Raw genomic sequence first — 57,671 nt, forward strand, 5'->3', positions numbered from 1 at the left:
GCAGGCGCTATCGCTAAAAAATACTTAAAGCAATTTCATGGTATTGAAGTTAAAGCTTGTTTAAGCCAGCTAGGTCCTATTAAGGCGGAAACGTTTGATTGGGATGAAGTTGAAAATAACTTATTTTTCTTTCCTGATGCAAGTAAGCTTGAAGCGCTTGACGAATATATGCGTGACCTTAAAAAGCAAGGTGACTCAGTTGGCGCTAAAGTAAAAGTAGTGGCAAGCAACGTACCTGTAGGTCTTGGTGAGCCAGTATTTGACCGCCTTGACGCCGAACTTGCACGCTCATTAATGAGTATTAATGCTGTTAAAGGCGTGGAAATTGGTGATGGCTTTGATGTAGTTGAGCAAAAAGGCTCTGAGCATCGTGACGAGTTAACCCCTGAAGGTTTTACATCAAACCATGCGGGTGGCGTACTTGCGGGTATTTCGACAGGGCAAGATATTATTGTTTCTATCGCGCTAAAACCAACGTCGAGCATTACTATTCCGGGTAAAAGTATTAATACAAGCAACGAAGCGGTTGAGATGATCACCAAAGGTCGTCACGATCCGTGTGTGGGCATTCGTGCAATCCCGATTGCTGAGGCAATGATGGCTATTACATTAATGGACCATTTACTGCGTCAACGCGGACAAAATCCACATGTAAATCACGAACACGGGCCAATTAACGGCTCAGTGTAAAGATTTATAATTATAAAAAAACGCGGACTACCGCGTTTTTTTATGTCTGTAATTTAGTTTGAAGCCTTTCAGGAGTTGTTCAAGTAAGCCCTATATACTGCAAGAAGGAGGGTAGTAATCATGAACGATAATATTAATGAACACTCACAAATAAAAACCCAAGCTGCAATAGCCCGCTTAGAGCGATTCAGTAAGTTAACTGATAGCAGCATTGGCATACCTTTTACTAAATTTAATATAGGTTTGGAGGCTGTAATTGGTTTAATTCCCGTTATAGGTGATGCCGCAGGGCTAATTTTATCAAGTTATGTGCTTATAGAAGCGCAGCGTTTAGGGGTGAGTAAACGTATAAAGACTAAGATGATTATCAATATGCTCATTGACTTTGTGGGCGGATTAGTGCCATTTTTTGGTGATATATTTGATGCATTTTTTAAAGCCAATACGCGTAATACTCGACTATTAAAAAAACATTTAAACAAGCAGTTAAGTGAGTAATTTATAGCTTTAAGTAACAGTTAGTAAAGAGACTTTAAACAAAATGTTGTTGGTTGTTTAATCACCTAGTAAGGTAGGAGCGTCTATTCACTTTGGTATCTACAATATGCAATTATTTATCGGTAATAAAAACTACTCTAGCTGGTCATTACGCGCATGGTATTTAATGAGTAAATTTGATGTTGAGTTTAGTGAAAACCAGCTAGTACTCGACACCCCTGACTTTTACAATGAACTAAAAAAGACCTTTGCTTTGCAAAAAGTCCCAGCGTTAATTGATGGCGATTTACAGGTATGGGATTCGCTAGCAATTTGTGAATATATTAACGATGCTTACTTATCAGGCGCTGCATGGCCAAAATATATTACCCAAAGAGCTAAAGCGCGTGCGCTAAGTGCTGAAATGCATTCGGGCTTTATGTCACTGCGTAACGAAATGCCAATGAATATAAGAGCAACCCGTAAAGTAGAACTATCGAGCGAAGCACTAAAAGACATAGCCCGTATAGACGAGATATTTGCACAGCAACAAGATGTGTTTCCAAATGAGTGGTTTTTTGGTGACTTTAGTATTGCTGATGCCATGTATGTGCCTGTTGTACTGCGCTTAAAAACCTATCAAATTACGTTATCGCCAGAGGCGCAGCAATATTGTGATTTTGTGATGCGTTGCCCCGTATTGCAAACTTGGATTACTCAGGCATTAACCGAGACCGATATTGTAGAATGTGATGAAGCAGGCACGCCTGCATAACTATTGCTTTTATGTGATTTACTTTTTAGTATTAAAACCATAATTTTAAAGTAGGCGAGCTGATGTACCTTAACCATCCTAGGTATGGCGATAAACCAATTATTTCCAATACATCTTCGACTATTGAAGCAATTGAGAATGCGCACTGGCGTTACTCGAGCCTTAAATACTTCCCTAATACGGTAATATTGGCTGATATAAAAAAGCAAAACTATGCTATTTATCCTCGGGCACTTTATGTTGATATTGAAGAGAAGTGCGGGACTTGCTCTAAGGCATTTATTTTTTTTGCTCAAGAGCAGCAATATTGGTTTGAGGTACTTGGTTTTTGGGTCGATTCACACTGTACTCATTGCTTTGAATGCCGTAAGCATGCCAGATATATACTTACTCTTCGTAAACGATACGATATGTTAACTAGCTTAGCCAATAAAACCTCAAGTGAAAAAACACAGCGTAAAGAACTTGCCAATACGCTTTACTGTTTAGGTATTATTAAAAATATCAATAAAGTGAAAGATTAGTCCGCTTATATTTTACTATCACGCCTTATTTTTACTTTAGTTGTAAAAGCCCGTACAATTCGTCTCGTTTTTACTGCGCAAAATAGCGCTGCAACCGAGAAAAATTAGCCTAATTTTATGCATCAAATAGCTGATCTAATTTCAATTTTTGAACGCACTTTTTATCAAAGTCATAATACATGTCTGATAAAAGGTGATTTTGAACCTGTGTATTTACCAGCAACAGAGCACGTGCCATATCACCAAGTTGTATTTGCGCATGGTTTTTATGCGAGTGCATTACATGAGGTTGCACACTGGCTGGTGGCCGGTGATGCACGTCGTTTATTAGAAGATTACGGCTATTGGTATTGTGCTGATGGGCGCGACAAACAAAAACAAGCTGAGTTTGAAAACGTAGAAGTAAAGCCCCAAGCTATTGAGTGGTTATTAAGCACCTCAGCAGGGTTTAATTTTAATGTGTCGGTGGATAATTTAAACGGTGAGCAAACGTGTCGGTTTGATTTTCAGCAGCGAGTACATGCACGGGTATTATCGCTAATCGAAAATGGTTTTAACTCCCGTACAGAGTCACTTTTAAGAGCACTCTGTGATTTTTACAATACACCGTGGCCATTAACAGCGCAGCAATTTAATTGGCAACATCCAAAGGAGCTTTGTAATGGCGTTTAAATTAGGTTTAATTGTAAACCCAGTAGCGGGTTTAGGCGGCACAGTTGCCTTAAAAGGTAGTGATGGCGCGCACACAGCCGCGAAAGCAATCGAATTAGGTGCAGAACCCAAAGCAAATAGCCGCACAAAAGCAGCACTTGAAGTGCTATTACCTTATAAAGAACGTTTAACCATTTACACCGTTAACGGTGACATGGGTGAGCAAACAGCAAAAGCTTTGGGCTTTAAGGTAGAGGTTGTATACAACTCTGCAGTAATAACAACCCCAGATGACACAGAACAAGCAGCAAAAGTACTTAAAGACTTTGGTGTTGATTTAGTTTTATTTGCTGGAGGCGACGGTACAGCGCGTAATATTTGCCATGCAATCGAGGATACTATTCCCGTACTTGGTATTCCCGCAGGTTGTAAAATTCATTCTGGTGTTTACGCTATTACGCCAAAGGCTGCAGGGCGCGTAGTTGAAATGCTGGTTAAGGGTGAGTTAGTTACCTTAGCCGATGCAGATGTAATGGATATAGATGAAGATGCTTTCAGACAAGGCACAGTAAAGGCCAAACGCTACGGCGAAATGCAAACACCTAGCGAAGTACGTTATATGCAAGCGGTTAAAAATGGCGGTAAAGAAACCGACGAACTCGTAATTGCCGACATTGCAGCGCATGTTGTGTCGCAAATGGATGAAGACACATTTTATATAATGGGTAGCGGCTCAACTGTTGAANAAGCCATAATGGAAGAAATGGGGCTTGAGAATACGTTACTTGGTGTTGACTTAATAAAAGATCAAACCTTAGTTGCTCAAGATTTAACGGCTAAGCAACTATTTGAGCTTACTCATGAGCAAAGTACTAAGTTAGTTATTACGCTCATTGGCGGGCAAGGGCATATATTTGGCCGTGGTAACCAGCAATTGAGTCCTGCGCTTATACGTGCAATTGGCAAAGAAAATATTATTGTAGTAGCAACAAAAACAAAACTACAAGCGCTTAATGGTCGTCCCCTTATTTGTGATACAGGCGATGGCGAATTAGATGATGAATTAACCGGTTATATTAAAGTAACCACCGGATTTAACGACCATATTATGTATGCAGTAGGGCACCACAACATTGAAAATACAGGTGCTTTGCAAAACCAGGAGATTAATAAATGAGTTTAGTGAACTATATCGATGCAGCCCAGCAGTACTTCGATGATTTAGTAATAAAAGCAACTGACGATGAGTTATTTGCAGGCGGCTATTTACGAGGTCATTTTGATCTTGCAGTTGGTTATGCCGAAGTAGAAAAGCTGACAATCAGTATAGATGAGCTAAACGAAACTGTAGAGCAAAGCTTAGTTAAAGCATATCGCAACGGTGAGCTTAATGAAGAAGATAAAACATTAGTTGCTCGCCTATGGGAAGAAGTTAAAGCACTCGCTTAACACCTTTTTAGCACAATATAAAAACACGATTTGTTTATCACTATCGTGTTTTTTTGTGCCCGAAACTTTAAAAGTAGATTTTTATGTTAATTTACTGTTTTGTTTTTATGCGATATTGTTACTAAAATAAATTTTAGGAACAATAAGAATGAATAATAATCAAGACGCTTTACCTTCAGGGGTTGTAGCGCGTTTTTTAAATTTTGTTGAGCGAGTAGGAAATAAGCTTCCTGATCCAGCCGTAATATTTCTATTTGCAATGTTATTAATTTGGTTTTTGTCGTGGTGGTTTTCAGGCGTGAGTTTTGATGCAATAGACCCACGTACCGGTGAAGCGATTATCATTAATAATATGCTGGCAAGTGATTCGCTCGCTACCTTTTTATCCTCTATGGTAAAAACCTTTACTGGCTTCGCTCCCTTAGGTGTCGTTTTAGTGGCTATGTTAGGTGTGGGCGTTGCAGAGCATTCGGGCTTTATTAATACCGGCCTTAAGTTAATGCTTAAAGTCACTCCTAAAAAGCTATTAACGCCTTCAATCATTTTAGTGGCCATTGTGAGCCATACCGCTACTGACGCAGGTTATGTATTAGTTATTCCACTTGCCGGTGTGATTTTTTACGCCGCAGGACGCCATCCGCTTGCGGGTATTGCAGCTGCATTTGCAGGAGTCAGTGGTGGTTTTGGGGCTAACTTTATTCCATCGGGTATCGACCCATTGCTACAAAGTTTTACCCAAAGTGCGGCGCAAATAATTAATCCTGCAATGACAATTAACCCGTTAAATAACTGGGCATTTGCTTCAGCATCTAGCTTATTTATTGTGGCATTAGGCTGGTACATTACCGATAAAATTATTGAACCACGTTTGCAAAAAACCGCGGTTGATGGCGCTAAAGAGGATTTACCTGTATTTGAAGATGCACGTAGTGATGAAAAACGTGCTTTTTATATAGCCAGTACAGTAATGATTGCAGGACTTGCGTTATTAGCATTTGTATCTGCTCCAGACGATTCTGCAATGCGCAGTAGTGACGGATCCCTTACTAATTTCAGCTCTCCTTTAATGCAATCAATTGTCCCACTAATATTTTTACTTTTTTGGATTCCAGGCACTGTATATGGTTTTACGGTAGGTACCTTTAAAACCTCAAAAGATATGATTGATGCTATGAGTAAAGCGATGAGCGGCATGGCGTATTATATCGTTATGGCGTTTTTCTGTTCGCTATTTATTGCTGCATTTAGTAAATCAAATTTAGGTGCATTACTCGCAATCGAAGGTGCGCAGTTATTAAAGGCAATGGAATTGCCAAGTGCAGTAACGGTTGTGGGCATTATCTTTTTAACAGGCTTTGTTAACTTGTTTGTAGGTTCAAGTTCAGCAAAATGGGCGTTACTTGGCCCTATTTTTGTACCGATGTTAATGCAACTTGGCATTTCGCCAGACTTAACTCAAGCCGCTTATCGTGTAGGTGACTCAAGTTCTAATATTATTACACCGTTAATGCCTTATTTTCCATTAGTGGTGGTGTACTGTCAAAAGTATGTCAAAGGCACAGGTATAGGTACTTTGATTGCTATTATGCTACCGTACTCAATCGCCTTTATGATTGGCTGGAGTATCTTTTTATTAGGTTATTGGGCACTTGGTATTCCTTTAGGTTTAGATGCAAGCTACATTTATCCAGCATTACCTTAACCTAAACCTTTAAAAACCTCACTCACTTGAGTGAGGTTTTTAAATAAAAGTCCTGTAATGTAAAAGTAAGTCTAAGTTACCTCTCTAAATCTCTCACTATATAGCCAAATAAGCTGGCCTCTCCAACAATGTACACATAATCATTTTTGTTGTTCATTATTGTAGACTTATCGTCATACCACCTAAAATCATGAATTTTATTCGTTTTAGGGTCTTTGAAGTATAAACGAGTACAACTATCTTCATACTCAGTGCCACACTCTTGTACATCGGTCAGGATGTATTCTTTATACCAATAGTCGCCCTGCGTGTAGTAAGCCCATAATTTAATAGGATCAGAGATAAAAATATAAAGTATTCCATAGATTAATAAAGGGGGTAATGGGTACATGAAAATGGATGCTAATTTCATTTTAGTATCTGAGAAATTGTATTTGAGTGATTCTCTATATTTACTGCAGCGTTTATATTTATTGAATATAAGTATATTTAAATAGATAAATAGTGCACAACAGATAATAGGGAGGGTTATAAAGAAAACAACGTCGTATAGTTCATTTGAGATGAATGGTGGATCTGTAAAGTCCATTAAAATAGGTATAGTGATGCATAATAAAATCGGGAGTACTATTGCTACAAAGAGCAAGTTGTCGTAAATCTTTTTCAATTTTTAATTCGTCCGTGAATTATAGCTTTTGTCTAGTTTACAGAATTTTTGTTATTTTAAAATCAGAGAAATGTATTTATAGGCATTAAGTAACCCGAACTCAGGCTAAAAAAACTATCCCTAGCTGCTATTGAATTGACGCGAAAGTTTATCTTTTTTCATTGTAGCAACAGCTTAAAAACAAAAAAACCTTGTCACTTTCGTGGCAAGGTTTTTTTATTAAAGAGTCGTTGCTTATTTAGCTGTGAAGCTCACTGGGCGACGTTCTTTACGAGGACCGGTACGCTTATCACCGCGTGCGCTGTCATCTTTGTTAAAGCTGCGTTTTTTGTCACCAGCTGGGCGCTCAGAGCGCTCGCCGCGTGGTTCAGCAGGACCTTGATCTTGTGTAATTGTTAAGCCCATAGGACGTTTACAAATAAACACTTTTTGGAAATGATCAAGTACATCTTTAGGCATGTTTTGCGGTAATTGAACCGTACTGTGATTGTCGTGTAAACGAATATCACCAATAAACTTGCTTGAGATGTCAGCTTCGTTAGCGATAGCGCCAACAATATTTTTAACCTGAACACCATGTTCACGACCTACTTCGATACGGTAAGTATCCATAGGACCTGCATCACGGCTGTTACNCGTTCGCCGCCACGCTCGTTACGACGTCCACGGTCACCGCGATCGTTGCGGTCATTACGTGGGTTACGGTCGTTACGCTCGTTACGTTCACGAGGTTGAATCTTAACTTCTTCAACTTTAATTGGAGACTGTTGCTGTGCTAAACACAGTAACGCACCCGCTAAGCTTTCAAGAGGAAGTTCAAGCTTTTCAGCCATGTTAGTAGCTACTTCATTGAAGAACGTGATGTCTTTGTTTTCAAGCGCAATAGTTAATTTTGCTTGTAACGCTTCGATACGTTTTTCTTCAACGATTTTTGCAGTTGGTAATTCAACTTGTGCAATTTCAGACTTCGTATGACGAATGATATTTTTAAGTAAATAACGTTCGTTATGTTTTACGAATAAAATTGCTTTACCGGTACGACCAGCACGACCTGTACGGCCAATACGGTGAACGTAGGCTTCAGAATCTTGTGGGATATCGTAGTTGATAACTAAGCTTAAGCGGTCAACATCTAGACCACGAGCAGCAACGTCTGTTGCGATAACAACATTTAGCATGCCGCTTTTTAAGCGTTCTACAGTGCGTTCACGTGCTTGCTGGTTCATGTCACCATTAAGTGGAGCTGCAGAGAAACCTTCGCGCTCTAATAACTCAGCAAGTTGTACTGTATCGTTACGCGTACGTACGAAAACAATAGCACCTTCATACTGTTCAGCTTCTAAGAAGCGAACAATCGCTTTATTTTTATGTACGCTTGCATTCCAAAACACTTGCTCAACAGATGATACTGTAGAGTTACGCGCAGAAATATGAACCTGTTCAGGATTGTTCATATATTTGCTACTGATATTTTGAATTTGCTTAGGCATAGTCGCAGAGAAAAGACATGTTTGCTTTTCGCGCGGTGTTTTTTCCATGATGCTTTCTACATCATCGATAAAGCCCATACGTAACATTTCATCGGCTTCATCAAGTACAAGTGCTTGTAAAGCATCAAACTTGATAGTGCCACGGTTAATGTGATCGATTAAACGACCTGGAGTTGCAACAATAACCTGAGCGCCACGACGAAGTGCGCTTAATTGGATACTGTAGCTTTGGCCACCATATAGTGCCAATACTTCAATACCACGAACATGTTTAGCATATTGTTCGAATGCCTCAGCAACTTGGATCGCAAGCTCACGTGTTGGTGTGAGTACAAGGATCTGTGGCTGTTTCACAGACGGGTCAATATTATTTAGTAATGGCAGTGCAAATGCTGCGGTTTTACCTGTACCCGTTTGAGCTAGTCCCAGTACGTCCTTTCTTTCTAGCAATAACGGTATACATTGAGCTTGGATTTCAGATGGTGTCTTGTAACCCAACTCTTCAACTGCCTTCAAAATTGCAGGAGAAAGATTTAGAGATTCAAACGTGACTGGTTCTGACATTAATACGCCTCAACGAATTTAAAGAGGCGCGCATTATATAGGATTCGCGAGGCAAATGCTTGTATAAATTGAAACTAATTTGTATGTGTTTGATGTTGGTCGAAATTTAACCAGTCTAATTTGAGCTTTATTAAACTGGTTAACAAATTTAATACAAAGCTTACTTATACAAGCCTAGGTTTTCTTTTGCGTAAGCTTCAAATTCGGTAAATCCACCAACGTGTGTTTGATCTACAAAAATTTGTGGAACTGTTGGGCAAGGCTTACCCGCTGACTTTTCAAGATCGGCTTTACTTATACCTTCCTTAATTATATCGATGTAACGAAATTTAAAGTCATCACGTTCATTTGATAGTTGCTCAGCCACATCTTTCGCACGAACACAAAATGGACAGCCTTCACGGCCAAAAATTACAGTTAGCATAGTTTTCTCCTCAATTTGATTAATATCAGTTTAAATGATTGAAAAATTATTTAAAGCGAAAAAAATCGATTGCACCATTCTAATAAAATCATAAATCATATTATGCATAGCAATATGATTTGCAAAATGCGAATCAGGAACTAAAGCGCGCCTGTCTAATACTTAAGTCTATGAATGCAAGTGTGTTTACAAAAATTAATTTGTGGCACACAACTTGATGATATAGAGCCATACATTGGGTTAACAAGAGTACTTTATGAATATTAATAGTCACGTTTTAGAAATTATCCAAGGGATAATAAGTAAATATTGTGAAACCCAAAATCGAAATTTCTCTATTACCTTAATCAATAAGCTGCAATGTAACTACGTCTGTTTGCAAATTCCGATTGAGCATATGATTGCGCAATGCGAAGAGTTTCTTATACCGGCGCTGGCTTCTACAAAAGAGAGCTTTTTACTTACGCTTGAAGCAAATATCCAAGGGATTAGTTTTCATTACCTAATTGATGATTCTGAACAAGTAAATATATTCGATTTCCACGGACTTTTAGCTACAAAAGAATCAGTTAGTTTAGCGCTTGATATTACCCAGAATGTAGACGTTTTAACTGATTGTGAGGCGCTACTTAAAAGCTGCTTAAAAATGTCGGCTAATACTCATAACCGTTTTGGTTTAAATTTTAAATTATTTAATAGTAACTTTAGAGAGTCGGTACAGCTAGAAGATTTACGCCACCTTAGTGGTAACGCGTTAATAGATAGGTTGAATAGTGACAGTTTAAATACACACATAAAGTTGTGCACAATTAACGACATTAATGAGTTAAGTCAAGCTCATAAATTATCTAAAAAAATATTGGGTTGGCCATTTTTTGATACTGATTTAATTACTATTTTAACAACATTTCACACGCAAACACGTTTGTCGGTATTGGTTGCGGATGACAGCTTACCGAGCCAAATTGCTACAAAGGTAATGCTTGAAATGCTGGGCTGTTTAGTAACATGTGCAGAAAATGGTGCTAGCGCTTTGACCCTCGCCCAGAATGAATCTTTTGACTTACTGCTTTTAGATGAGCGCATGCCAGGAATGTTTGGTAGTGATGTAGCGCAGCAATTAGTTAGGGAAAATACTCCTAACAACGACACACCTAAAGTTATTTTAACAGGGCTAACAGGGGATGATGAAATAGCAGGGTTATTTGAAAAAGGAATAACTCACTATTTACAAAAACCAGTGACAAAAGCAGTACTTGAGAAGTTTATTAAACCTTGGCAGATAGCATCTTAAATTGATTAATAAGGAGAGGGTTATGGATGATTTATCTACAACAGCACTTGTTTTAATTGGATTTCAAAATGACTATTTTTCCCCAAAAGGTATTTTATATGACGTGGTTGAGGAATCATCAAGAATTACTGGTGTTGTAGAAAATACAGTCTCTTTATTAACTTCTTGTGCAAAGCATTTTGCTTTAGTTGTTGATACACCTATTCATTTTACGCAAAATTACAGTGAGCTAAAAAACCCGATTGGTATATTAAAAGTAATTGCCGATGTAGGTGCATTTAAAGCTGGCTCCTATGGGGCTCAAACAATAGAGCAGCTAGACCCCTTTAATAATATTATAGAAGTTGTACCTGGAAAAAGAGGTTTAAATGCTTTTACACATACTGCTTTGGCCAGCAAATTAAAAAAACATGGCGTAACCAATATAATCTTAGCGGGTACTGTGACTTCTATCTGTATTGATTCAACTGCACGCACCGCTGTTGAGCTGGGTTTTAATGTTGCCATTTTAAGCGACTGCACATCGAGTCGCACTCCTTTTGAACAAACATTTTACTGTGAAGAGGTTTTCCCCCTTTATGCAAGTGTTTGTGAGAGTGATACTTTTATAAAGCATTGGAGAGGGCATGGATAAAAATGATGAACTACAAGTGCAAATCCAGTATGCGCTGGTTGAAAAACTCTCCAATAGTAATCGACGTCAGGCAAAGTTATTAGCTATTTTAGATGAGTGTATTTTTGAGTGCGATAAGCATTTAAATTTCACTTATATTAATGAAGCTTGGGAGAAGAAACTAGGTTATTCAAACGATTCATTAATTGGCTCTAACATTACTAAACTAATGAATTGTGAAGATATTATGCATTTTGTCGCATACAGTTGTTGTCTGCTTGAAGGCAAGCAGGCTCCCAGTGTAGAAATACAAATAAAAAATAGTCTTGGACTCATGAACTGGTTTGAGCTGAGATTAGTTTATGATGAGAAAAGCGGTTTTATAGGCTCGTTCTATGACATACAACGCCATAAAGATTCTCAATTTTTGCTAACCCAACAACAAAAATATGTAAAACGTTTATCGCTCGTAGCGAGCCATACAAATAACTTAGTAATTATTACAGATAAATTTGGTGTAATTGAGTGGGTTAACAAAAGTTTTGAAGTACTTACAGGTTTCACCTGTGATGAGGTTGTAGGCACTAGCCCAGGCCAATTGTTACAAGGGCCAAAGACATGTGAAAAAAGCCGTAAGGTTATGTCTCACGCTGTAAGAAATGGGCTTCCTTTTCAAGTTGAAACTATAAATTACGATAAAAATGGTAACGTTTATTGGGTTGCTATTGATGCAAACCCGGTGCGAGATCATGAAGGCCAAGTAAAGCATTTTATCGCTATAGAAACGAATATTACGCAACGAGTTAAAGCTGAACAAGCAATGGCAGAGATAGAATATAACTACCACTCTGTCGTAGATAATATTCCTGATATTGTTTTACGCCTTGATACATTTGGCAATTTACTATTTATAAATCAAGCATGGCAACGGGTCCTGCAAAGCAATGTAAATGAGAGCCTTGGCTTGCCTATAATTAAGTTTATAGCAAAAGAAGATGTAGAAAAAATTAGTAGTACTTTGCTTGATTATAACCAAGGTAAGCGTGATATACGTCGCTTTGATATACGTTTAATTAACGCACAAGGTATAAATAATTGGGTTGAAATTACTCTCACTCCAATTGTGGGTGGCTATGAAAGTGATTTATCATCTATTGCTGCAACACTTGTTGATATACAGGAACGTATAGAAAGCGAACAAATATTACTTGAAGCTAAACATCAGGCAGAAACATTAGCTGAGTCAAAAAGCCGATTTATGGCAAATATTAGTCATGAAATTCGCACGCCATTAAATGCTGTGATTGGCTCTGCAGATATTTTGCATCATACCGGTTTAACTTCTGAGCAAATGCGTTACACACAAATGATTAAAACAAGCTCTGATGCACTACTGAGTGTATTGGACGATGTATTAACGTATTCGCGTTTTGAAGCGCAAGCCATAACACTCGATAATCAGCCATTTAGTATTGATACGTGTATCGAAGAAGCGATCGATATCATTACCCAAAGCGCTTTGCAAAAAAGGCTTGAGGTTATTTTTGATTTTTATCCTGATGTCCCCGCTCAAGTAATTGGTGATCATGCACGTGTAAGGCAAATAGTTATAAATTTATTAGCCAATGCGATTAAGTTTACTCAGCATGGCGTAATAACGGTCACTGTTAGGTGCACTCACATCAAAGGTAATAATTTAAATCTTCATTTATCTGTGAAAGACACCGGAATGGGGATTGCAAAAAATAAAATTGAAAGTATGTTTATGCCTTTTATTCAATCCGATAATTCAATTACTCGAAAACATGGCGGCAGTGGCTTGGGGCTTGCGATATGTAAGCAAATCTGTGATGTGGTAGGAGGAGATATTTCAGTTAGTTCTGAGCTCAATAAAGGGAGTGAGTTTATCGTCAATTATCCATTACAAATAGACACAACCGATTCAATATTAAGAGAAGGGTTTGCAGCACGAAGTAAAAAACCAAAAGTATGGATTGTAGGTAGTAACCAAGTCCTAAAAATAGCGCTGGAGCACACGCTCACACGGTATTCTATTGCTTTTGAACACTATGAAATATGTCCAAAAATACCCGAATACAATAACTTCCCAGATGCAATCGTATTAACTAACCCACAAATATTAACCCAAACACGTGAGCGTATAAACACATATAACTCACTTAATTCACCGTGTTTACTCCTCATAGATTTACAAGGTGAAAGCTTATTACCGCAAAATATTAACGACAGAGAGCTTAGGCTAAATGGCCCTTTTAAAGTTTCCCATGTACCGCGAGCAATTAGTTTATTGGAAGAGCAGTTATTTCATTTAGATATTATATTTACTAATCGTGAACAAAAAGATGCCTTAGAAAGCCCTTCGGGGTTAACTCAGTTGAATGGGGTCAATGTACTGGTTGCTGAAGATAATACTAATAATCAAATAGTAATAAGGGAGTTTTTAGAACAAAAAGGTTGCCGGGTACATATTGCTAGCGATGGGCAAGAGGCAATAACTAAGGCGAAAAACGATAAAATTGATATTATTTTTATGGACATACAAATGCCAATACTTGATGGAATTTCAGCAACTAAAGCAATCAGGGAATTAGGTATAGAAACTCCTATAATAGCACTCACAGCTAATGCGATTCATGGTGATAAAGAGCGATTTATAGAAGCGGGGATGGATGATTATTTAGCTAAACCAATAGTAAGTGAAACGCTTTATCTATTACTTGATACATATGCACCAGAGCACGTTGTTGAACCTAAAGATTTAAAGCTAACTCGTTTAGCGCAAGTGTGGGAAAAGCTGGGTTGAGCAATCGAAAGCTAGGGTCTGTTGAACTTTTAGGGTTAAATTTGCAGTAGTCTGTTTGGTATTTAGGCAAGGCAGAGCCTATGCAGTACTCCCTATAAATGTGCGATAACGTAGTGTTAATGCCAAACAGGCGCTACCCAAAGGGTTCTTCCTAGGGGCTACTTACTCCTTGTTGCTTACATGGATTTAGGTAAGGGGCGTGAGCAGGATGCGGAAGCTTTGCTCGGTTTTACTTATTATTACATGGATGTAAGCCCGTAGAATAACGCAGGAGTAGTTATCGAGCCCACTAGGTTACAAACCTCACGTCGCGATTAAACCGCCTCTAGTTTGAACAAATTTTAATTCGCAAAGATCAACAGACCTTAATATAAAAAGTAGGTTTTGTAGTATAAAACTTGATAAATAGAGAAGTTAAACTAGTATTTTGAGCGTAGTTTGTGATTTTTTATTAGTATTTAATGGTTTCTTTTTAGGTTTTTCAATTTGATTCGCAAATTGCAATTCAAAATAAAAATAAGATGTTCCGAACTGCTTTTAAGTTCTGGGTATGGCTTATTAATTTATTTTAAAGGATTAATTTTATTGGTTATTTTATTTTTTTATAAATTATTGTTTGGTTGGCATGGCTTTCGCAACAAGTTAGATATCAAACCGAGATGAATTAGTTAAATTTTAAGGGGTGCAATATGCAAACAAACACAAAAGCTAAACAACAACCTAAAGGTAACAACTGGGTACTTACACCTGAAATTATGGTTTTGTCCATTTTGCTTGTTGCTACTTTAGTTATCGGTATAACAGTTTTACGTGGCAGCGCTTCTTTAGAGCCGTTAGCGGATATACAGCCTATTACTTTTACACAAGCTGATGTTGAAAATGCACAGTCTATGAGTAATACATTTGATTCGCAAAATATAAATTACGCACAAAATGTAACAGCATCCAAAAACGAAAATAACGACACTCTTTCAAACTAGAGACTTTTGCGCAGGTAACAATTTATTGTTGCCTGCGTTTTTTTATATTTCTTACTGTCATTTTCAATTTTCGTTCCTACTTATAAAATTAGCTATATGTTTTTAAATTTAGATTGTATGTAACCTAGCCTATTTTATTGAATCTTCTCTTGTGCATACCTTCAATGATTAACTCCAATTCTTAGTCAATTATAACCAACTTCCACCTTCTTACTTGTTAGGCTTAAATAAACGCTCATCTATCAATTTAGTTGCATTGCAAACTGAATTGCAAAATGCAAATAACAGTAAAAAATTTGAAGACTAAACTAAAAGAATATAACCAATTGAATTGATTGTGTTTTACTTTATGTTTTATTTTTGAAAAGTGGTCTGTAACTTGCTCTTAACTATACAAGTCACTAAGGGTGAAAATCGGAGCAGATCATGAATGCATTTAAATACCTAGAATCAGAAAGTCCAGTTAACCTCGCAAGATGGCATGAGTTAGAAAGAATCATGACTGATGCAATGCAAAATAATTATTTTAAAATGGTTTATCAACCGCTTGTATCGTTAGGGACTGGAAAGTTGGTCGGCTTTGAGTCATTAGTAAGATGCCAATCACCGCGTTTTGGAGTTGTAGGCCCTGATGAATTTATACCTCATGTAGAGCAATCGGGAATGATTTTAGAATTAGGTGACTGGATTTTTGAGCAGTGTTTATCCGATTTAAAACATATGCGACATTTTGGTATGACAGACATTTCTGTTTCTTTGAATATTTCACCGGTACAAATTTTAGATGGTGATGTTTTTTCAAAAGTAATGTACTTGCTTGAGAAGTATCAAATACCACCACAGGCTATCAAAGTAGAATTAACGGAAACAGCGCTAATCCATAGCCCTGAAAAAATAGCTAAAGCATTTGAAAACTTCCATAAAGAAGGCGTAAAAGTGTGGATAGATGATTTTGGTACCGGGTACGCGTCTTTAGGTCTGCTTCGTCAATTTAATATTGACGGATTAAAAATTGATCGCAGTTTTGTTAGTGGGATTTCAACTAATAATGAAGACTTTACGCTATGCAGCGCAATAATTGCAATGGCTCAGCGATTGGGTTTACAAACCGTAGCAGAAGGAATTGAAGAGAATGAGCAATTACAAATATTAGAGCAACTTGGTTGTGATATCGCTCAAGGATATTTGCTCGATAAGCCACAAACATTAACCAAAAGTATTGATACCTGGGCTCTTTAACTGTTTATATTCATTTTGATTTGCAAAATGCAAAAAACAAATTACTCTTAAACTACAACCCCTACATGTTATTAGTGTACGAAGCTTAAACTTACACAAAGGTTATCTATGCCTATATCAGAGCAGTTTATCGATAAAAGTATTACCGAACTAAATGTATTAACCCAACTTGAAAAGGATGTTGGAATAAACGTTTTAGCTCGACTGATAAACTTATTTATCGATGAATTAGTTACTATGGCGAACCAATTAGATACGGCAATTACTCGTGAAGATATTATAAAAATTAAAGAAGTGATGCATGTTTTAAAAAACTCGGCTGCTTTATATGGAGCTGCTCCTCTGGCTGCATTGGCAACACAGTTACACGATTCACCACCACCAACTACAGAAGAAAACTTGCACGCAGCACTTGTTATTAAGCATAACTTGGATAAAACCCGGGATGCATATCAAATAATGAGTAATAGTATAGCTATCTAGGAGAAAGCCGTGTCAGATACGATAAATAAAGGCCTCGTTTACATCGTTGAGGATAGCATTGCAAGTGGTGCTTTGTACGCAAGTCAGCTTGAGCAAGCAGGTTTCGAATGCAAGCATTTCGCTGATGGCTATTCTGCTTTGGTTGGTATTAAAGAAAAAATGCCTGCGGTTATAGTACAAGATGTATGCTTGCCTGATATAAGTGGGCTAGAAGTTTTACAATTTGTAAATAAACAAAAAAATCCAGCCAATGTAGTCATGATCACCTCAAATAGCTCTATTGATATTGCTGTGGAAGCTATGCGTTTAGGTGGCTTTGATTTTTTAGAAAAACCCTTCACAAGTCAACGACTTATTAGTTCAGTTGAAAGTGCGTTCACCCCTAAAGAGCAAATCAAAGTGCAACCCTTGGTTGAAAGCAGCGATAAAAACCAAGATTTTGTTGGTGAATCTCTCTCAATGAAAACTGTCTTTAGGTTGCTAGATAGCGCCGCGAGAAGCAAAGCATGTGTATTTATTACAGGTGAAAGTGGAACAGGTAAAGAAGTTTGTGCGCAGACCCTTCATGATGCGAGTCCCCGAAATAAAGGACCATTTATCGCTATAAATTGTGCTGCGATCCCTGCAGAGTTATTTGAATCAGAATTTTTTGGTCATGTTAAAGGGGCATTTAGTGGTGCGCTAAGCGATCGAAAAGGCGCTGTTGAGGTAGCTAACGGTGGAACGTTATTTTTGGATGAGTTATGTGAAATGGAGCTTAACTTACAAGCTAAGTTATTACGCTTTTTACAGACAGGCATATTTAACAAGGTTGGTAGTAGTGAAGTATTACACAGCGATGTTCGCTTAGTATGTGCAACAAACAGAAACCCAATAATAGAGGTTGCGGAAGGGCGCTTTAGAGAAGATTTATATTATCGTTTAAATGTTATCCCCGTAAAGCTACCGCCTTTAAGAGAGCGCGGAAATGATATATTACTGTTGGCTGAGTATATCTTAAAACAGAAAAGCGATAGTAACGCTAAGCATTTCATTGGCTTTTCTGATGAAGTTAAAGCGCTTTTTTGTAACTATGATTGGCCAGGAAATATACGCGAACTGCAAAATGTAATTGAAAATACAGTCGTTATTAATGATGGCGATGTAATTGAAAGGGACATGTTACCAAATTCATTTGGTCTAGGTGCTGTAAAGCACTCGAGCTCATTTAAGTCAATTCACAATATAAACGAGCAGAGTGTTCAATTATCTCCTATGTCTGTTCACGACATAGAACCTCTATGGCAAGTTGAAAAAAGGGCGATTGAAGATGCAATTAAAAGCTGCGAAGACAATATTCCTCTTGCTGCTGCTTATTTAGGGGTAAGTGCATCTACCATTTATAGAAAAATAAAGGGATGGTCTTAAAGTCATAATTGATTTTTAATTACACTTTTCAGGTTGAATTAATAAAAGTTACCCTAAGCTCTATGGGTAAGAGCAAATTAATTTTTAATCTGAAACAGTAAAAGGAGATCGCAATGAGTAACACTAGTTTAAAACCTGCGGATATTATGCCATCACTAGTAGTGAGTGATGTTGACGAGAAAAAGATAGATTTAGTCGACAGAATAAGTGATTCCCCATGGAAAATGATTGTTGTTTATCGAGGCCAGCACTGCCCTAAATGTACTGCGCAACTCAACGAGCTTGCTAAAGTACATAAGGATTTTAAAGAAGCAGGAGTTGAAGTCGTTGCTGTAAGTGGTGATAGTCATGAACAGCTTAATAAGCATCTTGAAAAGATAGATATTAACTTCCCGATTTACTATGGTTTAACAATCGAACAAATGACTGATTTAGGGCTACATATTAGCGAGCCTCGCAGTGATGCAGAAACTGACCATCCATTTGCTGAACCAGGAATCTATGTGCTTAATGAAAAAAATCAGCTTCAAATGGTCGATATATCAAACAGTCCGTTTGTTCGTCCTGATTTAGAACAACTGCTAGGTGGGATTAAGTTTTCAAGAGAAAACGACTATCCAATCCGGGGCACATTTATTAAATAGTATTCATTCTACATGGTTTCAAAAAAGGCACTCTTCAGTGCCTTTTTTATTTATTTTTAATAAATTTACTTGAAAACAATTTTACCGTCCATATATAGTTAAGTAGGACGCCTGATGGGTCCTAAATTAAACTTAAACAATTGAAATTTATATTATTAATTAAACTTTGCTTGAGCTTGTTCAATAGAAAAGCACATGCAAAATATCGCTTAAATATGAGGATATTATTATGCGTACAGTAGACTTATCACCACTTTATCGTTCATTTATCGGCTTCGAACATTTAGCATCACTTATGGATGCGGCAGCTAATACAGACAAGCAGCCGAGTTTTCCTCCTTACAATATAGAAGCACTCGATAAAGACAAATACAGAATCACTATGGCCGTTGCTGGTTTTAGTGATAGTGAATTGACCATTGAGTCAGAAAACAACACGTTAAAAGTTGCAGGTATTAAAGCTAACAAAGATGAAAATAATGAACGTAAGTTTATTCATCAAGGTATAGCAGAGCGTAACTTTGAACGTAAATTTCAGCTTGGAGACCATGTAAAAGTACTTGGTGCCGATTTAGCTAACGGCTTATTGAGCATAGAGTTACAGCGTGAAATTCCTGAAGCACTTAAACCACGTAAAATAGAAATTGGTAATAGCAATCTAATAGAAGGTAAATAATCTTCTAAAGTACATATTCCCCTGATTATTTAGCCGCCTCATTTGAGGCGGTTTTTTTGTTTAAAGCGCTTCTAAATTATTAAGGTAGTAGATTGCTTGTTGCAGCGTTTGTTCTTGAAGTGTTTTATCTTGTTTATCCCAGTTTTTATATACCATACCAATACGTGGGTTCTTCTCTAGCCTGTCTCTGTGTCTATTCATGAAATGCCAATACAAGCTATTTAGCGGGCAGGCTTTATCTCCTACTTTTTGTTTAACATCGTACTGACAGCTTTTGCAGTAATCGCTCATTTTATTAATGTAGTTACCGCTTGCAGCATAAGGCTTTGTTGCAATTATTCCATCATCGGCAAACTGACTCATGCCTCGGGTGTTAGGCATTTCTACCCATTCTATGGCATCTATATAAACACCTAGGTACCAGTTATCTACGTCATCAGGGTTTATTCCTGTGAGCATACAAAAGTTACCAATAACCATTAGGCGCTGAATATGATGAGCATAAGCGGTTTCAAGGCTTTGCTTGAGTGAGTGGCTTAGACAATTCATTTTTGTAGAGCTGTTCCAAAAATAAGATGGCAGTTTATTTTTGGCTTGTAATTGATTTTTAACTGCGTAGTCGGGCATGTTAATCCAATAAATGGCACGTACATACTCTCTCCAGCCTAATATTTGCCTAGTAAAGCCCTCTACTTGCGAGAGGGATATTTCATTGGGTCTTTTTTCGTATTCGCTTATTACACGTTTGATTACATACAGCGGGTGGAGTATTTTTGCGTTTAGGGCAAACGATAAACGGCTATGGTACAGGCTGGTATTGTTTTTACTTTGATCTGTCATCGCATCTTGAAAGTGACCAAAGCGACTAAGTAAGTGCTCACAAAAGTATTCAAGAGATTCAATCGCTTGTTTACGCGTTGTTGGCCACTCCAGTGAATGTTGATTTATTTCACCTAAATAAGCGACTTTGTGTTTATTTAAACGAGAAATAATGCTGCTAACATCAGTATTGAATAACTTAGGTTCGGGGATATCTGCTAAGTCTTTTTTGGAAAATTTATTACGATTATTACTATCAAAATTCCATTTGCCACCGGTTGGCTTTGCATCATCAATTAATATATTAAATTGCTTACGCATAGCACGATAAAAGTGCTCCATTGTTACATGCTTGTTTTTTGTAAAGCGTGTTTTTATATCGGTGAACGGTAATAAAAAGTGTTCAGTATCTGTAGCAATTACATTTAATGAGCTATCACTTTTAAACTTAGCTAATTGAGACTTAAGCCTAAACTCGTCAGGGTATTGATATTCGATAGAGTCGCATTGGTATTTATCGGCAACTCGTTTGAGTAATTCAATTAAGTCTTTGTCGTCATCGGTATCATCAAGTGTTAAATGCAAAACATTGAAACCGGCCGTGGTTAATGCAGTTGCGAAGTTTTCCATAGCATTAAAAAAAGCACACAGTTTTTGAATGTGATGTTTAACGTAGTCGGTTTCTTGTTTTAGTTCAGCGATCAGATAAAGCGTGTCGTCGTCTTTTTGTTTGTACCATGAATGAGATGGGTTTAACTGATCGCCTAGTATTAGTCTGAGTGTTTTGTGATTGGTCATAGTAAAGCCAAATTTTTTTATACGGACATATTTCATGAAACGATCGTTTTACTATTTAACGGTGAGTGAATGGGAGCTACAAAATACTTTACTTTAAAAATGTGCTGATTTTAATACTGGGAATTAGCTGTTTTTCTTGTTTGGTCAACAACCTTGTCTAAAAACCCAAAGTTGGGAAATTTAAAAGTAATGAGAGCCTGTATTAAGTTTAGAGCCACTTATAAAGCTGATTTGTCGAGCAAGCTAATAGTAATAAGGAAGTTGCGTTTAATAGCGGGTTAGTAAAATAAATGTAGGTGATAGGAAACCAATATGTTGTGTCGTTAGCAGCAGAGCTTAACCGATTATCAAATCAATAAAGACGCGTTGGACGATGGTGTTGAAATGAGCTTGATGTGAGGGGGTTAAATAAGTAATTTAACCACTTTTAAGGCTTATATATTTAAAGTTTATTACTTTGCTTTTGTAGCATTTTTTGTTGTAACGAAACCACATTAGATACATTAAATAAAACATTGCCTGCAAAGCTTTCAAAATATCTGAGCGCTTTTTTCCAAGCAAGTTGGCTCTCAGCATTAAAGTGTTTACCAAGGTGCTCTTTAAGGGTTTCGTAAAACGCATCAGATAATAATGCAATGTCATTTTGTGAAACACTGCTTTTTTTTAGGTACATTAAATGATGTGCTAAAAAAGGAGCTACCGATGCCGGCTTATCTAAATGTTTAACAATTCGTTCTAGCACACAAAAAAGAGTAAAACTCTTTTCGTTAAATTGTAAGGCTGTTGGGTAATTCATCTCAATGCTAGATTCAGCTAATTTACTGTGAAATCGAGCCGTGAATGCATGAAAATTTGGCTTAATAATTGTTAAGTTATTTAACAATGCTGATTGTTGTTGATTCATTTTTTATCTCTCTGCAGTGAGTAATAACTATTATTATCAAGTGGCATAAAATTGATTATAGCGGGCAGTTAAAATTCTGCACGTTTTTTTAGTGTTAAAGTATGGGTTTTAGTTATATCAATTTATTTTCTGGTAAATTGCAAGCATGTAGGAGGCTATGCAGTTGCAAGAGTTCAGTTGGTTTGATTCTCACTCAAAAATAGTAAGCTGCAATATTTAGCATTTTGACGATGAAAATTTTATAAAACTGATTGATTACTTATGTTACTAACACATACATTAAATTAGCATCTTGACGAATTGGAAATTTTATAAACTAATTGCGTATTATAGTTGCTAATTAGCCCACACATCCTTATAATAGCGGCCATTGTTTAGCATGTTGTAAAACAGCTAACAGCGATATTAAATTTAAGGTTTGATATCTATTGGCGCGGGATGGAGCAGTCTGGTAGCTCGTCGGGCTCATAACCCGAAGGTCGTCGGTTCAAATCCGGCTCCCGCAACCAATTCTACTAGTAGGTATTACCTTACTAATTTATATCGCGCATTCTAAGTAATGCGCGTTTTGCGTTTTAGGCTATGTAGTTTAATTAGGTCAGTTTACTGACTCGCAACCAAGCTTGGCCTTAGGCCACACAGTTTTATGCTTTATTGGTGTGACGCCCCGCTTGGTTCGGGGCGTTGTTGTATCTGCACCTTATGATTTGTGGCAATTGTCATCAAATTAAAATTTAAACTCAGTATTTTAGGGCTATAAGCCCTTTTTTTGTTTGTATGGAGGATTTTCGTGACAAAACTTGAACAAGATTTAGTAACCATGTTAACGCCTGCGGTAGAAATGTTAGGCTTTGAGTTGCATGGTCTTGAATTTGTGCAAGCGGGTCGCCATTCTACCTTAAGAGTATATATTGCTCATGAGGATGGGATCTCAGTTGATAACTGTGCGGATGCAAGTCGCCAAATTAGTGCGATTTTAGACGTCGAAGACCCAATTACAAATGAATATGATTTGGAAGTATCGTCTCCTGGTGTTGATCGTCTATTATTCAAACAAGATCACTACGAGCAGGCGCAAGGAGAGGAAGTACGCGTGCGTACCAAACTTCCACAGGATGGTCGTCGTAATTTTAAAGGCGACTTAGTAGCAGTTAGCAGCGATATGATCACACTATCTAGCGATGGTGAAGAGCATCTGATCATGCTTAGTAACATCGAACGTGCGAATTTAATCGCGAAGTTTTAAATTCGAGTGCGAAGGAATAGGGCAAGCGAGGCATTACCCATGGCAAAAGAGATATTATTGGTTGCTGAAGCCGTTTCCAATGAGAAAGCGGTTCCAAAAGAAAAGATTTTTGAAGCTCTAGAGTTCGCTTTAGCGACAGCGACAAAGAAAAAACACGATGGCGAAATTGAAGTGCGTGTAGCAATTGACCGTAAAACCGGCGATTACGACACGTTCCGTCGTTGGCAGATTGCCGCTGTATTAGAAGACGGTTCTTTAGAGAATCCTTACAGCGAAATCACTCTAGAAGCAGCGCAGGTTGAAGAACCTGATTTGCAAATGGGTGATTATGTTGAAGAGCAAATCGACTCAATCAAATTTGACCGTATTACAACACAAATGGCCAAGCAAGTTATCGTACAGAAAGTACGTGAAGCTGAGCGCGCTTTAGTTGTTGAAGCATACAAAGATCAAGAAGGCGAGCTAGTAACGGGTGTTGTTAAAAAAGCAACTCGCGATGCAATCGTACTTGATTTAGGTAACAACGCAGAAGCGGTAATTTACCGTGATGACATGTTACCACGTGAAAACTTCCGCCCGGGTGACCGTATCCGTGGTCTTTTATATGAAGTTAAGCCAGAAGCACGCGGTGCACAATTATTTGTAACGCGCTCTAAACCTGAAATGCTAATGGAATTATTCCGCATTGAGGTGCCAGAAATTGGCGAAGAGATGATTGAATTACGTGCCGCTGCACGTGATCCAGGTTCACGCGCTAAAATTGCTGTTAAATCTAACGACAAACGCATTGATCCAATTGGTGCATGTGTTGGTATGCGTGGCGCACGAGTTCAGGCTGTATCGTCAGAACTTGGTGGTGAACGTGTTGATATCGTACTTTACGATGACAACCCAGCACAATTTGTTATTAATGCAATGGCGCCAGCAGAAGTTGCTTCAATCGTAATGGATGAAGACACTCACTCAATGGATATCGCTGTAGAAGCTGATAACCTAGCACAAGCAATTGGTCGTAATGGTCAAAACGTTCGTTTAGCAAGCCAGTTAACTGGCTGGGAACTAAACGTAATGACTGTTGAAGACATGCGTACTAAAAATGAAGCTGAATCTGATAAGTTACTTAACTTATTCACTGAAAATTTAGAAATTGATGATGAGTTTGCATCATTACTTATCAACGAAGGTTTCTCGACACTTGAAGAAGTGGCGTATGTGCCAGCGTCTGAATTTTTAGAAATTGATGGTCTTGATGAAGAGACTGTAGATTTACTGCGCTCACGCGCAAAAGATGCATTGACAACTAAAGCACTTAAAACGGAAGAAAGCTTAGATGGCGCAGAGCCAGCTGAAGACTTACTTGCGCTTGAAGGCTTAGAACGTCACTTAGCATTTGTTATGGCAAGCAAGGGTGTTGTTACACTTGAAGACTTGGCAGAGCAAGGTATTGACGAATTAGTTGATATCACAGAACTTTCATCTGAAAAAGCAGGTGAACTGATTATGGCTGCACGAAACATTTGTTGGTTTGCAGACGAGTAATTTATTAACGGAGGTATTACACACTATGGCAGAAGTAAATGTTGAAAAACTAGCCGGCGATATAGGTACAACTGTTGATAAATTGCTACAGCAGTTTTCACAAGCAGGTATCACTAAGCAAGCAACTGATAACGTGACAGAAGCTGAAAAAGCAACGTTACTTGATCATTTAAGCAAGCATCATGGCGGCGCAGGTTCAGATGGCCCAGCGCGCATGACTTTGCAACGTAAGAGCAAAAGCACTTTAAGTGTAACGGGTTCTACGGGTAAAGCTAAAGACGTTCAAGTTGAAGTTCGCAAAACACGTACATACGTGAAAAAAAGCGCAATGGAACAAGAACAAGAGCAAGCACGCTTAGCTGCAGAGGAAAAAGTGCGTCTTGAACAGCAGCAAAAAGCTGACCAAGAAGCTGCAGAATTAAAGGCGAAACAAGAGGCAGAGCGCAAAGCGAAAGAAGAAGCTGACCGTAAAGCCAAAGAAGAAGCTAAACGCAAAGCTGATGCAGAGCGTAAAGCGAAACAAAAGCAGATGACCCCAGAGCAAAGTGCTAAGTCTGAGAAAGATCGCATAGAAGCTGAGCGTCTGCAAAAAGAAGCAGAAGAGGCCGCATTGAAGAAAGCTGAAGAAGAAGCGAAACGTCAAGCAGAAGAAGCAAGAAAGCTAGCTGAAGAGAACTCGGCACGCTGGAAGAAAGAAGAAGAAGAACGTAAGAAACGCGAAGAAACAGCGGATCACCATCTTACGACTTCTACTTATGCACGTGAAGCAGAAGATGTTGCCGATGCTCGTGATGAGCAAGGTACTCGCCGTGCTAAGAAAAAGAAGAAAGCGCCAGCAAAAGACAAATTTGCAGCGTCAAGAGGCCGTAACAAGTCTAAGTTAAAAGCACCAGCATCATTACAACATGGTTTCCAAAAACCAACTGTTGATGTTAAAAATGAAGTGCGTATTAGCGAAACAATTACAGTAGCTGAGCTTGCATCACGCATGGCAGTTAAAGGCGCTGAAGTTGTTAAAACAATGATGAAAATGGGTGACATGGTTACTATTAACCAAGTGATCGACCAAGAAGCTGCACAACTAGTTGCAGAAGAAATGGGTCACAAGGTTATCATTGTTAAAGAAAATGAATTAGAGCAAACAGTACTTAATGACCGCCATGAAGATGGTAAGTCAGAGCCGCGTGCTCCAGTAGTAACTGTAATGGGTCACGTTGACCACGGTAAAACATCGACTCTTGATTACATTCGTTCTGCGAAAGTTGCTTCTGGCGAAGCTGGTGGTATTACACAGCATATTGGTGCATACCACGTAGACGTAAATGGTCACATGATCACGTTTTTAGATACACCAGGACATGCTGCATTTACTTCAATGCGTGCTCGTGGTGCTAAAGCGACAGATATTGTAATCCTAGTGGTTGCAGCAGATGATGGTGTAATGCCACAAACTAAAGAAGCGGTACAGCACGCACGTGCAGCTGGCGTTCCTTTAATCATTGCTGTAAACAAAATGGATAAAGAAGGCGCAGATCCAGATCGCGTTAAAAACGAACTTGCTGTACTTGACGTTATTCCAGAAGAATGGGGCGGCGATACGCAGTACGTTCATATCTCAGCTAAAACTGGCTTAGGTATTGATGACCTTCTTGAAGCAGTATTGAACCAATCTGAGCTTTTAGAACTTTCTGCACCTACTGAAGGTATGGCTGCGGGTGTTGTTATTGAATCTCGTCTTGATAAAGGCCGTGGTCCAGTAGCATCAGTACTTGTTCAATCTGGTACGCTTAACCAAGGTGACATTGTATTATGTGGTCTTGAGTATGGCCGTGTTCGTGCAATGCGCGATGAAAACGGTAAAGACATTAAGTCAGCAGGTCCATCTATTCCAGTTGAGATTTTAGGTCTTTCTGGTATTCCAGCTGCAGGCGACGAAGCGACTGTAGTTAAAGATGAGCGTAAAGCGCGTGAAGTTGCTTTATACCGTCAAGGTAAGTTCCGCGATGTTAAACTAGCACGTCAACAAAAAGCTAAGCTTGAAAACATGTTTACTAACATGACTGAAGGCGATGTTTCTGAAGTTAACGTGGTACTTAAAGCAGACGTTCAAGGTTCTATCGAAGCAATCTCTGATTCACTAACTAAACTTTCTACTGATGAAGTGAAAGTGAAGATTGTTGGTTCAGGTGTTGGTGGTATTACCGAAACTGATGCAACACTAGCTGCAGCGTCTAACGCAATTGTAGTTGGCTTTAACGTTCGTGCTGATGCTTCAGCTCGTAAAGTTATTGAGACTGAAAACTTAGACCTACGTTACTACAGCGTAATCTACAGCTTGATTGACGAAGTTAAACAAGCAATGTCAGGTATGTTAGCGCCAGAGTTTAAGCAAGAAATTATTGGTCTTGCTCAAGTTCGTGACGTATTCAAGTCTCCAAAAATTGGCGCAATCGCTGGTTGTATGGTTACTGAAGGTGTTATCAAACGTAGCGCTCCAATCCGTGTATTACGTGAAAACGTTGTTATCTATGAAGGTGAACTTGAGTCACTTCGTCGCTTTAAAGACGATGTTGCTGATGTTCGTAACGGCATGGAATGTGGTATCGGCGTTAAGAACTACAATGACGTACGTGTTGGTGACCAAATCGAAGTATTTGAAACAGTTGAAGTACAACGTACTCTATAATTGTTACTAGGGAGTATTGAACGCTCAGGTTAACGCCCGAACGTTCTACACACCCTACGCTAAGATTTTAAATGGGGGCTTAGCCCCCATTTGCATATCCATTATTTAGTTAACTTATTATTTAATTTCAATAAGTTATTATTTTAGGACAAGTATAATGAGAGAATTTTCTCGCACTGATCGTGTTGCACAGCAAATCCAAAAAGAGATTGCTGTAATTTTACAACGCGAAATTAAAGATCCACGCTTAGGTATGGTGACAGTGTCAGCGGTAGAAGTATCGCGCGATTTATCTTATGCCAAGATTTTCATCACGGTGTTTAACACGCAAGATGAAGATGCAGCAAAGCAAAGCGCAAAAGTACTTAATGAAGCAACGGGCTATATTCGCTCGTTACTAGGTAAGCGTATTCGTGCACGTATAATGCCTGAGTTAAAGTTTGTCGTTGATAACTCATTAATGGAAGGTATGCGTATTTCTAACTTAGTGGATTCTATTATCCGCGAAGATAACGCAAAGCATGTTGATGAAGACGTAGAAAGTGTTGATGCTGCTGATATTTCAGATAGCGAAGAAGGTACTGAGCACGTAGACGATACAGATAGCGAAGAAGGCACTGATACAGATGGCAAAGCGCAGTAAAGGCCGTGCAGTTGACGGTATTTTGTTGTTAAACAAACCTGAAGGCATTTCATCAAATAAAGCATTACAGCAAGCAAAGAGCGTCTATTTTGCGCAAAAAGCAGGGCATACAGGTGCTTTAGATCCACTTGCTACAGGTATGCTGCCAATTTGCTTTGGTGAGGCGACTAAGTTTACGCAGTTTCTACTTGATACAGATAAAACTTATATCGTTCGTGCACAACTGGGTGAGCGTACAACAACATCAGATTCTGATGGCGAAATTGTTAGCACTAAAGATGTAAACGTAACGCGTGAACAGCTAACAAAAGAAATAGCTGCTTTTGTTGGTGAGTCTGATCAATATCCGTCAATGTACTCGGCACTTAAGTACCAAGGTAGACCGTTATATAAGTACGCACGCGAAGGTATTGAAGTACCTCGAAAATGCAGAAAAATAAACGTGTTTAGCTTATCGTTTGACGAATTTGATGAAGAAAGTAACGTATTACAGATGACGGCCCATGTATCTAAAGGGACGTACATTCGTACAATCGTTGATGATTTAGGCGAAAACCTAGGGTGTGGCGCACACGTTGTAATGCTTCACAGAACTGCTGTTGGTCAGTACCCGGCAGATAAAATGGTCTCGCTTGATGAAATTGAAGCATTACTTGCTAAAGCGAAAGAAGAAGAGCTTGCACCTTCTACTTATTTAGACTCGCTGCTACTACCAATTGATACTGCTTTAACTGACTTACCTGTCATTGAAATTTCAAAAGACGAAGGCTGGGTATTTAGCCACGGACAAGCAGTTGAGTTACCAAAACCTTTGCCTGAAGGTGCTATTAAAGTAGTTGCTGATGGTGTGTTTATTGGAACCGGTGAGCGTAACTCAAATGGTCATTTAAAGGTTAAACGTGGTCTTGCTAGTCAGCAAGACGATTACGTGAAACCGGAATAAGCAACTAATGTGCCTAACAATGGCTTAATAGTTGTAGATGGGGATAATTAACTTGTAGTTATTCCCACAGTTGGTAGAATACGCCCGCTTAATCGTTTTGGCTGAATTAGTGATCGGCTAAGACACCTTTTAAATTTAATTTTTGGAGTTACTATGTCACTAAGCAATCAAGAAAAAATCGATATCATTGCTAAATTTGCACGTGCAGAAGGCGATACAGGTTCATCAGAAGTACAAGTAGCATTACTTACTTATGATATCAACAAGCTTCAAGGTCACTTTGCTGATCACAAGCATGACTTCCACTCACGTCGTGGTCTGCTTCGTAAAGTAAGCACTCGCCGTAAACTACTTGATTACCTTAAAGGTAAAGACATCACTAGTTATACTGCGTTAATCAAAGAACTTGGCCTACGTCGCTAAGAACTAGATTATAGAAAAAGGAGCTTTTTAGCTCCTTTTTTTGTGCCTAAAATTTGTGTTTTCAAATTAAGAAAATTCTTAAACCTATTGAATTGCAATATAAAACCCCCATTTCATAGCTTACCAAGAGCTTTTGTATTTAACCGCTAAATAAGCCCAGCTGAAATCTAGTCGTTAGATTGAACAAATTTCAATCCGCAAAGATCAACACACCCTAGACTCGCATTTTGAAGTAGCTTTGGTATATACTATGCGCGTAGATAAAAAGGTTTATCTACGCTTATTCACATCATTGCCAATTGTAGTACTTAATTGATTTCCAACTGAATACAATTATGTACTGTAATTGGTACTTTGATGACAACTTATTAGAATACATTTAAGGAATATTTTAAGTGCAAGCAATTATTAAAGAATTCAAACTAGGTCAACATACAGTGACTCTAGAAACTGGTGCAATCGCTCGTCAAGCAGACGGCGCTGTACTTGCAAGCATTGGCGACACTTCAGTTTTAGTAACTGTTGTTGGTAAGCGTGAAGCACAACCTGGTCAAGACTTTTTCCCACTAACAGTTAACTACCAAGAGCGTATGTACGCTGCTGGTCGTATCCCAGGTGGTTTCTTAAAGCGTGAAGGTCGTCCTAACGATGGCGAAACTCTTATTGCACGTCTTATTGACCGTCCAATTCGTCCACTTTTCCCAAGCGGTTTTGTAAACGAAGTACAAGTTATTGCGACTGTTGTTTCTGTTAACCCTGAAATCCAACCTGATATGGTTGCAATGATTGGTACTTCAGCAGCACTTGCTATCTCAGGTATCCCGTTCAGTGGTCCAATTGGTGCATCTCGCGTTGGTTACATCAACGGCGAATACGTACTTAACCCTACATTGAAAGAGCTTGAAGAAAGCCAACTTGATTTAGTAGTAGCCGGTACTGATAAAGCGGTACTTATGGTTGAATCAGAAGCTAACGTACTTGCAGAAGACGTAATGCTTGGCGCTGTTGTATATGGTCATGAGCAATCTCAAGCGATCATCACTGCAATCGAAGAATTTAAAGCAGAAGCAGGCAAGCCTACTTGGGATTGGACTGCACCAGCTAAAAACGTTGCACTAGAAGATAAAGTAGCAGCAATTGCTGCTGATAAAGTAGGCGCAGCTTACTTAATCACTGATAAAGTAGCGCGTAAAGAAGCACTTGGCGAAGCGAAGGACGAAGTTGTTGCAGTATTAACAGCTGAACTTGCTGAAGGCGAGTCTTTAGATAAGCAAGAAGTTGGTAAAATCTTCGGTTCACTTGAGAAGAAAATCGTTCGTGGCCGTATCGCTGCTGGCGAAAAACGTATCGATGGTCGTGAACCAGATATGATTCGTGCACTAGATGTAATGACTGGCGTATTACCGCGTACTCACGGTTCTGCTATATTTACTCGTGGCGAAACTCAAGCGTTAGTAACAGCTACACTTGGTACAGAACGTGATTCACAGTTAATCGACGATTTAACTGGTACTCATAAAAACCACTTTATGCTTAACTATAACTTCCCTCCATTCTGTGTAGGTGAAACTGGTTTTGTTGGTTCTCCTAAGCGTCGTGAAATCGGCCATGGTAACCTTGCTAAGCGTGGTATTGCTGCTGTAATGCCAACACTGACTGAATTCCCATATTCAATCCGTGTAGTATCTGAAATTACTGAATCAAACGGTTCATCTTCAATGGCTTCTGTGTGTGGTACTTCACTTGCACTTATGAATGCTGGCGTTCCAATTAAAGCATCTGTTGCGGGTATTGCGATGGGTCTAGTTAAAGAAGACGAAAAATTCGTTGTTCTTTCTGACATCTTAGGTGATGAAGATCACTTAGGTGACATGGACTTTAAAGTTGCGGGTACTGCTGCGGGTATTACTGCACTTCAAATGGATATCAAAATTGAAGGTATTACTCAAGAAATCATGCAAATTGCGCTTAAACAAGCTAAAGCTGCACGTTTACACATCCTAGAAGTGATGGACGAAGCGATTTCTGCTCCTTCTGAAGAGCTATCAATGTTTGCTCCTCGTATCTACACGATGAAAATCCCACAGAAGAAAATCGCTGAAGTTATTGGTAAAGGTGGCGCAACTATTCGTCAACTTACTGAAGAAACTGGTACAACGATTGAAATCGGTGACGACGGTACGATCAAAATTGCCGCTACAGATGGCGAAAGTGCAGCTAATGCCATTAGCCGTATTGAGCAATTAACAGCTGAACTTGAAGTAGGTACTATCTACGAAGGTAAAGTTGTACGTATTGTTGACTTCGGTGCATTTGTAAACATTCTTCCTGGTAAAGATGGTCTAGTACATATTTCTCAAATTAGTACTGAGCGTGTTAACAACGTGGCTGATCACCTTTCTGAAGGTCAAGAAGTTAAAGTTAAAGTACTAGAAGTAGATCGCCAAGGCCGTGTACGTCTAAGTATTAAAGAAGCAATGGAATCTGCAGCACCAGCTGTTGACGCGCCAACTGACGCGTAATTGCTAACTTATTAATCTAGTATATTAGCTAGATGATAAAAAAGGGGCTGTTTAGCCCCTTTTTTTATGCTTTAATGAAACCTTATTGGACAAGGTCTGTCTTATATTAATCGCGATATATCTTGGTATTAAGGATTTTAATGATACTCAAACATTTAGCTTTGGCATCTTTTGCTATTTTGTCTTTAAGCGCTTGCCAAACTACAACCGAATCAGAACCAACCCCGATTGTTAATGTGCCATTTACTGCACCTTTAGCTTCTGACTTTAGAAGTGAAATTGCCATTGCACGCTACTCAGAGTTATTGAATAGAGCTGACTTAAGCGAAGAGCAACAAGCTAAGCTTTATTATGACCGTGGTGTACTTTTTGATAGTTTAGGTATGACCACTCTTTCGCGTATTGATTTTAACCGCGCAGTAAAGCTTAAACCTGATTTAGCTGAAGTATATAACTTTCTAGGTATTCAACATACGCTTATGCAGCAATACGAAAAAGCCTATGAATTTTTTGATTCAGCCCTTGAGCTTGATGAAGAGCATGAATATGCTTATTTAAATAGAGGCATAGCCCTTTATTACGGTGATAGAGCAGGTCTTGCTAAAAACGACTTTGATGAGTTTTTAGCCCGCTCTCCAAATGATCCATACCGTGTTTTATGGGTTTACTTAGCCAGTGCACAAGAAGATAAAGCAGCAGCGCTTGAATCACTTAAAACTAATGCAACAGCACTTGATGAATCGCAATGGGCGTATCAGTTAATTTCTCTTTATACGGGGGATATGACTGAGTATGCATTTTTATCTGGCATTAGTGATGGTGTTAGAACCGAGCAAGAATATGCGCAGCGTTTATGTGAAGCTTATTTTTACTTAGCCAAAATGCATCAAGCAGCTGGTGAGCTGTATTTAGCATCAGACTATTTTAGGCTTGCGCTAGCAACCAATGTACACGAGTTTATTGAGTACAAGTATGCGCGTTTAGAACTTGAGTTGATGGAAGGTGTTGACGCAAGTTAAGCGTTTTAAGTTAATAGGTGTATTACTATGTTGTTTGTTAATTACAGGCTCGAGTAATCACCTTGGCGCTATTGGCTTTTGGCATGTTTTAAATACAAAAGCCAATGTTCTACAAAGTTATTGGAATTCACCTGCTTACTTTTCTGACCACCTAGAGCAGTTACCAAAGACCTCTTTAGCTATACTCGCTCGCAATCAAATTTCCTCAGCGCAATATATGTATTCTCTTAAGCTTATTAAAAGCAGTCAGAGTGATACTGCAAAACAATTTTGGCTCTCCGCTATAAATGACTTAACAATCCCAGAGCGTAAAATATTAGCAGCAAAGTTGCTTGAGCAATCACGTTGGGGGGATTTAAAACTACTCGCTAGTAAAAACAAATTACCAGCAGGGGATGTGCTAAATCATCTAAAACTTCAGTTAAAAACACCACAGAGTAAAGTATCTACCGCGTTTATCCACAATCTTGGTTTTTCATCTTTAAGAAATATAAGCAAACCTAATAAGCAATGTATGTTTAACGTACTGACTATGAGCGATCATCGTAGTGGCTTATATAAACTTACAGAGTTTATTAATACTTATAATAAACAGCCAGAGCCCCGTGAAAATATTTTTTGCTTTTCAAAACCAGTTTACGTTGCGGGTATGCTTGAGTGCAAAAGTAGCACTAGTAAAATAGCAAAGTGTGACTGGCAATTATCTAAACTTAATAACCAGCTTCCTAACAATTATGATTTTATAGTGATGATGCCTAAAGACGGTACGGCTAATGTCACGAAGGGAACAATGCTAATAAACTCAAAAGCAAAATACAGTGTATTTTTGCACGAGCTGATGCATTTTAACGGTTTTGAGGATGAATACGCTTTGCCTAAAACTAAGCAAGCATGGTTGTGTGCAAAAACAGGTTTTGTTGCGCCTAATCTATTTATTTCTCATGGTGAGCCGCCGCCAACAGATTGGCATAAGGCAAAGAGTTGTCAGCAAGGAGGCATTGCTTATAAGCCCAGTGAAAATTGGTCCATTATGCAATATCAGCAGTTAGGTCTCTCAGCGCAGTATAGGCAACTTTGGTTGAAACATTTAGATACGACCAATGGTAAGTTTCATCGTCACTCTAGCGCGCTTACATTTGCAAATAAGACTATATTAAACTAACAATTATCACTATTAATTAATTGTTTTTTTAGGCTTAATAAATTGTTAGTTATTGTTTGAAAAATACCCATATAGAACCGCTTTTTATAGACAAAATAAGTGTTTTTCAGTATAACTATAGTCATTAATGTCGTTTAAAAACAGGCAGTAAAAGCATCACTTAGTATTAAAAAAGAGATGCCCTGATAAACTTATGATTATAAAAGGCCCTACATTATGACTTTGCTCTGGATACCCTTGTTATCCTTAATTGGCAGTGTTATTTCTGCATGCACAGGTAAGTTATCCCGTAATTTAAGCACTAGTTTAACGGCTCTTGCGCCTTTGACTGCTTTGGGGATTACTCTATACCATGCACCTGCAGTTTTAGCGGGCGAAACAATTCGTTATTCTTTAGCTTGGATCCCGTCTATAGGACTCGACTTATCTCTGCGGTTAGACGGTCTTAGTTTATTGTTTATGTTTATGATTTTAGGCATAGGCCTGCTCGTTATCCTCTACACGCGTTACTACCTCAGTGCTAACGATTCAATGGCTAAGTTATATAGTTACTTAATGCTATTTATGACCGCAATGCTTGGCATTGTTATGTCTAATAATGTTATCCAATTGTGGCTGTTTTGGGAATTAACGAGTATAAGTTCATTTTTATTAATTAGTTTTTGGTGGCATAAGTCAGAAGCGCGTAAGGGCGCACGCATGGCGCTTGCAGTAACAGGGGCGGGTGGCTTAGCACTACTTGCTGGCTTAATGTTATTAGGAGACATTGTTGGTAGTTACGACCTAGATGTTATTTTAGCAAGCAAAGCAATCATTCAATCTCACGATTTATACGAAGTAGCATTGGTATTGGTACTATTAGGTGCGTTTACTAAATCGGCACAATTTCCATTTCATTTTTGGCTTCCTCATGCAATGGCAGCACCTACTCCAGTAAGTGCGTATTTACATTCTGCAACTATGGTAAAAGCCGGTATATTTTTGTTAGCGCGTTTTCATCCTGCTTTAGCTGGCACGGATACTTGGTTTTTACTTGTAGGGTTAACAGGTTTAGCAACGCTATTGTTTGGTGCATACATAGCATTATTCAAACACGATTTAAAAGGATTGTTAGCCTATTCAACAATAAGCCACTTAGGTTTAATAACGCTGCTATTAGGACTTGATACTGAGCTTGCGACCGTTGCTGCTATTTTCCATATAATTAATCATGCAACCTTTAAGGCATCGTTATTTATGGCAGTTGGTATTATTGATCATGAAACGGGCACGCGTGATATGCGTAAATTAAATGGCATGTGGCGATACTTACCTTACACAGCAACACTTGCAATGGTCGCGGCAGCGGCAATGGCTGGCGTTCCGCTACTTAATGGTTTCTTATCGAAAGAAATGTTCTTTGCAGAAACACTGCATCAACAAGTGCTTGGTTCTATGTCGTGGTTAATTCCAGTATTGGCAACTGTTGCAGGTGCTTTCGCTGTAGCGTACTCAGCCCGCTTTATTCACGACGTATTTTTTAATGGCGACCCGATTGATTTACCTCGAACGCCGCATGAACCACCACGTTATATGCGTGTACCAATAGAAATACTCGTTGTGATTTGTTTATTAGTGGGCATGTTCCCGCACTTTACAATTGACGGTATTTTATCTGCGGCATCTTTAGCTGTACTTGGAAAAGAAATGCCAGTGTACGAATTAGCTATCTGGCATGGGTTTAACTTACCTCTACTTATGAGTGCAATGGCGATTGCTGGCGGCTTATTTATTTACATTAATCGTAAATATCTATTTCAATTTCAAGCATCACTACCACCTCTCAATGCTAAAAAAACCTTTGAACGTGTAATTTTAAGTATCGTTGCTTGGTGTCAATCAAAGGTAAATAGTACAGAAAATGGTTCCCTACAGCGCTATCTTGTAATTATGTTAGCAGTAGTACTACTGTGTGCGGGTTGGCCATTATTTGAAATGCAACAGCTTGCCGGTAGCATGCCACTTACGCCGGTTGATGTGCACAATGCAATTGGAGCTGGCTTGTTGATTATTGGTGCACTTGCTACCGTTATTTGGCATCGCTCTCGAATGGTATCGTTGTTAATGCTCTCAATTGTAGGGTTAATGGTGTCGGTTGTATTTACACGTTTTTCTGCACCTGATTTAGCACTTACACAACTAACCGTTGAGGTTGTTACTATTATTTTACTTATGCTGGCATTGTTTTTTTTACCGCAGCATACGCCAAAAGAATCAAGTTCGTTACGCGTACTTCGAGACTTAGGCATAGCCTCTACGCTAGGTGTAGTCATAGCGAGTATTTGTTATGCATTACTTACACGTCCATTAGATTCAATTTCAGACTTCTTTATTGCTAACGCTAAGATTGGTGGCGGTGGTACTAACGTAGTTAACGTTATTTTGGTCGACTTTAGGGGCTTTGATACGCTTGGCGAAATTACCGTATTAGGTATTGCCGCATTAGGTATATTTAAAGTACTTTCTCGAATCCCATTATTTATGCCTGCAAGTGACAGTGAAGGGCGCCCATGGGCTAAAGAGCGTCACCCAATATTACTGGCGAGTATTTCACAAAGTTTATTGCCGCTTGCCTTATTGGTTTCTGCGTATATTTTCTTACGTGGGCATAACTTACCTGGTGGTGGTTTTATTGCTGGGTTAGTAACATCAATCGCGTTTATTTTGCAATACATGGCGCATGGTACGGCATGGATTAACGAACGTTTTGATGTTAATTATCGCAAAATTATAGCTTCAGGCATTGGTATTTCTTTGTTTACAGGTGTGGGTAGTTGGTTCTTTGATAAGCCGTTTTTAACAACTTGGTTTGACTACTTTGATATTCCGTTTGTCGGTAAAACAGAGCTTGCCAGCGCGATTGCATTTGACCTAGGTGTTTACTTAACAGTTGTAGGCGCTACGTTAATGATTTTAGCAAGCTTAGGTAATATGACAGCAGATACCCAGAAAAAAGAGGTAAATATTTAATGGAATTATTGTACGCATCTTGCGTTGGAGTATTGGTCAGTTGCGGTGTGTTTTTACTGCTGAGAGCTCGTACATTCCCTGTAGTACTTGGGCTTACTATGATTTCATACGCTGTTAACTTATTTTTGTTTTCAGCAGGTCGTCTCACTATTAATAAAGCAGTAGTGCTTGGCACAGGATCAGATTATGCAGATCCTCTACCTCAAGCTTTAGTGCTTACCGCTATTGTAATCGGCTTTGCGATGACTGCATTTGTGGTTATTTTGGCAATACGTGGGCGCGCCGATTTAGGTAGTGACCATGTTGATGGTTATGTGCCTAATACCTCTGCCGATAATAAGGAGCAAAAATGATCCAACATTTAGCTTCGCTACCTATTTTATTACCTATGCTGACGGCAGTTATTTTATTGCTGCCGCCATGTGGTAAAAGCGTCAAAATTCGCCGCTTAGTTTCAATTGTAATGGCAATAGCTACTTTTGCCATTAGTGTGCTTTTACTGGTACATATTAATAATACGGGTATTAATGTTTACGCTATTGGTAATTGGTCTGCACCATTTGGGATAGTCTTAGTCGCTGATATGTTATCTACCTTATTAGTTACGTTAACTTCACTTTTAGGTTTGGGCGCTATTTTATATGGTAGTGCTGGCGATGATGAAAAGGGCAGCTTTTATCATCCACTTGTCCACTTTTTAATATTGGGTGTAAATGGCGCGTTTTTAACGGGCGATTTATTTAACCTATTTGTATTTTTTGAAGTGTTACTGATTGCATCCTATGCATTGTTAATGCATGCCGGTGATAAACAAAACACTCGTGCTGCACTGCAATATGTAATATTGAATTTAGTTGGCTCAAGCGTGTTTTTAATCGGTTTGGGTATTTTGTACGGTGTACTTGGTACGCTTAATATTGCAGATATGGCGCAAAAAGTATCCGAGCTTACGGGCGATGATGTATACCTAGCAAAGGCTGGTGGTTTATTACTACTCATTGTATTTGCATTAAAGGGCGCATTATTACCTTTGCATTTATGGCTTCCAAATACATATTCAAGCGCTAAACCTGTGGTTGCTGCATTATTTGCGATTATGACCAAGGTAGGCGTTTACGCTATGCTTCGTGTTTACACTGTGATATTTGGCGAACAAGCAGGGGCGCTTGAACATATGGCGCAGCCTTGGCTTTGGGGCTTAGCAATTGCCACGATTATAGTGGGTGCTATTGGTGTTATGGCAGCGCAAGACTTACGTAAACTCACTTCTAACTTAGTATTGGTATCAGTGGGAACGTTGGTTGCGCTAATCGCCTTACAAAATGTAAATGCCACTGCTGCACTTTTATATTATTTAGTTCATTCAACACTTGTTAGTGCCGCACTATTTTTATTAGCAGATTTAGTTTCAATCCAGCGCGGTAAAGTTGGCGACAGGCTAGTAGCAGGTCGCTGCGTTAAACAACCATTTTTATTAGGTGTGTGCTTTATTGTTGCGGCTTTAACAGTAGTTGGTATGCCGCCACTATCAGGCTTTGTAGGTAAAATTTGGATACTTAAAGCCACATTAAATAGTGAGCAAGCTTTACTATTTTGGCCTGTATATTTAGTAACAAGCTTTGCGTTATTAGTAGCGCTTTCGCGTGCTGGCACGACCTTATTTTGGGAGCATAAAAGTAAAAAAAGCGAAAACGCAGATAGTGCAAATGCACACCCGTTGCAGGTAACTGTAATTATAGGTTTACTTGCGAGTTCGCCATTGCTCGTTATTTTTGGCGGGCCAATAAGTGACTACATGCTAGGTGCTGCTACTCAGTTACATGATATAAGCGGCGGTATTAATGCTGTACTTAAAGGAGGCATGTGATGAGATTACAAGCCCGTTTTCGTTGGTTACCAACACCATTTCGTAGCCTGTTTTTGTTTATGGTATGGTTATTGTTAAATAATAGCGTGTCGGTAGGACACTTAGTGCTAGCGACTATTTTTGCTATATTTATACCCCTATTAAGCTTTTCACTTCGCGAACCTCAACCGCTTATTTTAAGGCCTGGACTAGCATTAAAGCAGTTACTTATAGTGCTTTACGATATTATTGTTGCAAATCTACAGGTGGCTTTGCTTATACTTGGGCCATCTAAAAACTTACGCCCGGCCTTTATAAAAGTACCGATTGATTTAACTCATGATATGCCAATTACTATATTGGCCAGTAGTGTATCGCTTACACCCGGTACAGTGAGCGCAGAGGTTTATCCAATTGCAGAATCGTTACCTGAAGGTGAAGAGCCAACACAACGTTACTTACTAATACATGTGCTTGACCTTAAAGATGAAGAAGCACTTATCAAACAAATAAAACAACGCTACGAAGCTCCACTGAAGGAGATATTTCAATGTTAGACACCGTATTACTCATTGTTTTTTCGATGATTGGCTTATCATTATTGCTTAATTTATGGCGATTGATTATTGGTCCGTCAGTGCCTGACCGTGTTTTAGCGCTCGATACAATGTACATTAATGTTATTGCACTGATTATTTTATACAGTATAAGTATGGACACAGGGCTTTACTTTGAAGCAGCACTGCTTATTGCCATGCTTGGTTTTATAAGTACAGTTGCAGTGTGTAAGTATTTACTACGTGGCGATATAATTGAATAAGGTGAAAACATGATCAGCGAATGGGTTGTATCAATACTATTGTTATTTGGTGGTACGTTTATTTTAATTGGCTCGATAGGCTTAATTAAACTGCCTGACTTTTTTATGCGTTTGCATGGACCAACGAAGGCAACAACGTTGGGTATGGCAAGTATGTTAATCGCAGCTATGGTTTATTTTGTAAATTCAGGCCATGGACTCAGTGTTAGAGAAATACTCATTACTATATTTTTACTAATTACGGCGCCGATTAGTGGTTACATGCTAATAAAATCAGCTATTCATCATAAGCTAAAAGCTAAAGAAGGCACTAAAGGTCTCGATAATGTAGAGGACGATTAACGCAAATGCGCACTAATAAAAGGCCGAATAAACGCGATTTATTCGGCTTTTTAATGATTACCTGTCCCCTTTACAATACTAATTAATCATGTGACTATAAAACGATTATTTATATTAAAGGATATTATTATGGGTAAGGTACTACTTTTATCATTACTGATTTTTTCTAGCAGTTTATATGCTGAGCAAAATACAAAACAGCAAAAAATAGATGAACTTATTAGTGTAATGAACTTAGATTCAATGGTTGATTCTATGTACGGCCAGGTTGAAGGTATGATGAAAGGTATGTCTGATCAAATGGGTGTTAAGCCTTCTGAACAGGCAATTTTTGATAAATACTATGGTGACATGACGACGGTATTAAAAACCGAAATGAGCTGGGCCAAAATGCAGCCGATGATGATTAGCGTGTACGACAAACATTTTAGTGAGCAAGAGATTGCTGATATGTTAGCATTTTATAAGACAGATACCGGGCAAAAAATACTTGAAAAAATGCCTGTTGTAATGCAAGAGTCTATGCAAATGTCTCAAAGCTTAATGAAAGATGCTATGCCTAAAATACAAACTTTAGCGCAGCAGCTAAGCGACGAATTAGAGCAAAGCCGTAGCGAATCAAACTAGGGCATGTAGATCTTTGTGGATTGAATTTATTCAATCCACGGAAGATTAAATTGCGGCGCGAGGTTTGTAACCTAGTGAGCTCGGTAACTGCTCCTGCGTTACCCTACAGGCTTACATCGTTACCCTACAGGCTTACATTCATGTAAGAATAAGCAAAAACCGAGCACGCGTCCTGCTCACGCCCCTGATCTACATCCATGTAGGCAACAAAGAGTTAATCGTCCCTAGAGGGAACCCAAAGGGCAGCGCATGTTTGGTATTAATTCTGCATTATCAACTACTTATGGGGAATAACCACATAAATAGGCTCTGCCTTGCCTAAAGACCAAACAGTCTGCTGTAAGTTTAACCACTAATATTCAACAGGCCCTTAGATTAATACGCGCCTTACTTAGGCGCTTCTCTCCTGAATTCCCCCCTCCTGATAATAAACGCCGGTATCAGCTTAAGTTAATTCTGTTTGTGTCATTATGCCAATGAGCAATAATACTTAATCATTTTGATATACGAGTGCATGAAAGCAGAGGCAATTAGTGATAACAACTAAATAACAAAACCTTTGCCTTGTTATCAACACGATTTTATTCTCTCAAACAGGTCACTTAATTAAGCGAATTGGTATTATTTTATTAGCTTTAAAATAGTCATTGACCTATGTGTTGCACCTAGGTTTATTATGAAGCCACTGAAACACGACGGAGCCAAATTATGTATGTTAAACAACTCGCCAAGTTAATGGGCGTGACTGCCGATACTGTTCGTCATTACACGCGTGTTGGGTTACTTAATCCAATACGCAGTGAAGGAAATGGCTATCAAGAATATACAAAACAAGACCAGCAGCGTTTAAAGTTTATTATTAGCTCTCGTCAACTTGGTTTTTCACTCAAAGATATTCAACACATTATAGGCGAGTCAGAGCAGGGAAATTGTCCTTGTCCTTTAACACGCAAACTCATTACTAAACGCCTAGAAGAAACCGAAGCACTATTTCAAGAAACATTAAAGCTACGAAACAGAATGCATGCAGCCCTTGAGCAATGGGATACATCAGCCGATGGTGCAAATGCCAGTGACGTGTGTAGTTTAATAGAATCTTTTGTTGATCCAATAAACGATTCCGTAAATAAGGAGCAGCGTAATGACGACTAATACAAAAGACACCGCGCAAAACTTTATTATTGAAGGCGCTAATTGCGGCAGTTGTGTAGCCAAAATTGAAAAAGCCCTTAATAGCGTGCAAGGTGCGCAAAACGTGGAAATGAACTTTGCTGAGCGTACTGTACGCGTAGAAGGTAAAGCTGACGAAAGTACGCTTATTAAAGCAGTTGAAAACATTGGTTATTCAGCCAAACCGATGAGTAACGAGTCTGATCAAGATGCACTTGATGAAAAAGCAAAGTCGGACGAGGCACATTACAAAAAGCTAATGCGTAATATGATATTAGCGTTAGGAGTCGGTGCGCCGTTAATGATATACGGGCTTATTTTTGACATGAGTGTGACCACCGATACACAACGAATAGCATGGTTTTTAGTGGGTATAGTCACGCTTGTGGTTATGGCTATATCAGGTAAACAATTTTACAACGGTGCATGGCAGGCATTCAAAAACCATGCTGCTAATATGGATACTTTAATAGCACTTGGTACAGGTACTGCGTGGTTGTACTCAATGTTTGTGGTAATAGCGCCAAACTTATTACCACAAGTCGCAAGACACGTATATTTTGAAGCATCATCGATGATCATCGGTTTAATTAGTTTAGGGCTCGCTTTTGAAGTAATAGCACGTGGGCGCACCTCACAAGCAATTAAACGCTTAATTGGCCTGCAACCAAAAACTGCACGCGTAATTCGTGGTGGCGAAGAGCAAGACATCGACATTAGTGATGTTGTAAAAAATGATGAAGTACGCGTACGCCCGGGTGAAAAAATCCCTGTGGATGGCGATGTTATTGAAGGCAGCAGTACGGTTGATGAGTCAATGCTTACTGGTGAGCCAATGGCCGTCCGCAAAAAAACGGGCGATAAAGTCGTTGCCGGAAGTATTAATAAAAGTGGTACTTTATTATTTAAAGCCACGCACATAGGTAGCGAAACCACACTTGCCAATATTATCAATATGGTAAAGCGTGCACAAAACTCTAAGCCATCAATAGGGCGCTTAGCCGATGTTATATCAGGAATATTTGTACCAACAGTCATGATTATTGCGGTACTTGCAGGGCTTGCATGGTTAAACTTTGGACCTGAGCCATCAATTGCTTATGCCGTTGTTGCAGTAACTACGGTACTTATTATCGCTTGTCCTTGTGCGTTAGGACTCGCAACCCCTATGTCGGTTATGGTGGGTATTGGTAAAGCCGCTGAGTCAGGGATATTAATTCGAAATGGTGAGTCGCTGCAAACGACATCTAAAATCACCACCATGATTTTAGATAAAACAGGCACTATTACTCAAGGCACACCGCAAGTTACCGATGTAGTTACCTTTAACAACAGTGATGAAAATACAGTAATGCAACTTGTTGCAAGCCTGGAAAGTAGCTCAGAGCATCCACTGGCTGAAGCAATTACTGCATACGCTAAAAAGCAGGGCTTAACTTTAAGTAAAGTAGCCGATTTTGATGCAATTACAGGTAAAGGTGTAGCCGGCAGTGTTGACGGGCAAACATTGTTGTTTGGTAATAAAGCGCTAATGGATAAATACGATGTAGCCGTTGATGATGCAACCGAGCAAGCTCAAACACTTGCCAGTGATGCTAAAACGCCCATGTATTTTGCAAGTAATAATAAGCTCCAAGCTATTATTGCAGTAGCAGATCCTATCAAAGAGGATTCAGTTGAAGCGATTAAACGCCTGCAAGATAAAGGTATCCACTTAGTTATGCTAACAGGTGACAACAAAGCCACTGCACAAGCCGTTGCTAAGCAAGTTGGTATTGATGACTTTATTGCAGAAGTAATGCCCGATGACAAAGTAAACGAAGTAACAAAGCGCCAAGCAAACGGTGAAATAGTGGGTATGACAGGTGACGGTATTAACGATGCTCCCGCACTTGCGCAAGCCGATGTAGGGTTTGCAATTGGCACAGGTACCGATGTTGCAATAGAAAGTGCAGACATTACCTTAATGCGTGGTTCGTTACATGGACTTGCTGATGCAATTGCAGTGAGTAATGCAACTATTTCAAATATTAAACAAAACCTATTTGGTGCCTTTATTTATAACGTGGCGGGNATTCCTATTGCAGCCGGCGTGTTGTATCCATTTTTTGGAATACTACTAAACCCTGTTGTTGCAGGTGCAGCTATGGCACTTTCATCGCTTACAGTGGTAAGTAACGCTAATCGCTTACGTTTTTTCAAACCAAATAAATCGTAATTTAAGCTAAGGAGTACATTATGTTGATGATTAATATAGGTGGTGCACTGTTAATAGCCGCAATTATTTATTGGTTTTGGCTATACAAACCAGAGCAAACACAAAGTGATGACAACAAAGTAACGATAGTGGTTGATAACGGTGTTTATAAGCCAGGACATATTAAAGTGGCAGCCAACAAAGAGATTCTACTTACCTTTGATAGAAAAGACAGCGCGCCATGCGCTGAAACAGTGGTATTTCCCCAGCTTGATATAAGTAAAACTCTAGCAATGGGTGATGGCAATACAGTTAAATTACCTGCGCTTGAAGCCGGTGAGTATGACTTTCATTGCCAAATGCAAATGTATAAGGGCAAGCTAGTTGCTCAGTAACCTGAACTAAGTGGGTGTTGGGGTCGTATAGTTGCCTTATAAATTTACTAGTAAGAGTCGCTATATTAAATGAATAAATTAAACCCTAAAAAATTATTGAATAGTAAATGGACCGCAACACCTGCTATAAATAAAGAAAAACACTTCATTATTGTTGAGGTGGAATTTGATGAAGACGGTAATGTAATTGAATGTATTACTGAGGCTGTTATGTCAAAAAATCAATATCCAATTAGTTGGCGAGATTTAAAAGATAACCAAAAGTGGCTACAAGGGTGGAAGTAGTTTAAATCTATGTAATTTTACTTCTCTCTAATAGCGGCACTTTTGCAGATAGCTGATACACGATGTAGGTTTGCTTAACTCAAGCGAACCTATATTTTACAACGCATCAAATTATGAGTTGGATGCTACAATTTAGCTTTAACATTGAAACCTTCCTAAGTAAATTCGCCATTTGGCAACAAAACAGTTAATTTCAAAATATCCTTTCAAAGTTTTTATAATAAATCTCAAAAATAATGTAACTGACTAATTATAAATGATTTAATTTTTTAATAGCTGCGAATAAATCCTAAGCTACTTCCATGTTCATATTCAGTTTATTTTGAAAACTAACCCAAACGCCCCCTTTATTGGCTTTTTAGCAAAATTGTGTCTTTTTAATTAAAGTTAACCAATTGATTTATATTGTTTTATTGTTTTTAGGTGAATGGCTGTTGCTAAATAGCAACAATAACACCACCCAAAATTAAGCATCTTTTGCTTTATATCGTTTAACTCATTGTTTTTAGATAAAAAATAAAAAGTGGCACCGAAGTTGTAATACCTAGAATGTATTAAGCAAAACGTGATGAAAGCCAAAGGCCTAATCGCAACAACCCAATGAAGGAATACTATTATGAAAACATTTCAATCAACACTAGTACTAATGGCGCTTGCTTCTTCATCAGCGGCTTTTGCAGCAACAGATTTTGATACGCTAGACGTAGACGGTAATGGCGCAATTAGCCAAGCCGAAGCATCAGTAGATGCTGAGCTTTTAAGCAAATTTGAAGAACTCGATACAAACCAAGATGGTGAGTTATCTGAAGATGAGTTTTCTAAGGCCTAAAATTAAAGCCTTAAGCAGTTAATGCTCTGTAATGTTATCTAAATTCTGAGTTGCCAAAGACAACCTAAGTAGGCAAGGGAGCCTACTAAAAAGAATAACAAGGATGTGACTAGAGAGCACTATAGAGCAAATTTATATCAGGACATCGCATACTATTGAAGGATTATATTATGAAAAAGCTACAATCAACACTTGTACTTATGGCGATTGTTTCTTCATCAGTCGTATTTGCAAACACAAACTTTGAAACTCTAGACACAACCGACAACGCCTCAGATAGTCAGGCTGTAGAGTCGGTACAAGTGAAAGAGCAATTTGATGAGCTGAATGTTCAAAGTAGCGGTGGGCCGACAGAAAATGATTTTTTTGAATATTAATTTACAGACACTTTACTCCTAAAGGATCTTTGAAAAGGACTTCTTACCTCCAATCAGGCTCAAAGCCTAAGGAAACGATTATGAAAACATTACACAAAACTTTAGGGCGTATTGATCTTTGTGGATTGAAATTTGTTCAATCTAGGGGAGATTAAATCGCGGCGCGAGGTTTGTAACCTAGTGGGCTAAGTAAAAACCGAGCAACAAAGAGTTAATCGTCCCTAGAAAGAACCCAAAGGGCAGCGCATGTTTGGTATTTATGCTGCGTTATCGCCTATTTATGGGGAATAACCACACTACATAGGCTCTGCCTTGCCTAAAAACCAAACATACTGCTGCAAATTCACCCACCAAAGATCAACACGCCCTACCACTTGTAGCCCTTGCTTCTTCTTCAGCAGCGTTTGCTGCGGTAGATTTTGATTCTTTTGATGCTGATGGCGACGGCGTAATTAGTAAAACAGAAGCTCAAGTCAACTCGCAGCTAGTACAGCTTTTTGATCAATTAGATGCAGACGGAAATGGCGAGTTATCTAAAGAAGAGTTTTCGAAGGTTCAGTAACAGGCTCTAGATTTGAGTCGGGTTTAAACCTTATTAATCATACTCACAAAGCAGCTAAGTAATTAATACTTAGCTGCTTTTTTGTGCATTTAATGTAATATTTTATTATTTATTCACCAAAGTAGTGCAAAACACGAGTTTGAATATCATTAAGTTGCTGATTGTTAAGTTATTTTATTATTGGTTTTAAACTTGCAAATCTATTTATAACTTAGGTTAATGAGTATTTAAAATGGCGCGAATGAGTTATATCAGTAGTGTTGAGCGCTACCACGAATATGAGCATGTAATACACAGCTTACTTGAATCTATTTTGATGAGTATTGAGGATGGGTTAACTAAAGAGCGTGATACTCGCTACCTGATTAAGCAGTACCCATTTTTAGAATTACAATATTGTTTAAATGCAGAAGGTTTGCAACAGGGTAATAATGTCTGCTTTAAACGGGCATATAGCAAAAAATTAGGTGAAAGTGGTAATCAACAAGATTTAAGCGAGCGCCCCTATTTTTTGAACGCTAAAGCATGTGATAGGGTGTGCTTTACTGATCCCTACATTTCTATAGCGACTAACCATTTATGTATATCGGCGATTAAAGAGCTAAAAAAACCAATTAATAATCAACATTACTTGGTCGTTGATGTGAGCTTAACGCAGCTTATTGAGTTTGTAATGGGTGATACTGCGCGCGCTAATATGTCGCCATACTTTAAAGCGGGTTACGGTATTATTGTTGCGTGCTTATTTTGCTTAGTATTATTTTTACTGAATATCGTTTTTAATGATATATACGCGCTATTAACCCATGTAGATACCTCATCAGACCCACTTGAACCCTTTAGTATCATTATTTACATCACCCTAGCATTAGCAGTATTCGATTTAGGTAAAACAATACTCGAAGAAGAAATCCTTATGCATAAGGATATTTTTAGGCACTCATCTACGCGGCGCACTATTACACGGTTTATATCTACCGTGTTAATTGCTATATCAATTGAGGCGCTGTTAACTATGTTTAAAGCGGCGCTGGGGCAATCGGAATATTTAATGCCTGCAATAGCGATGATGCTTGCAGTAGTGGGGCTTTTAATTGCACTGGCTATTTATGTTTATTTAGGGGCAAAGGCCGAAACGCTATTAATGCGGGCTCGTTTAAAACAAAAATCCTCCAAGTAGGAGGATTTTTATATTACATAACTATTAATAGTTATTTATTGCTTATCTTGCGCGCGTTTGGCTTTAAAGTCAGACTCGCTCGTCCACTTTGGCCAATCGCTATTGTTTGCAAGCTGTGTGGCTATATCAACAATAAGATCTATATCTTGCTTAACACCACCTAACGACCAATCAGCAGAGTAGTCGTCTGCCTCTTTATGGTACTTATGCGCAATGTACTCAGGATCGGTATCGCCCAGGCTCATAAATAATAAACTAGGCACGCCTTGCTTAGAAAGCGAGAAATGATCTGATCTAAAAAACAAGCCATTTTGCGGGCGAGGATCCATTTTAACAACACGGCCTTGTGATTTTGCAGCCTTTGCTAAATAGTTTTCCATTGTTGATAAATCTTTACCGTATTGTAAAATGTAGTCAGTGCCATCAAGCACGTTCATGCCATCAATATTTAAAAGACCGACCATTTGTTTTGTAGGTACTACCGCACCCGATGCAAATTCTTCAGAACCAATTAACCCCGTTTCTTCTGCTGTAAAGTTAGCAAAAATAATTGAGCGTTTAAATGGTTTTTGCTTGTTCATTTTGCTCATGATGCGTGCTATTTCAAGCGTGGCTGCAGTGCCTGAAGCGTTATCTACTGCGCCGTTATAAATCTTAGGGCCAGTATCAGTTTGTTTAGTACCAAAGTGGTCCCAATGCGCGCTAATAACAACGTATTCGTCAGGTGATTCGCTACCTGTAATTTGTGCAACTACGTTATGCGATTTTGCATGAGATACTTCGTTTTTAAAGGCAAGGTTTGCTTTTAAGTTAAGTGGCGTCGCTATAAAGTCATCATTTAATGCTGCTTGTTTTAAATCTTGATAGTTTAGCTTTGCGGCGTTAAACATTTTTTCAGTCGCATCAAGTGTTAGCCAGCCCATAACCGGTAATTTAGACGCGTTTAAATTGTTATCCATTAACGTGTATTTGGTGCCGGTGTTTGAACTTTCAACTACGCCCCAAGGGTATGCTGCAGGTGCGGTTTCATGAACAATAAATACAGCCTTTGCACCTTGGCGAGCGGCTTCTTCATACTTATAAGTCCAGCGACCGTAGTAGGTCATTGCATTACCAGTAAAAAGGGCATCGTTTTGAGTAGCAAAGCCTGGGTCGTTAACTAGCACAACCACTGTTTTACCTGTTACATCAATATTTTTATAGTCATTCCAGTTATATTCTGGCGCATTAATACCGTAGCCCGCAAATACAACGTCAGAGCTTCTTACATCAATTAATGGCTGAAGTTGCTCGGTACGTGCGGTAAAGTCTTTACCTGATTCAAAGCTCAAATCACCTACCTTTAACTGCATATCCTGATCAGCTGTCACCATTGCCATTTTTACAGGCTGTAAGTATTTGCCTTTATAAGCGCCTGTTAAACCCAGCGCTTTATATTGCTCGCTTAAGTAGCCTACAGTTTTCACTTCACCATGAGTAAGCGGGCCTCGGCCTTGAAAATCATCAGAGGCTAGCGTTTTAATATGCTGCTTAATATTGCTAAGGCTTACACCGGCTGTATTTTCTAATGGGATGTGTTCGCTTGCAGGCTCCGAGCAGCCAAATAGTGCAACTAGCAGGCTTAGGCTAGCGCTTTTTAAAAGAGTAGATGCCATAGTCTTCATATTGTTATTTAATTAGGCTTTCAATATAAAGGAAGCACCGCAGCGATGTCGAATTTTTATAGAGAACTTTTCATTCAATTGCAGATTGATTTTATAAGGTGTATAAATAACGAACAACCTAAAGGAGCACATAATGAGCCAATGTAAAAAAAGTGGGTATTTATTTATAGCTAGTGGCATTGCATTTTTTGCTGCTGGAATATTAGCTGAGCAGGAGACATTTTTTGTGTTGTCTGCTTCTTTTATAATATTGGGCACTATAAGTATAAAAAAAGCGGCTTAATAACCGCTTAGTTTTTTTAGCTAAATATAAAGCTTAAATACAATACTTGGCACTAAAAGCAAAAAACCAGCATTAGCTGGTTTTTTAGTATAAGTTGCAGTTAGCTTTATGCGTCTGCAAGCTTTACGCGGATCTTACTTTTATCAACAGTAGATTGGTTAAGTGCTTTAATGGCGCTTTTACTTTCTATGTCGTTTGGCATTTCTAAAAAGGCAAAGCCTTTAGATTGGCCAGTTTCTTTATCAAGTACTAAGTTACAGGTAGTCACTTTACCGTGCTCTGCAAATAAAGTACGAAGCTCATGCTCAGTGGTAGCACGAGACAAGTTACGAACTAATAGTTTCATAATGAACCTAAATAATTATGTCAGTACTAATTATCTCAAGTAACTCAGCTTTAACCTAATTTTATTTTAAAACATATATAAATAAACGTTCTATAGGAATAATTGTTTGTATCGCACTGAAAAAACATAGCTTTTATAATTTTAAATAGATTGCCATCAAATTGGTCATGTTAATTGGTAATTGAGTTGTGGTTATTTGCATAGTTAATTGGTAAGTTTGTGTTTTATTAACTTACTATTAACCATAAAGCTAACAATGCCTAAATATAATCTTAAACTGTGTAATGTAATTACAACCGCACTTCTATCTTGTTTAGTTGTTGGTTGTGGCAGCTCGGGCTCTGATTCTACGATAAAAAATAATGAAGCGATTACTTTACAAACTCCTGCAATAATTGCTGGCAATAGCCGAGGCGAAGTTATTAGTAATAGTAATGATGCAATAACAGGTTCATTAACTATTACTGATCAACAACTCGGCGAGGCTGCTTTTATAGCACAAGAAAATAGCGCTACAATCTATGGTTTTTTTAGCTTAAATGCTGGTGGAGATTGGTCATACACACTTGATGATTTAAATACTTCAATAACATCTCTCAATGAGGGTGAAACACTGCAAGACACAATAACAGTAAACTCTGTAGATGGTACTAGCGCACAAATTATCATAACAGTTGTAGGTGCACCAATAGCTCAAGCTGATGGCTTTGAGAACATTTCGAACGTGTTATTACAATCAGATGGTGTAGATTCGGGACTTGACGCATATACACTTATTGAAAATGCATTCGGCGAAGGGTCAATTGAATCTCCAGACTTATACGTTGGCAATCATGAAAGTGTTGTCCATATTATCGAAGATACCGATACGATAATTGGCAACCATTTTGTATTTTTAGCCCACCGAGATGATGACCAAGATAAAGACAAAGGTGCAAGTGACAGACAACGTAATGAAATAAAAACCTACGATAAATCACCACAACAAACACTGGCGTTTAAGGGCGAGACATTTCAATACAGCTGGAAATTTAAAGTAAGTAGCGAGCTTGAGCTTACGAGTAAGTTTAGCCATTTTTTTCAAATAAAAGCCCGTAACGAGAGTAACGACAACACCAATGGTAATGACGATCAGCCTATTATCACTCTCTCAGGTGCACAAAAAAATAGTACAGGTAATCAACTACAGGTTCGATATAGCGCGGGGTTTGATGAAAACGGCAACAGTACGGGTCTTGATAGAAACTTAATTGAAACCGACTGGTCTTTAATTACAGATGAATGGGTCGAGGTATTTGTACAAGCTACATTTAGTGAAAGTGGTAAGCTTGATATGACATTAACGCGCTTAAGCGACAACGCAGTGATATTTAATATAAGCGAGCAAAACATAGATATGTGGCGCGGCTTTAGTGATGATGATTTTGCTCGTCCTAAGTGGGGGGTATACCGCTCAATTGTTGAAACCGGCAGTCTTCGAATTGATGAAGAACGTGTTAGGTTTGCTGATTTTTCTATCACTAAAGGTAAGTTAGCGCAGTAAGCTATTTGATCAATTAGCATGAAAAAGCCATTAATAATTATGCATTATTAACGGCTTTTTTAATTTTTTGAGAAAGTGATTATTTCACTTCTTTACCAGCGGCTTGTTGATCAGCATGGTAGCTTGAACGTACAAACGGGCCAGAAGCTGCGTGAGTAAAGCCAATTTCATCTGCATACGCTTTTAAGCCGTCAAACTCTACTGGTGGCACGTAGCGTTTAACCGGTAAGTGATGCTTAGAAGGTTGTAGATATTGGCCTACAGTTAGCATGTCAACGTTGTGTGCACGTAAATCGCGAAGTACTTCTTCAATCTCGCTAATTTCTTCACCTAAACCTACCATTAAGCCTGATTTAGTCTTAACTTCTGGGTGAGCTTCTTTAAAGCGACGAAGTAATTCTAATGACCATTTGTAGTCAGCACCTGGGCGAGCTAGTTTGTATAAACGTGGCGCAGTTTCAAGATTGTGGTTAAACACATCTGGTGGCGTCTCGATTAATATCTCTAGTGCGCGGTCCATACGACCACGAAAATCAGGTACTAAAATTTCGATAGTGATAGTTGGATTATGTTTACGAATCTCGCGAATACAATCGGCAAAATGCTGTGCACCACCATCGCGTAAATCATCACGGTCAACCGAAGTGATTACAACGTAGCTTAGCTTCATATCTTTAATAGTAAGTGCTAGCTTTTCAGGTTCAGTGGCATCAGGTTTTAATGGGCGACCATGAGCAACATCACAAAATGGGCAACGACGAGTACAAATAGCACCTAAAATCATAAAGGTGGCTGTACCGTGGTTAAAACACTCTGATAGGTTAGGGCACGAAGCCTCTTCACATACTGAGTGTAAGCCATGCTTACGTAGCGCTTTTTTAATGCCGTCAATGCGATCGGTTGATTTAGGTAAGCGAATTTTTAACCATTCTGGCTTACGCAACATTTCAGTTTTTTCTGTAGGTAAAACTTTTACTGGGATCAACGCCATTTTTTCTGCGTCGCGTAGTTTTACACCTGGTTCCATTTTGACTGGTTTATTCATTCGTTTTCAAACCCTTCAGTATGCTTAACCTGTGTTGCATTAAGCTTCTTGATCATGTGTTTCACCAATCCTTCACCTGCACTTTCTAGGTTTTGAGGACCATCTAATTCTTTAGTTTGCACCATATTCATGCCCGCATAACCACATGGGTTAATGCGTAAAAATGGACTTAGGTCCATGTTAACATTTAATGCTAAGCCATGAAACGAGCAACCACGACGAACTCTTAACCCAAGGGATGCAATTTTGCTGTCGTTAACGTAAACACCTGGTGCATCAGCTTTAGCGTAAGCTTCAATACCATACTCGGCGAGTGACTCAATAATGCACTCTTCAAGCCATGTAACCAGTTCACGTACACCAATCTTTAAACGACGTAGATTAAATAATACATACATCATTTGCTGGCCAGGGCCGTGATAAGTTACTTGTCCGCCACGGTCAACTTTAATCACCTCAATGTCGCCAGGAGCCAGTAAGTGTTCGTCCTTACCAGCCTGACCTTGAGTGAATACACTCTCGTGCTCTACAAGCCAAATTTCATCTGGCGTATTTTCATCACGGGTGTCGGTAAAGTCCTGCATTTTTTGCCAAATTGGCATATAACGCTGACGACCCAGTTGGCGTACGATCAAAGTGTTTTCGTTCACAACAAATCTCAACTATGGCTTAAAGCATATGGCGTACGTCATCAATATTGCTGATCACGTTGTAAATTTCTTCAATGTGTTTGCCACTAGTAACCGTTGCTACAAGGCTTACTGACTCGTAATTACCTTTGCTGCTTGGTTTTACTTTAGGGGCGTAATCGCCAGGTGCTATTGGTTGTAACTTAGCTAAAATTTGATCAGTTAAGTTTACATTAGCTAAACCCATTATTCTGAATGTAAATGGGCAAGGGTACTCTAGGTACTCATCAAATTTAGTATCTTTAACAGGTTGAACCACGACGGTGACTCCTCATACAAAAGTGTGGACTCTATGCAAGCTTGAAGCTTAATACAGATAGGCAATTAGCAGTCTTGCTTATATGGGGCGCATTCTAACATTTTTCAAGCAAAAAAAAACGCCTCACAGTGGAGACGTTTAAATTAGTTACCCTAGTTAATAGGGGAGCTATAAATTACTGCATTATCTGTAAGCGTAAGTAATCATAAATTTTGCTAAAGAAGCTGCCTTCTTCCACTTCTTCAAGTGTGACTAGTGGGTATTGAGCAATATCTTCACCCTCTAGTTGTAAGAATAACGTACCTACTTTAGTACCTTTAGCAAGGGGTGCTTCAAGCGTGTTATCTAGCTCAAAGTTAGCTTTAAGGTTTTTATGCTGACCACGTGGGATAGTAATTGGTGTATCTTCTAAAATACCTAAAGATACATTTTCTTTGTTACCCATCCAAATACGTTGCTCTGCAAAGCTATCGCCTGCCTTGTACGGAGTAATTGTTTCATAAAAGCGAAAACCATAGTTAAGTAGTTTTTTGCTTTCTACTTTACGAGCGCGTTCGCTTGAAGTACCCATAACAACAGCAATTAAACGCATATCGTTCTTAGTTGCTGAGGTAACTAGGCTGTAGCCTGCTTCTGATGTATGGCCAGTTTTAATGCCATCAACATCTAAGCTTTCGTCCCACAATAATGAATTACGGTTATATTGCTTAATACCGTTATAAGTAAATGATTTTTGCTTATAAAGTGCGTATTCGTCTGGTACATCACGAATAAGTGCAGCACCGAGTGTCGCCATATCGCGAGGAGTTGTGAAGTGCTCGTCAGTATCAAGGCCGTGGCTGTTGATAAAGTGACTGTTGCTCATACCTAATTTAGCAGCATGGGCATTCATTAAATCAGCAAATGCGCTTTCGCTTCCAGCAATATGCTCAGCCATTGCAACACATGCATCATTACCTGATTGGATAATAATACCGTGGTTAAGCTGATCAACACTAATTTGCTTACCTACTTCAATAAACATCTTTGAAGATTCTGGAAAGTTTTTAGCCCATGCTTTTTCGCTTACCGTTACCATATCGGTAGTGGCAATATTACCCGCTTTAATTTCAGTACCAATTACATAACTGGTCATCATTTTAGTTAAACTTGCAGGTGCTAGCTGTGTGTCAGCTTCACCTTCAGCAATGACTTTACCAGTTGTAAAGTCGACTAAAAAATAACCTTTTGCATTAACTTGAGGTGGTGCCGGAATAATTTGGGCGCTGGCTGAGAATACGGCGGCTGTACAAACTAGGCCGCATACACCTTTGAGGATTTTTTGTTTAATAGATTTCATCATACTCATTAATGGTTAAAGTTAAAGATTCGCGTTACGCCATTTTATACCCAAACTACCCCGAGATGCGAGCATCTTGGGGTAGTTTGGGTATTAGTCTTACTGAGTGTAAAGCAAGAACGCGTTTTGAAATTGATTTTGTTTTAATTTTTTTAATACTTCGTCTGCATGAGGGGTGTCTTTTATTGGCCCTAAATGCAATCTGTAAATGTCGTCTTTTTGAACGATATTTGTTGGTAATTTGTATTGATCTCGCAATGTACTGGCAAGTGCTTCAATATTGGCAAGTGTACTACCTGCAGCTACTTGAATATAGGTTTGACGCGCAGTTGCGCCCGCAAGCGTAACGGCCTCTAGCTTAACCTTTGCTGTACCATGGGTGTAATAGCCAAGCTTATAAGCGGCTGCGTACGAAAGGTCAATTATTCTATCGTCATGAAACGGGCCCCGGTCGTTTACGCGCACAATTACCGATTTACCATTTGCTGTATTGGTTACTTTAACAAAGCTAGGTAGTGGCAGCGTTTTATGCGCAGCGGTCATGGCAAACATATCGTACGTTTCACCATTTGAGGTGTGGTAACCATGAAACTTACGACCATACCAAGAGGCCACACCTTCCTCGCTAAAGCCTGTCTCATCAAGCATGGGCGAATAACTTTTACCAAGCACTGTATACGGACGGCTAGCGCTGGCACTTTTAGTAACTTCGGTAACTATAGCGTCTTGCATCTCAAGTGTGGTCGGTGCTCTAAGTGGTGCTGCATCATGGCGCATGCTATAACGGCTACTAGAGCCGCTACTACATGCACTTAAAAGCACAATTAATAACGTGGTAAATATAAGCTGATTAGTGTGTCGCATTATTTTAAAAGCATCCTTTTATCTGTTGCGATTGACATAATAATGCCAAATCCTGCCATTAACGTCACCATCGATGTACCACCATAACTAATCAGTGGTAAAGGTACGCCTACAACAGGTAATAAACCCGAGACCATGCCTATGTTTACAAATACATACACAAAAAAGGTGAGGGTGAGCGCGCCTGCGAGCAATTTACCAAATGCATCTTGTGCATTAACAGCAATATATAAACCACGGCCAATAATAAATAAGTACAGGCTAAGTAAAACACATACGCCAAATAAACCAAATTCTTCGCTTAAAACTGAAAATATAAAATCGGTGTGGCGCTCTGGCAAAAATTCTAGTTGCGATTGTGTGCCAAGTAGCCAGCCTTTACCTTCTATACCGCCTGAACCAATAGCAATTTTAGATTGAATAATATGATAACCAGAACCAAGTGGATCGCTCTCAGGGTCCAAAAAGGTGAGTACACGCTGCTTTTGATAATCGTGCATACCGTAGTGCCAAAATGGCCATGCAGCAAGCGCTACAATCGAGCTTAAAAAGCCTATTAAACGCCAACTCAAACCAGACAAAAATAATACAAATATACCTGAGCTTGCAATAAGTATAGCGGTGCCTAAATCGGGTTGTTCTTTAATTAATAGTGTAGGGAGCATTACAATCATAAAACCAATAATTAAATGTAGCGGGCGAGGCGGTAAGTTGTTTCTACCTATATACCAAGCTACCATCATCGGGACTGCCAACTTCATTAATTCTGCAGGTTGAAACCGTGTCACCCCTAAATTGAGCCAACGCTGCGCGCCTTTTGAGCTTACTCCAAATAAAAGTACACCGACTAGCATTAATAACCCAACGCAATAAAGGGGGATCACTAACCGCTTTAACGTGGCAGGCGAAAACTGTGCTAAAACAATCATAGCAACAATCGCACCGCCCATGCGGGTCATGTGCCTAATCATCATAGAAGACTCTTGCCCGCTTGCGCTGTAAACAACCATTATGCTTCCAGCCATCATTATAAGTAGTGCAATAAGCAGCGGTAGATCTAGGTGCATACGCATCCAAATAGAGCGTTTATCGTGCAAAGCGGTCATGGTGTCTCGTTCCTTGCAAGATTAACTGGATTGGCTGCAAAGTAGTAATCCATAAGTTGGCGGGCAATTTGAATACCGCCGTGGTTGTTTTCTAATACAACAGAAACCACAATTTTTGGATCGTTGTAAGGTGCAAAGCCTACATAAATTGTATTATCGCGTTGGCGCTCTTTAAGAGATTCTGCATCGTAGCGTTCACCTTGGGCAATACTAACTACTTGCGCGGTACCGGTTTTACCAGCCGAGTCGTAGTTAGTCCCTTTAAATGCTTTGTGGGCTGTGCCTGATATTTTTTGTACTGTATTATGCATTGCATCTAACGATACTTGCCAATGGCGCGGATCTTTTAAAATAACAGGGGGTTTTTCTTCGTTGTTAATTTGCGTTATGTCGTTATCTTTTTTTATCACTTGCACCAAATGAGGGGGGTGATTAATACCACGATTAACTAATATGTTAGTTGCATTTGCAATTTGAATAGGTGTGGCAGTCCAGTAACCTTGGCCAATGCCTACCGAAATTGTGTCACCAGGCCACCAAGACTCTTTAAAGCGTCCTTCTTTCCATTCTTTTGAAGGTAGAATAGCAGTAGTTTCTTCGTGAATATCAATTCCTGA

General features: G+C 38.9%; 55 protein-coding genes, 1 tRNA gene and 2 pseudogenes (1 of these 58 running past the window's edge). 44 read left to right on the plus strand and 14 right to left on the minus strand.

Annotated features, from left to right (window positions below):
- The 8 genes from aroC to L656_RS0103260 all read left to right on the plus strand — a co-directional run.
- Nucleotides 1-690: chorismate synthase (aroC, locus tag L656_RS0103225; protein WP_024598184.1), on the plus strand; the 690-nt coding region annotated here is incomplete at its 5' end.
- Nucleotides 691-810: 120 nt separating this feature from the next.
- Nucleotides 811-1,188 (plus strand): DUF4112 domain-containing protein, encoded by a 378-nt coding sequence (locus tag L656_RS0103230; RefSeq protein WP_024598185.1) that lies wholly within the window; start codon nt 811-813, stop codon nt 1,186-1,188.
- A gap of 106 nt (nt 1,189-1,294) precedes the next feature.
- Nucleotides 1,295-1,942, plus strand: coding sequence for a glutathione S-transferase family protein (locus tag L656_RS0103235; protein ID WP_024598186.1), 648 nt, complete (start codon nt 1,295-1,297; stop codon nt 1,940-1,942).
- 62 nt (nt 1,943-2,004) lie between these two features.
- A complete protein-coding gene (locus L656_RS0103240; protein ID WP_029750604.1) occupies nt 2,005-2,466 on the plus strand; it encodes a zinc-ribbon domain containing protein in 462 nt (153 codons plus the stop codon).
- A 117-nt stretch (nt 2,467-2,583) separates the two neighbouring features.
- Nucleotides 2,584-3,138, plus strand: coding sequence for an elongation factor P hydroxylase (locus tag L656_RS0103245; protein ID WP_024598187.1), 555 nt, complete (start codon nt 2,584-2,586; stop codon nt 3,136-3,138).
- The gene (locus tag L656_RS0103250) at nt 3,128-4,294 is read left to right on the plus strand and encodes an ATP-NAD kinase family protein (protein WP_024598188.1); all 1,167 of its coding nucleotides are present in this window, start codon (nt 3,128-3,130) and stop codon (nt 4,292-4,294) included. The genes L656_RS0103245 and L656_RS0103250 overlap by 11 nt, the downstream gene beginning before the upstream one ends.
- Nucleotides 4,291-4,566, plus strand: a complete 276-nt coding sequence (locus L656_RS0103255; RefSeq protein ID WP_002962183.1) for a YfcL family protein — start codon at nt 4,291-4,293, stop codon at nt 4,564-4,566. The genes L656_RS0103250 and L656_RS0103255 overlap by 4 nt, the downstream gene beginning before the upstream one ends.
- A 148-nt stretch (nt 4,567-4,714) precedes the next feature.
- Entirely contained in the window at nt 4,715-6,268 is a 1,554-nt protein-coding gene (locus tag L656_RS0103260) for an AbgT family transporter (protein WP_024598189.1), read from the plus strand.
- 76 nt (nt 6,269-6,344) lie between these two features.
- Here L656_RS0103260 and L656_RS1000000123425 read toward each other — a convergent pair whose 3' ends face one another.
- The 3 genes and pseudogenes from L656_RS1000000123425 to L656_RS0103275 all read right to left on the minus strand — a co-directional run bounded on the left by L656_RS1000000123425 (nt 6,345) and on the right by L656_RS0103275 (nt 9,413).
- The gene (locus tag L656_RS1000000123425; protein WP_241763417.1) at nt 6,345-6,659 is read right to left on the minus strand and encodes a hypothetical protein; all 315 of its coding nucleotides are present in this window, start codon (nt 6,657-6,659) and stop codon (nt 6,345-6,347) included.
- Between the two features lie 510 nt (nt 6,660-7,169).
- Nucleotides 7,170-8,989 (minus strand): annotated as a pseudogene (locus L656_RS01000000121865) (DEAD/DEAH box helicase).
- A gap of 160 nt (nt 8,990-9,149) precedes the next feature.
- On the minus strand, nt 9,150-9,413 hold the full coding sequence (locus L656_RS0103275) for a GrxA family glutaredoxin (protein ID WP_002958470.1): 264 nt from the start codon (nt 9,411-9,413) through the stop codon (nt 9,150-9,152).
- A gap of 256 nt (nt 9,414-9,669) precedes the next feature.
- Between L656_RS0103275 and L656_RS0103285 the strand changes: the two genes are divergently transcribed.
- The 9 genes from L656_RS0103285 to L656_RS0103325 all read left to right on the plus strand — a co-directional run bounded on the left by L656_RS0103285 (nt 9,670) and on the right by L656_RS0103325 (nt 19,573).
- Nucleotides 9,670-10,707 carry a response regulator gene (locus tag L656_RS0103285; protein WP_024598191.1) on the plus strand — a complete coding sequence of 346 codons (1,038 nt, stop codon included), beginning with the start codon at nt 9,670-9,672 and terminating at the stop codon, nt 10,705-10,707.
- A 22-nt stretch (nt 10,708-10,729) separates the two neighbouring features.
- On the plus strand, nt 10,730-11,341 hold the full coding sequence (locus L656_RS0103290) for an isochorismatase family cysteine hydrolase (protein WP_024598192.1): 612 nt from the start codon (nt 10,730-10,732) through the stop codon (nt 11,339-11,341).
- A complete protein-coding gene (locus tag L656_RS0103295; protein WP_024598193.1) occupies nt 11,334-14,144 on the plus strand; it encodes a PAS domain-containing hybrid sensor histidine kinase/response regulator in 2,811 nt (936 codons plus the stop codon). Before L656_RS0103290 ends, L656_RS0103295 begins: the two co-directional genes overlap by 8 nt.
- 689 nt (nt 14,145-14,833) lie before the next feature.
- A complete protein-coding gene (locus L656_RS0103300; RefSeq protein WP_002958474.1) occupies nt 14,834-15,124 on the plus strand; it encodes a hypothetical protein in 291 nt (96 codons plus the stop codon).
- Nucleotides 15,125-15,622: 498 nt separating this feature from the next.
- A complete protein-coding gene (locus tag L656_RS0103305; protein ID WP_002958475.1) occupies nt 15,623-16,363 on the plus strand; it encodes a putative bifunctional diguanylate cyclase/phosphodiesterase in 741 nt (246 codons plus the stop codon).
- 108 nt (nt 16,364-16,471) lie between these two features.
- Nucleotides 16,472-16,846, plus strand: a complete 375-nt coding sequence (locus tag L656_RS0103310; protein ID WP_002958476.1) for an Hpt domain-containing protein — start codon at nt 16,472-16,474, stop codon at nt 16,844-16,846.
- Between the two features lie 9 nt (nt 16,847-16,855).
- On the plus strand, nt 16,856-18,253 hold the full coding sequence (locus L656_RS0103315; RefSeq protein WP_024598194.1) for a sigma-54-dependent transcriptional regulator: 1,398 nt from the start codon (nt 16,856-16,858) through the stop codon (nt 18,251-18,253).
- Between the two features lie 113 nt (nt 18,254-18,366).
- On the plus strand, nt 18,367-18,897 hold the full coding sequence (locus L656_RS0103320) for a redoxin domain-containing protein (RefSeq protein WP_024598195.1): 531 nt from the start codon (nt 18,367-18,369) through the stop codon (nt 18,895-18,897).
- Between the two features lie 229 nt (nt 18,898-19,126).
- Entirely contained in the window at nt 19,127-19,573 is a 447-nt protein-coding gene (locus L656_RS0103325) for an Hsp20 family protein (RefSeq protein WP_007585496.1), read from the plus strand.
- Nucleotides 19,574-19,633: 60 nt separating this feature from the next.
- Here L656_RS0103325 and L656_RS0103330 read toward each other — a convergent pair whose 3' ends face one another.
- Together L656_RS0103330 and L656_RS0103335 are read right to left on the minus strand one after the other, a co-directional pair.
- Nucleotides 19,634-21,190 carry a cryptochrome/photolyase family protein gene (locus L656_RS0103330; protein ID WP_024598196.1) on the minus strand — a complete coding sequence of 519 codons (1,557 nt, stop codon included), beginning with the start codon at nt 21,188-21,190 and terminating at the stop codon, nt 19,634-19,636.
- Nucleotides 21,191-21,632: 442 nt separating this feature from the next.
- Complete coding sequence (locus L656_RS0103335) at nt 21,633-22,094, minus strand: globin (protein ID WP_024598197.1); 462 nt, start codon at nt 22,092-22,094, stop codon at nt 21,633-21,635.
- Nucleotides 22,095-22,526: 432 nt separating this feature from the next.
- On the opposite strand from L656_RS0103335, the gene L656_RS0103340 reads away from it, so the two are divergent.
- The 25 genes and pseudogenes from L656_RS0103340 (at nt 22,527) to L656_RS0103455 (ending at nt 47,916) form a co-directional block, all read left to right on the plus strand.
- Nucleotides 22,527-22,603: transfer RNA gene (locus L656_RS0103340), tRNA-Met, on the plus strand.
- 281 nt (nt 22,604-22,884) lie between these two features.
- Entirely contained in the window at nt 22,885-23,340 is a 456-nt protein-coding gene (gene rimP, locus L656_RS0103345; RefSeq protein WP_024598198.1) for a ribosome maturation factor RimP, read from the plus strand.
- Between the two features lie 39 nt (nt 23,341-23,379).
- Nucleotides 23,380-24,879, plus strand: a complete 1,500-nt coding sequence (gene nusA, locus L656_RS0103350; protein ID WP_007585502.1) for a transcription termination factor NusA — start codon at nt 23,380-23,382, stop codon at nt 24,877-24,879.
- 25 nt (nt 24,880-24,904) lie between these two features.
- A complete protein-coding gene (infB, locus tag L656_RS0103355) occupies nt 24,905-27,565 on the plus strand; it encodes a translation initiation factor IF-2 (RefSeq protein ID WP_024598199.1) in 2,661 nt (886 codons plus the stop codon).
- A 157-nt stretch (nt 27,566-27,722) separates the two neighbouring features.
- The gene (gene rbfA, locus L656_RS01000000121870) at nt 27,723-28,208 is read left to right on the plus strand and encodes a 30S ribosome-binding factor RbfA (protein WP_024598200.1); all 486 of its coding nucleotides are present in this window, start codon (nt 27,723-27,725) and stop codon (nt 28,206-28,208) included.
- Entirely contained in the window at nt 28,192-29,151 is a 960-nt protein-coding gene (gene truB / locus L656_RS0103365; protein WP_024598201.1) for a tRNA pseudouridine(55) synthase TruB, read from the plus strand. Before rbfA ends, truB begins: the two co-directional genes overlap by 17 nt.
- Nucleotides 29,152-29,304: 153 nt before the next feature.
- Nucleotides 29,305-29,574, plus strand: a complete 270-nt coding sequence (gene rpsO, locus L656_RS0103370; RefSeq protein ID WP_002958490.1) for a 30S ribosomal protein S15 — start codon at nt 29,305-29,307, stop codon at nt 29,572-29,574.
- A 395-nt stretch (nt 29,575-29,969) separates the two neighbouring features.
- Entirely contained in the window at nt 29,970-32,096 is a 2,127-nt protein-coding gene (gene pnp, locus L656_RS0103375) for a polyribonucleotide nucleotidyltransferase (RefSeq protein WP_024598202.1), read from the plus strand.
- Between the two features lie 140 nt (nt 32,097-32,236).
- Complete coding sequence (nlpI, locus tag L656_RS0103380) at nt 32,237-33,115, plus strand: lipoprotein NlpI (RefSeq protein WP_024598203.1); 879 nt, start codon at nt 32,237-32,239, stop codon at nt 33,113-33,115.
- Nucleotides 33,102-34,277, plus strand: coding sequence for a hypothetical protein (locus tag L656_RS0103385; RefSeq protein ID WP_024598204.1), 1,176 nt, complete (start codon nt 33,102-33,104; stop codon nt 34,275-34,277). Before nlpI ends, L656_RS0103385 begins: the two co-directional genes overlap by 14 nt.
- 216 nt (nt 34,278-34,493) lie before the next feature.
- On the plus strand, nt 34,494-37,286 hold the full coding sequence (locus L656_RS0103390; protein WP_024598205.1) for a monovalent cation/H+ antiporter subunit A: 2,793 nt from the start codon (nt 34,494-34,496) through the stop codon (nt 37,284-37,286).
- Nucleotides 37,286-37,639, plus strand: coding sequence for a Na+/H+ antiporter subunit C (locus L656_RS0103395; RefSeq protein WP_024598206.1), 354 nt, complete (start codon nt 37,286-37,288; stop codon nt 37,637-37,639). The genes L656_RS0103390 and L656_RS0103395 overlap by 1 nt, the downstream gene beginning before the upstream one ends.
- Complete coding sequence (locus tag L656_RS0103400; protein ID WP_024598207.1) at nt 37,636-39,153, plus strand: monovalent cation/H+ antiporter subunit D; 1,518 nt, start codon at nt 37,636-37,638, stop codon at nt 39,151-39,153. The genes L656_RS0103395 and L656_RS0103400 overlap by 4 nt, the downstream gene beginning before the upstream one ends.
- Complete coding sequence (locus L656_RS0103405; protein ID WP_024598208.1) at nt 39,153-39,689, plus strand: Na+/H+ antiporter subunit E; 537 nt, start codon at nt 39,153-39,155, stop codon at nt 39,687-39,689. Before L656_RS0103400 ends, L656_RS0103405 begins: the two co-directional genes overlap by 1 nt.
- Nucleotides 39,683-39,952: a K+/H+ antiporter subunit F gene (locus L656_RS0103410; RefSeq protein WP_007378493.1), complete on the plus strand. Its 270-nt coding sequence runs from the start codon at nt 39,683-39,685 to the stop codon at nt 39,950-39,952. The genes L656_RS0103405 and L656_RS0103410 overlap by 7 nt, the downstream gene beginning before the upstream one ends.
- A 9-nt stretch (nt 39,953-39,961) precedes the next feature.
- Nucleotides 39,962-40,294 (plus strand): Na+/H+ antiporter subunit G, encoded by a 333-nt coding sequence (locus tag L656_RS0103415; RefSeq protein ID WP_024598209.1) that lies wholly within the window; start codon nt 39,962-39,964, stop codon nt 40,292-40,294.
- Between the two features lie 129 nt (nt 40,295-40,423).
- Nucleotides 40,424-40,921, plus strand: a complete 498-nt coding sequence (locus L656_RS0103420) for a DUF2059 domain-containing protein (RefSeq protein ID WP_024598210.1) — start codon at nt 40,424-40,426, stop codon at nt 40,919-40,921.
- A gap of 708 nt (nt 40,922-41,629) precedes the next feature.
- Nucleotides 41,630-42,073 carry a MerR family transcriptional regulator gene (locus L656_RS0103425; protein WP_024598211.1) on the plus strand — a complete coding sequence of 148 codons (444 nt, stop codon included), beginning with the start codon at nt 41,630-41,632 and terminating at the stop codon, nt 42,071-42,073.
- Nucleotides 42,063-44,309 (plus strand): heavy metal translocating P-type ATPase, encoded by a 2,247-nt coding sequence (locus L656_RS0103430; RefSeq protein ID WP_024598212.1) that lies wholly within the window; start codon nt 42,063-42,065, stop codon nt 44,307-44,309. The genes L656_RS0103425 and L656_RS0103430 overlap by 11 nt, the downstream gene beginning before the upstream one ends.
- Nucleotides 44,310-44,329: 20 nt before the next feature.
- The gene (locus L656_RS0103435) at nt 44,330-44,683 is read left to right on the plus strand and encodes a cupredoxin domain-containing protein (RefSeq protein ID WP_024598213.1); all 354 of its coding nucleotides are present in this window, start codon (nt 44,330-44,332) and stop codon (nt 44,681-44,683) included.
- 69 nt (nt 44,684-44,752) lie between these two features.
- Entirely contained in the window at nt 44,753-44,968 is a 216-nt protein-coding gene (locus tag L656_RS0103440) for a TIGR02450 family Trp-rich protein (protein ID WP_002958506.1), read from the plus strand.
- A gap of 616 nt (nt 44,969-45,584) precedes the next feature.
- Nucleotides 45,585-45,797 carry a calmodulin gene (locus L656_RS0103445; RefSeq protein ID WP_007585535.1) on the plus strand — a complete coding sequence of 71 codons (213 nt, stop codon included), beginning with the start codon at nt 45,585-45,587 and terminating at the stop codon, nt 45,795-45,797.
- Nucleotides 45,798-45,967: 170 nt separating this feature from the next.
- The gene (locus L656_RS0103450) at nt 45,968-46,174 is read left to right on the plus strand and encodes a hypothetical protein (protein WP_024598214.1); all 207 of its coding nucleotides are present in this window, start codon (nt 45,968-45,970) and stop codon (nt 46,172-46,174) included.
- 367 nt (nt 46,175-46,541) lie between these two features.
- Nucleotides 46,542-46,736: pseudogene (locus tag L656_RS1000000122710) on the plus strand (calmodulin); the annotation flags it as partial.
- Nucleotides 46,737-46,968: 232 nt separating this feature from the next.
- Nucleotides 46,969-47,916 (plus strand): EAL-associated domain-containing protein, encoded by a 948-nt coding sequence (locus L656_RS0103455; RefSeq protein ID WP_024598215.1) that lies wholly within the window; start codon nt 46,969-46,971, stop codon nt 47,914-47,916.
- Between the two features lie 35 nt (nt 47,917-47,951).
- Here the strand turns inward: L656_RS0103455 and L656_RS0103460 are convergent, their stop codons facing one another.
- Nucleotides 47,952-49,571 (minus strand): M28 family metallopeptidase, encoded by a 1,620-nt coding sequence (locus L656_RS0103460; protein ID WP_024598216.1) that lies wholly within the window; start codon nt 49,569-49,571, stop codon nt 47,952-47,954.
- 142 nt (nt 49,572-49,713) lie between these two features.
- Between L656_RS0103460 and L656_RS1000000123240 the strand changes: the two genes are divergently transcribed.
- Entirely contained in the window at nt 49,714-49,863 is a 150-nt protein-coding gene (locus L656_RS1000000123240; RefSeq protein WP_198923565.1) for a hypothetical protein, read from the plus strand.
- Between the two features lie 106 nt (nt 49,864-49,969).
- On the opposite strand, the gene L656_RS0103470 is transcribed toward L656_RS1000000123240, so the two are convergent.
- Nucleotides 49,970-50,209, minus strand: coding sequence for an RNA recognition motif domain-containing protein (locus L656_RS0103470; protein WP_007585551.1), 240 nt, complete (start codon nt 50,207-50,209; stop codon nt 49,970-49,972).
- A 256-nt stretch (nt 50,210-50,465) separates the two neighbouring features.
- On the opposite strand from L656_RS0103470, the gene L656_RS0103475 reads away from it, so the two are divergent.
- Nucleotides 50,466-51,752, plus strand: a complete 1,287-nt coding sequence (locus tag L656_RS0103475; protein WP_024598217.1) for a VCBS domain-containing protein — start codon at nt 50,466-50,468, stop codon at nt 51,750-51,752.
- Between the two features lie 79 nt (nt 51,753-51,831).
- On the opposite strand, the gene lipA is transcribed toward L656_RS0103475, so the two are convergent.
- The 7 genes from lipA to mrdA all read right to left on the minus strand — a co-directional run.
- Complete coding sequence (gene lipA, locus L656_RS0103480; RefSeq protein ID WP_002958515.1) at nt 51,832-52,797, minus strand: lipoyl synthase; 966 nt, start codon at nt 52,795-52,797, stop codon at nt 51,832-51,834.
- Nucleotides 52,794-53,447: a lipoyl(octanoyl) transferase LipB gene (gene lipB / locus L656_RS0103485; protein ID WP_010554695.1), complete on the minus strand. Its 654-nt coding sequence runs from the start codon at nt 53,445-53,447 to the stop codon at nt 52,794-52,796. The genes lipA and lipB overlap by 4 nt, the downstream gene beginning before the upstream one ends.
- 19 nt (nt 53,448-53,466) lie before the next feature.
- Nucleotides 53,467-53,745: a DUF493 family protein YbeD gene (ybeD, locus tag L656_RS0103490; protein WP_002958517.1), complete on the minus strand. Its 279-nt coding sequence runs from the start codon at nt 53,743-53,745 to the stop codon at nt 53,467-53,469.
- 175 nt (nt 53,746-53,920) lie between these two features.
- Complete coding sequence (locus L656_RS0103495; protein WP_024598218.1) at nt 53,921-55,084, minus strand: serine hydrolase; 1,164 nt, start codon at nt 55,082-55,084, stop codon at nt 53,921-53,923.
- Nucleotides 55,085-55,183: 99 nt separating this feature from the next.
- Nucleotides 55,184-55,948 (minus strand): septal ring lytic transglycosylase RlpA family protein, encoded by a 765-nt coding sequence (locus tag L656_RS0103500; protein WP_024598219.1) that lies wholly within the window; start codon nt 55,946-55,948, stop codon nt 55,184-55,186.
- Nucleotides 55,948-57,054: a rod shape-determining protein RodA gene (rodA, locus tag L656_RS0103505; protein ID WP_024598220.1), complete on the minus strand. Its 1,107-nt coding sequence runs from the start codon at nt 57,052-57,054 to the stop codon at nt 55,948-55,950. Before rodA ends, L656_RS0103500 begins: the two co-directional genes overlap by 1 nt.
- Nucleotides 57,051-57,671: the 3' portion of a penicillin-binding protein 2 gene (mrdA, locus tag L656_RS0103510; protein ID WP_024598221.1), read on the minus strand. It continues 1,248 nt past the right edge of the window; the window shows 621 of its 1,869 coding nt (coding positions 1,249-1,869); the start codon falls outside the window, past its right edge; it ends in the stop codon at nt 57,051-57,053. The genes rodA and mrdA overlap by 4 nt, the downstream gene beginning before the upstream one ends.

Source organism: Pseudoalteromonas sp. TAE56, assembly GCF_000497955.1.
Lineage (GTDB): Bacteria > Pseudomonadota > Gammaproteobacteria > Enterobacterales > Alteromonadaceae > Pseudoalteromonas.

Excerpts from the sequence above, each read along its gene's own strand:
- L656_RS0103230 (WP_024598185.1), top strand. The coding sequence starts at position 811 with ATGAACGATAATATTAATGAACACTCACAAATAAAAACCCAAGCTGCA.
- L656_RS0103235 (WP_024598186.1), top strand. The coding sequence starts at position 1,295 with ATGCAATTATTTATCGGTAATAAAAACTACTCTAGCTGGTCATTACGC.
- L656_RS0103240 (WP_029750604.1), top strand. The coding sequence starts at position 2,005 with ATGTACCTTAACCATCCTAGGTATGGCGATAAACCAATTATTTCCAAT.
- L656_RS0103245 (WP_024598187.1), top strand. The coding sequence starts at position 2,584 with ATGCATCAAATAGCTGATCTAATTTCAATTTTTGAACGCACTTTTTAT.
- L656_RS0103255 (WP_002962183.1), top strand. The coding sequence starts at position 4,291 with ATGAGTTTAGTGAACTATATCGATGCAGCCCAGCAGTACTTCGATGAT.
- L656_RS0103260 (WP_024598189.1), top strand. The coding sequence starts at position 4,715 with ATGAATAATAATCAAGACGCTTTACCTTCAGGGGTTGTAGCGCGTTTT.
- L656_RS1000000123425 (WP_241763417.1), bottom strand. The coding sequence starts at position 6,659 with ATGTACCCATTACCCCCTTTATTAATCTATGGAATACTTTATATTTTT.
- L656_RS0103275 (WP_002958470.1), bottom strand. The coding sequence starts at position 9,413 with ATGCTAACTGTAATTTTTGGCCGTGAAGGCTGTCCATTTTGTGTTCGT.
- L656_RS0103285 (WP_024598191.1), top strand. The coding sequence starts at position 9,670 with ATGAATATTAATAGTCACGTTTTAGAAATTATCCAAGGGATAATAAGT.
- L656_RS0103290 (WP_024598192.1), top strand. The coding sequence starts at position 10,730 with ATGGATGATTTATCTACAACAGCACTTGTTTTAATTGGATTTCAAAAT.
- L656_RS0103295 (WP_024598193.1), top strand. The coding sequence starts at position 11,334 with ATGGATAAAAATGATGAACTACAAGTGCAAATCCAGTATGCGCTGGTT.
- L656_RS0103300 (WP_002958474.1), top strand. The coding sequence starts at position 14,834 with ATGCAAACAAACACAAAAGCTAAACAACAACCTAAAGGTAACAACTGG.
- L656_RS0103305 (WP_002958475.1), top strand. The coding sequence starts at position 15,623 with ATGACTGATGCAATGCAAAATAATTATTTTAAAATGGTTTATCAACCG.
- L656_RS0103310 (WP_002958476.1), top strand. The coding sequence starts at position 16,472 with ATGCCTATATCAGAGCAGTTTATCGATAAAAGTATTACCGAACTAAAT.
- L656_RS0103320 (WP_024598195.1), top strand. The coding sequence starts at position 18,367 with ATGAGTAACACTAGTTTAAAACCTGCGGATATTATGCCATCACTAGTA.
- L656_RS0103325 (WP_007585496.1), top strand. The coding sequence starts at position 19,127 with ATGCGTACAGTAGACTTATCACCACTTTATCGTTCATTTATCGGCTTC.
- L656_RS0103330 (WP_024598196.1), bottom strand. The coding sequence starts at position 21,190 with ATGACCAATCACAAAACACTCAGACTAATACTAGGCGATCAGTTAAAC.
- L656_RS0103335 (WP_024598197.1), bottom strand. The coding sequence starts at position 22,094 with ATGAATCAACAACAATCAGCATTGTTAAATAACTTAACAATTATTAAG.
- nusA (WP_007585502.1), top strand. The coding sequence starts at position 23,380 with ATGGCAAAAGAGATATTATTGGTTGCTGAAGCCGTTTCCAATGAGAAA.
- infB (WP_024598199.1), top strand. The coding sequence starts at position 24,905 with ATGGCAGAAGTAAATGTTGAAAAACTAGCCGGCGATATAGGTACAACT.
- rbfA (WP_024598200.1), top strand. The coding sequence starts at position 27,723 with ATGAGAGAATTTTCTCGCACTGATCGTGTTGCACAGCAAATCCAAAAA.
- truB (WP_024598201.1), top strand. The coding sequence starts at position 28,192 with ATGGCAAAGCGCAGTAAAGGCCGTGCAGTTGACGGTATTTTGTTGTTA.
- rpsO (WP_002958490.1), top strand. The coding sequence starts at position 29,305 with ATGTCACTAAGCAATCAAGAAAAAATCGATATCATTGCTAAATTTGCA.
- nlpI (WP_024598203.1), top strand. The coding sequence starts at position 32,237 with ATGATACTCAAACATTTAGCTTTGGCATCTTTTGCTATTTTGTCTTTA.
- L656_RS0103390 (WP_024598205.1), top strand. The coding sequence starts at position 34,494 with ATGACTTTGCTCTGGATACCCTTGTTATCCTTAATTGGCAGTGTTATT.
- L656_RS0103395 (WP_024598206.1), top strand. The coding sequence starts at position 37,286 with ATGGAATTATTGTACGCATCTTGCGTTGGAGTATTGGTCAGTTGCGGT.
- L656_RS0103400 (WP_024598207.1), top strand. The coding sequence starts at position 37,636 with ATGATCCAACATTTAGCTTCGCTACCTATTTTATTACCTATGCTGACG.
- L656_RS0103405 (WP_024598208.1), top strand. The coding sequence starts at position 39,153 with ATGAGATTACAAGCCCGTTTTCGTTGGTTACCAACACCATTTCGTAGC.
- L656_RS0103410 (WP_007378493.1), top strand. The coding sequence starts at position 39,683 with ATGTTAGACACCGTATTACTCATTGTTTTTTCGATGATTGGCTTATCA.
- L656_RS0103415 (WP_024598209.1), top strand. The coding sequence starts at position 39,962 with ATGATCAGCGAATGGGTTGTATCAATACTATTGTTATTTGGTGGTACG.
- L656_RS0103420 (WP_024598210.1), top strand. The coding sequence starts at position 40,424 with ATGGGTAAGGTACTACTTTTATCATTACTGATTTTTTCTAGCAGTTTA.
- L656_RS0103425 (WP_024598211.1), top strand. The coding sequence starts at position 41,630 with ATGTATGTTAAACAACTCGCCAAGTTAATGGGCGTGACTGCCGATACT.
- L656_RS0103435 (WP_024598213.1), top strand. The coding sequence starts at position 44,330 with ATGTTGATGATTAATATAGGTGGTGCACTGTTAATAGCCGCAATTATT.
- L656_RS0103440 (WP_002958506.1), top strand. The coding sequence starts at position 44,753 with ATGAATAAATTAAACCCTAAAAAATTATTGAATAGTAAATGGACCGCA.
- L656_RS0103445 (WP_007585535.1), top strand. The coding sequence starts at position 45,585 with ATGAAAACATTTCAATCAACACTAGTACTAATGGCGCTTGCTTCTTCA.
- L656_RS0103450 (WP_024598214.1), top strand. The coding sequence starts at position 45,968 with ATGAAAAAGCTACAATCAACACTTGTACTTATGGCGATTGTTTCTTCA.
- L656_RS0103455 (WP_024598215.1), top strand. The coding sequence starts at position 46,969 with ATGGCGCGAATGAGTTATATCAGTAGTGTTGAGCGCTACCACGAATAT.
- L656_RS0103460 (WP_024598216.1), bottom strand. The coding sequence starts at position 49,571 with ATGGCATCTACTCTTTTAAAAAGCGCTAGCCTAAGCCTGCTAGTTGCA.
- L656_RS1000000123240 (WP_198923565.1), top strand. The coding sequence starts at position 49,714 with ATGAGCCAATGTAAAAAAAGTGGGTATTTATTTATAGCTAGTGGCATT.
- L656_RS0103470 (WP_007585551.1), bottom strand. The coding sequence starts at position 50,209 with ATGAAACTATTAGTTCGTAACTTGTCTCGTGCTACCACTGAGCATGAG.
- L656_RS0103475 (WP_024598217.1), top strand. The coding sequence starts at position 50,466 with ATGCCTAAATATAATCTTAAACTGTGTAATGTAATTACAACCGCACTT.
- lipA (WP_002958515.1), bottom strand. The coding sequence starts at position 52,797 with ATGAATAAACCAGTCAAAATGGAACCAGGTGTAAAACTACGCGACGCA.
- L656_RS0103495 (WP_024598218.1), bottom strand. The coding sequence starts at position 55,084 with ATGAAATCTATTAAACAAAAAATCCTCAAAGGTGTATGCGGCCTAGTT.
- L656_RS0103500 (WP_024598219.1), bottom strand. The coding sequence starts at position 55,948 with ATGCGACACACTAATCAGCTTATATTTACCACGTTATTAATTGTGCTT.
- rodA (WP_024598220.1), bottom strand. The coding sequence starts at position 57,054 with ATGACCGCTTTGCACGATAAACGCTCTATTTGGATGCGTATGCACCTA.